The organism is Thalassotalea sp. LPB0316, assembly GCF_014898095.1.
Taxonomy (GTDB): Bacteria; Pseudomonadota; Gammaproteobacteria; order Enterobacterales; family Alteromonadaceae; genus Thalassotalea_G.
On the sequence record NZ_CP062946.1, the window covers coordinates 2,133,841 to 2,191,511 of the forward strand.

The 57,671-nt window shown below is 42.4% G+C and carries 51 protein-coding genes and 4 tRNA genes (2 of these 55 only partly in view); 39 read left to right on the forward strand and 16 right to left on the reverse strand.

Going from position 1 to position 57,671, the window contains the following annotated elements; all coding sequences use genetic code 11:
* Positions 1–918: the 5' portion of a CaiB/BaiF CoA transferase family protein gene (locus tag LP316_RS09460; protein WP_193020752.1), read on the reverse strand. The gene continues 261 nt to the left of window position 1, outside the view; 918 of the gene's 1,179 nt are visible here — the first part of the coding sequence; its start codon is at positions 916–918; its stop codon lies off the left edge, out of view.
* Between the two features lie 488 nt (positions 919–1,406).
* On the opposite strand from LP316_RS09460, the gene LP316_RS09465 reads away from it, so the two are divergent.
* Together LP316_RS09465 and LP316_RS09470 are read left to right on the forward strand one after the other, a co-directional pair.
* Positions 1,407–2,960 (forward strand): long-chain-fatty-acid--CoA ligase, encoded by a 1,554-nt coding sequence (locus LP316_RS09465; protein WP_193020753.1) that lies wholly within the window; start codon positions 1,407–1,409, stop codon positions 2,958–2,960.
* A gap of 242 nt (positions 2,961–3,202) precedes the next feature.
* Entirely contained in the window at positions 3,203–3,661 is a 459-nt protein-coding gene (locus LP316_RS09470) for a MaoC/PaaZ C-terminal domain-containing protein (RefSeq protein WP_193020754.1), read from the forward strand.
* 215 nt (positions 3,662–3,876) lie between these two features.
* Here LP316_RS09470 and LP316_RS09475 read toward each other — a convergent pair whose 3' ends face one another.
* The 3 genes from LP316_RS09475 to LP316_RS09485 all read right to left on the reverse strand — a co-directional run bounded on the left by LP316_RS09475 (position 3,877) and on the right by LP316_RS09485 (position 7,900).
* On the reverse strand, positions 3,877–4,143 hold the full coding sequence (locus LP316_RS09475) for a hypothetical protein (protein ID WP_193020755.1): 267 nt from the start codon (positions 4,141–4,143) through the stop codon (positions 3,877–3,879).
* Between the two features lie 125 nt (positions 4,144–4,268).
* Entirely contained in the window at positions 4,269–6,659 is a 2,391-nt protein-coding gene (locus LP316_RS09480; RefSeq protein WP_193020756.1) for a TonB-dependent receptor, read from the reverse strand.
* A 227-nt stretch (positions 6,660–6,886) separates the two neighbouring features.
* Positions 6,887–7,900, reverse strand: coding sequence for an AraC family transcriptional regulator (locus LP316_RS09485; protein ID WP_193020757.1), 1,014 nt, complete (start codon positions 7,898–7,900; stop codon positions 6,887–6,889).
* Between the two features lie 318 nt (positions 7,901–8,218).
* On the opposite strand from LP316_RS09485, the gene LP316_RS09490 reads away from it, so the two are divergent.
* From LP316_RS09490 to LP316_RS09500, 3 genes are read left to right on the forward strand one after another with little or no spacing between them, the layout of a single operon-like run.
* A complete protein-coding gene (locus LP316_RS09490; protein ID WP_193020758.1) occupies positions 8,219–8,662 on the forward strand; it encodes a MaoC family dehydratase N-terminal domain-containing protein in 444 nt (147 codons plus the stop codon).
* 10 nt (positions 8,663–8,672) lie between these two features.
* A complete protein-coding gene (locus LP316_RS09495; protein WP_226960708.1) occupies positions 8,673–9,074 on the forward strand; it encodes a MaoC family dehydratase in 402 nt (133 codons plus the stop codon).
* Between the two features lie 18 nt (positions 9,075–9,092).
* Complete coding sequence (locus LP316_RS09500) at positions 9,093–10,235, forward strand: acyl-CoA dehydrogenase family protein (protein WP_193020760.1); 1,143 nt, start codon at positions 9,093–9,095, stop codon at positions 10,233–10,235.
* Positions 10,236–10,292: 57 nt separating this feature from the next.
* Here the strand turns inward: LP316_RS09500 and LP316_RS09505 are convergent, their stop codons facing one another.
* From LP316_RS09505 to LP316_RS09530, 6 genes are all read right to left on the reverse strand, one after another.
* Complete coding sequence (locus tag LP316_RS09505; protein ID WP_193020761.1) at positions 10,293–10,787, reverse strand: hypothetical protein; 495 nt, start codon at positions 10,785–10,787, stop codon at positions 10,293–10,295.
* A 258-nt stretch (positions 10,788–11,045) separates the two neighbouring features.
* Positions 11,046–11,873, reverse strand: a complete 828-nt coding sequence (locus LP316_RS09510; RefSeq protein ID WP_193020762.1) for a MipA/OmpV family protein — start codon at positions 11,871–11,873, stop codon at positions 11,046–11,048.
* 300 nt (positions 11,874–12,173) lie between these two features.
* Positions 12,174–12,249, reverse strand: a tRNA-Val gene (locus LP316_RS09515).
* A gap of 28 nt (positions 12,250–12,277) precedes the next feature.
* Positions 12,278–12,353, reverse strand: a tRNA-Val gene (locus tag LP316_RS09520).
* A 133-nt stretch (positions 12,354–12,486) separates the two neighbouring features.
* Positions 12,487–12,561: transfer RNA gene (locus LP316_RS09525), tRNA-Val, on the reverse strand.
* A 60-nt stretch (positions 12,562–12,621) separates the two neighbouring features.
* Positions 12,622–12,696 (reverse strand) — tRNA-Val (locus tag LP316_RS09530).
* A 239-nt stretch (positions 12,697–12,935) separates the two neighbouring features.
* On the opposite strand from LP316_RS09530, the gene gltX reads away from it, so the two are divergent.
* The 7 genes from gltX to LP316_RS09565 all read left to right on the forward strand — a co-directional run bounded on the left by gltX (position 12,936) and on the right by LP316_RS09565 (position 23,634).
* Positions 12,936–14,348 carry a glutamate--tRNA ligase gene (gene gltX, locus LP316_RS09535; protein WP_193020763.1) on the forward strand — a complete coding sequence of 471 codons (1,413 nt, stop codon included), beginning with the start codon at positions 12,936–12,938 and terminating at the stop codon, positions 14,346–14,348.
* A 272-nt stretch (positions 14,349–14,620) separates the two neighbouring features.
* Positions 14,621–16,003, forward strand: coding sequence for an MFS transporter (locus tag LP316_RS09540; protein WP_193020764.1), 1,383 nt, complete (start codon positions 14,621–14,623; stop codon positions 16,001–16,003).
* Positions 15,996–18,395 (forward strand): GH36-type glycosyl hydrolase domain-containing protein, encoded by a 2,400-nt coding sequence (locus LP316_RS09545; RefSeq protein ID WP_193020765.1) that lies wholly within the window; start codon positions 15,996–15,998, stop codon positions 18,393–18,395. Before LP316_RS09540 ends, LP316_RS09545 begins: the two co-directional genes overlap by 8 nt.
* Positions 18,388–18,936 carry a gluconokinase gene (locus tag LP316_RS09550; RefSeq protein WP_193020766.1) on the forward strand — a complete coding sequence of 183 codons (549 nt, stop codon included), beginning with the start codon at positions 18,388–18,390 and terminating at the stop codon, positions 18,934–18,936. Before LP316_RS09545 ends, LP316_RS09550 begins: the two co-directional genes overlap by 8 nt.
* A 6-nt stretch (positions 18,937–18,942) precedes the next feature.
* On the forward strand, positions 18,943–19,704 hold the full coding sequence (locus tag LP316_RS09555; protein ID WP_193020767.1) for a sugar-binding protein: 762 nt from the start codon (positions 18,943–18,945) through the stop codon (positions 19,702–19,704).
* Between the two features lie 23 nt (positions 19,705–19,727).
* Complete coding sequence (locus LP316_RS09560; RefSeq protein WP_226960709.1) at positions 19,728–22,268, forward strand: beta-glucosidase family protein; 2,541 nt, start codon at positions 19,728–19,730, stop codon at positions 22,266–22,268.
* A complete protein-coding gene (locus LP316_RS09565) occupies positions 22,261–23,634 on the forward strand; it encodes an ADP-ribosylglycohydrolase family protein (protein ID WP_226960710.1) in 1,374 nt (457 codons plus the stop codon). The genes LP316_RS09560 and LP316_RS09565 overlap by 8 nt, the downstream gene beginning before the upstream one ends.
* Positions 23,635–23,790: 156 nt before the next feature.
* Here LP316_RS09565 and LP316_RS09570 read toward each other — a convergent pair whose 3' ends face one another.
* Positions 23,791–25,344 carry a bifunctional GNAT family N-acetyltransferase/carbon-nitrogen hydrolase family protein gene (locus tag LP316_RS09570; protein ID WP_193023865.1) on the reverse strand — a complete coding sequence of 518 codons (1,554 nt, stop codon included), beginning with the start codon at positions 25,342–25,344 and terminating at the stop codon, positions 23,791–23,793.
* Positions 25,345–25,547: 203 nt separating this feature from the next.
* Complete coding sequence (locus tag LP316_RS09575) at positions 25,548–27,395, reverse strand: amidohydrolase (RefSeq protein WP_193020769.1); 1,848 nt, start codon at positions 27,393–27,395, stop codon at positions 25,548–25,550.
* 313 nt (positions 27,396–27,708) lie between these two features.
* Here LP316_RS09575 and pyrH point away from each other — a divergent pair, with 313 nt between their 5' ends.
* The 27 genes from pyrH to LP316_RS09710 all read left to right on the forward strand — a co-directional run bounded on the left by pyrH (position 27,709) and on the right by LP316_RS09710 (position 55,651).
* Entirely contained in the window at positions 27,709–28,446 is a 738-nt protein-coding gene (gene pyrH / locus LP316_RS09580) for a UMP kinase (RefSeq protein ID WP_193020770.1), read from the forward strand.
* 98 nt (positions 28,447–28,544) lie between these two features.
* A complete protein-coding gene (gene frr, locus LP316_RS09585; RefSeq protein WP_193020771.1) occupies positions 28,545–29,102 on the forward strand; it encodes a ribosome recycling factor in 558 nt (185 codons plus the stop codon).
* 67 nt (positions 29,103–29,169) lie between these two features.
* Positions 29,170–29,922 (forward strand): isoprenyl transferase, encoded by a 753-nt coding sequence (locus LP316_RS09590; protein WP_226960711.1) that lies wholly within the window; start codon positions 29,170–29,172, stop codon positions 29,920–29,922.
* A 12-nt stretch (positions 29,923–29,934) separates the two neighbouring features.
* Positions 29,935–30,801, forward strand: a complete 867-nt coding sequence (locus tag LP316_RS09595; RefSeq protein ID WP_193020772.1) for a phosphatidate cytidylyltransferase — start codon at positions 29,935–29,937, stop codon at positions 30,799–30,801.
* Between the two features lie 3 nt (positions 30,802–30,804).
* The gene (gene ispC, locus LP316_RS09600; RefSeq protein WP_193020773.1) at positions 30,805–32,010 is read left to right on the forward strand and encodes a 1-deoxy-D-xylulose-5-phosphate reductoisomerase; all 1,206 of its coding nucleotides are present in this window, start codon (positions 30,805–30,807) and stop codon (positions 32,008–32,010) included.
* A complete protein-coding gene (rseP, locus tag LP316_RS09605) occupies positions 32,003–33,370 on the forward strand; it encodes a sigma E protease regulator RseP (protein WP_193020774.1) in 1,368 nt (455 codons plus the stop codon). The genes ispC and rseP overlap by 8 nt, the downstream gene beginning before the upstream one ends.
* Positions 33,371–33,391: 21 nt before the next feature.
* Positions 33,392–35,869 carry an outer membrane protein assembly factor BamA gene (gene bamA / locus LP316_RS09610; RefSeq protein WP_193020775.1) on the forward strand — a complete coding sequence of 826 codons (2,478 nt, stop codon included), beginning with the start codon at positions 33,392–33,394 and terminating at the stop codon, positions 35,867–35,869.
* Positions 35,870–35,908: 39 nt separating this feature from the next.
* Positions 35,909–36,427: an OmpH family outer membrane protein gene (locus tag LP316_RS09615; protein ID WP_226960712.1), complete on the forward strand. Its 519-nt coding sequence runs from the start codon at positions 35,909–35,911 to the stop codon at positions 36,425–36,427.
* Positions 36,427–37,479, forward strand: coding sequence for a UDP-3-O-(3-hydroxymyristoyl)glucosamine N-acyltransferase (gene lpxD, locus LP316_RS09620; protein WP_226960713.1), 1,053 nt, complete (start codon positions 36,427–36,429; stop codon positions 37,477–37,479). Before LP316_RS09615 ends, lpxD begins: the two co-directional genes overlap by 1 nt.
* A 2-nt stretch (positions 37,480–37,481) precedes the next feature.
* Positions 37,482–37,946 (forward strand): 3-hydroxyacyl-ACP dehydratase FabZ, encoded by a 465-nt coding sequence (gene fabZ, locus LP316_RS09625; protein ID WP_226960714.1) that lies wholly within the window; start codon positions 37,482–37,484, stop codon positions 37,944–37,946.
* Between the two features lie 17 nt (positions 37,947–37,963).
* A complete protein-coding gene (gene lpxA, locus LP316_RS09630; protein ID WP_413470675.1) occupies positions 37,964–38,734 on the forward strand; it encodes an acyl-ACP--UDP-N-acetylglucosamine O-acyltransferase in 771 nt (256 codons plus the stop codon).
* 8 nt (positions 38,735–38,742) lie between these two features.
* Positions 38,743–39,903: a lipid-A-disaccharide synthase gene (gene lpxB, locus LP316_RS09635; RefSeq protein WP_193020777.1), complete on the forward strand. Its 1,161-nt coding sequence runs from the start codon at positions 38,743–38,745 to the stop codon at positions 39,901–39,903.
* 12 nt (positions 39,904–39,915) lie between these two features.
* Positions 39,916–40,557 (forward strand): ribonuclease HII, encoded by a 642-nt coding sequence (rnhB, locus tag LP316_RS09640; protein ID WP_193020778.1) that lies wholly within the window; start codon positions 39,916–39,918, stop codon positions 40,555–40,557.
* A gap of 27 nt (positions 40,558–40,584) precedes the next feature.
* Complete coding sequence (gene dnaE, locus LP316_RS09645; RefSeq protein ID WP_193020779.1) at positions 40,585–44,121, forward strand: DNA polymerase III subunit alpha; 3,537 nt, start codon at positions 40,585–40,587, stop codon at positions 44,119–44,121.
* Positions 44,122–44,183: 62 nt separating this feature from the next.
* Positions 44,184–45,140, forward strand: a complete 957-nt coding sequence (accA, locus tag LP316_RS09650; RefSeq protein ID WP_193020780.1) for an acetyl-CoA carboxylase carboxyl transferase subunit alpha — start codon at positions 44,184–44,186, stop codon at positions 45,138–45,140.
* Between the two features lie 193 nt (positions 45,141–45,333).
* The gene (tilS, locus tag LP316_RS09655) at positions 45,334–46,704 is read left to right on the forward strand and encodes a tRNA lysidine(34) synthetase TilS (RefSeq protein WP_193020781.1); all 1,371 of its coding nucleotides are present in this window, start codon (positions 45,334–45,336) and stop codon (positions 46,702–46,704) included.
* 34 nt (positions 46,705–46,738) lie between these two features.
* Positions 46,739–47,905, forward strand: coding sequence for a dicarboxylate/amino acid:cation symporter (locus tag LP316_RS09660; RefSeq protein WP_193020782.1), 1,167 nt, complete (start codon positions 46,739–46,741; stop codon positions 47,903–47,905).
* Positions 47,906–48,198: 293 nt separating this feature from the next.
* Positions 48,199–48,450 (forward strand): type II toxin-antitoxin system Phd/YefM family antitoxin, encoded by a 252-nt coding sequence (locus LP316_RS09665; RefSeq protein WP_193020783.1) that lies wholly within the window; start codon positions 48,199–48,201, stop codon positions 48,448–48,450.
* Complete coding sequence (locus LP316_RS09670; protein ID WP_193020784.1) at positions 48,447–48,701, forward strand: Txe/YoeB family addiction module toxin; 255 nt, start codon at positions 48,447–48,449, stop codon at positions 48,699–48,701. The genes LP316_RS09665 and LP316_RS09670 overlap by 4 nt, the downstream gene beginning before the upstream one ends.
* A gap of 201 nt (positions 48,702–48,902) precedes the next feature.
* Positions 48,903–49,364, forward strand: a complete 462-nt coding sequence (locus LP316_RS09675; protein ID WP_193020785.1) for a hypothetical protein — start codon at positions 48,903–48,905, stop codon at positions 49,362–49,364.
* Positions 49,365–49,509: 145 nt separating this feature from the next.
* The gene (gene astB, locus LP316_RS09680; protein ID WP_193020786.1) at positions 49,510–50,847 is read left to right on the forward strand and encodes an N-succinylarginine dihydrolase; all 1,338 of its coding nucleotides are present in this window, start codon (positions 49,510–49,512) and stop codon (positions 50,845–50,847) included.
* An 86-nt stretch (positions 50,848–50,933) separates the two neighbouring features.
* Entirely contained in the window at positions 50,934–51,776 is an 843-nt protein-coding gene (ppk2, locus tag LP316_RS09685) for a polyphosphate kinase 2 (RefSeq protein ID WP_193020787.1), read from the forward strand.
* A 2-nt stretch (positions 51,777–51,778) separates the two neighbouring features.
* Positions 51,779–52,654, forward strand: a complete 876-nt coding sequence (locus LP316_RS09690) for a hypothetical protein (protein ID WP_193020788.1) — start codon at positions 51,779–51,781, stop codon at positions 52,652–52,654.
* On the forward strand, positions 52,655–53,161 hold the full coding sequence (locus LP316_RS09695) for a GAF domain-containing protein (protein WP_193020789.1): 507 nt from the start codon (positions 52,655–52,657) through the stop codon (positions 53,159–53,161).
* Between the two features lie 426 nt (positions 53,162–53,587).
* On the forward strand, positions 53,588–54,214 hold the full coding sequence (locus LP316_RS09700) for a hypothetical protein (RefSeq protein ID WP_193020790.1): 627 nt from the start codon (positions 53,588–53,590) through the stop codon (positions 54,212–54,214).
* 262 nt (positions 54,215–54,476) lie between these two features.
* Entirely contained in the window at positions 54,477–55,121 is a 645-nt protein-coding gene (gene adk, locus LP316_RS09705) for an adenylate kinase (RefSeq protein ID WP_193020791.1), read from the forward strand.
* Positions 55,122–55,267: 146 nt separating this feature from the next.
* Positions 55,268–55,651 (forward strand): MAPEG family protein, encoded by a 384-nt coding sequence (locus LP316_RS09710; protein WP_226960715.1) that lies wholly within the window; start codon positions 55,268–55,270, stop codon positions 55,649–55,651.
* 17 nt (positions 55,652–55,668) lie between these two features.
* On the opposite strand, the gene LP316_RS09715 is transcribed toward LP316_RS09710, so the two are convergent.
* The 4 genes from LP316_RS09715 to hisF all read right to left on the reverse strand — a co-directional run.
* Positions 55,669–56,142, reverse strand: coding sequence for a GNAT family N-acetyltransferase (locus LP316_RS09715; RefSeq protein WP_193020792.1), 474 nt, complete (start codon positions 56,140–56,142; stop codon positions 55,669–55,671).
* Positions 56,143–56,287: 145 nt separating this feature from the next.
* Positions 56,288–56,587 (reverse strand): DUF6559 family protein, encoded by a 300-nt coding sequence (locus tag LP316_RS09720; protein WP_193020793.1) that lies wholly within the window; start codon positions 56,585–56,587, stop codon positions 56,288–56,290.
* Positions 56,588–56,797: 210 nt separating this feature from the next.
* Entirely contained in the window at positions 56,798–57,421 is a 624-nt protein-coding gene (gene hisIE, locus LP316_RS09725; protein WP_193020794.1) for a bifunctional phosphoribosyl-AMP cyclohydrolase/phosphoribosyl-ATP diphosphatase HisIE, read from the reverse strand.
* 9 nt (positions 57,422–57,430) lie between these two features.
* Positions 57,431–57,671: the 3' end of an imidazole glycerol phosphate synthase subunit HisF gene (gene hisF / locus LP316_RS09730; RefSeq protein WP_193020795.1), read on the reverse strand. It continues 533 nt past the right edge of the window; the window shows 241 of its 774 coding nt (coding positions 534–774); the start codon falls outside the window, past its right edge — the gene reads right to left on this strand; its stop codon occupies positions 57,431–57,433.

Sequence of the window (57,671 nt, forward strand, 5' to 3'; positions counted from 1 at the left end):
GTCTATTTCGGCAAAAACCTTTTGCCACTCGGCGAAGTCTTTGGTCTTAAACGCTGTTTTGAGCGCATCTACTAATGGTGCTTGTGAGGATTGACTGTAATCTAAACCATTTTCAAACAACTCGGGGCGGCCAATTACATCACATAATCTTTTCATAAACGGTGGTTCAAGCCCTCCTACAGAGAAGTATCTACCATCTTTGGTTTCATAGTGGTTGTAAAAGCTACCACCGTTTAACACCATGGATTCACGAACAGCATCAACGCCAGCACCAGCGGCTTCAGCGCCAGCCATTGCGTTTAAAGCAAAGGCTGCATCCGTCATGCTAATATCAAGGTATTGGCCTTCACCTGTTTGCGTGCGATGCACAACCGCCGCTAAAATACCTGTTACTGCGTGCATAGAGCCACCAGCGACATCGGCTATTTGAAAGCCGACTGGCAGTGGGCCTTCATGTTTTTTGCCGGTATAACTGGCGAGGCCTGAAATGGCCAAGTAGTTAATGTCATGTCCCGCTCTACCTTTATAAGGGCCCGTTTGGCCGTAACCGGTTACTGAACAATATATCAGGGCTGGGTTAATGGCTTTTAACGCATCGTAATCAAGGCCTAAACGCTCCATTACCCCAGGTCTAAATTGCTCAACGACAATATCATAATCCATCACCAGTTTTTTGATGATCTCGATGGCTTCAGGCGACTTCAAATCAAGCCCAAGAGAGCGCTTTGAGCGATTAAGGGTTTTGTGAACATAAGATACGCCATCGCTATCTTTTTCGCCCAAGTGTCGCGTGAGATCTGCGCGGTTCGGCGCTTCCACCCTAAGCACATCGGCGCCTAAATCCGCTAGCATCATAGTGGCAAATGGCCCAGGTAACAATGTTGAAAAGTCGAGTACCTTTAATGAGGATAACAACATAGAAAAACTCTTTATAACGATTTAGCAACTTACACTCTATGCAAGAGTGGCAAACACAACAAGTGTTAAATAACACCTCTAGATTAACAATTTTGACCTTTGCCTAGGCTTTTCTTTAGGGTGGTTGTTAATTCGTTGGTAACGCATGGTTAATTCTTTAGGGCTGCTATTTTAAGCCATGGTGCTTAGGTGTTGCGTTGCTACTGTAGGTCGTCAATTAACGAACTAAATGTCAATTAAACGGTGCTTTTTTGTTATTGGGCGGGTTTTGACTAAGTTCTATGATGAATTTACATGAGAGAGTTAGGGACGTGTCACCTGTGTTAGGGGTTTTGTGGGGAATGCTAGAAAGTTAGCGAACGACAACCTAATACCGATGTGGTAACGCTATATGTTACCGCTAAAGCGAGACCAAAATAAAAATAGCTAAGGTCACACGCGCTGGATACTTCCTAATAATTATTACAATAAGAGCAGAGTTAGAGATTATGATTTTTACACAAGCAATCGAACGTAATGCCAACCTTTATGCTAATCATACCGCGACTATTTTTAATGGTCGCAAGCATTCTTGGGCAGAGGTTAAGCAACGCATCAGTAAATTGGCAACAGGTATTTTAAGTCAAGGGGCCTCCCCAGGTGATCGCGTAGCGATCTTAGCGCTTAATTCTGATCGTTATCTTGAATATTACTATGCATGTGCTTGGGCTGGTGTTGCAATGGTACCACTGAACATTCGTTGGTCGGTGAGTGAAAATCAATATGCTTATAATGATTCTGGCGCAAAAATGTTATTTGTTGACGATATGTTTTTGCCGACGGCTTATGACATTGCACCTGCTCATCCGTTAATTTTTATGGGGGAGCAAGCTACGCCAGAGAGTATGGTTAGCTACGAATCGCTCGTTGATAATGCAACTGAAATGCCTGCTCACGACGCTCAACCGACCGATATGTTAGGGATTTTCTACACTGGTGGTACAACTGGCTTTCCTAAAGGGGTGATGCTCTCACATCAAAATGTTTGGAGTAGCTCTTTTTCTATTTTAATGGAGTTAAGGTTAAAAGAGCGTGAACATCCAGTGATGATGGTTGCTGGTCCAATGTTCCATTTAGCTGCAGGCGCTATGTGTTGGGCGAGCGTTATTGGTGGTATCACCATTACCATTATTCCTGCTTTTGATGTCGAGCAAGTACTTCATGTAATCGCGCGTGACCAGGTTACCGATACATTACTCGTCCCAACAATGGTTAATATGTTGTTGGCCGATGAAAAACTCGCCGATGCTGATTTATCTAGCTTACAGCAAATTATTTATGGTGCGTCACCTATGCCTGAAGGGACGTTGTTGGAAGCGATGAACAAGATGCCTACCGTGGGCTTTTGTCAAGCTTATGGTCAAACTGAAATGGCACCCGTTTGTTCGGTCTTACCACCTGAGTATCATGTCCTTGAAGGTGAAAAAGCTGGTCGAATTCGTTCAGCTGGTCGAGTGACTTACACACTTGCATTGGCGATTAAAGATGAAAACGGCAAGGATTTAGCGCCAAATGAAGTGGGCGAAATTTGTGTTAAAGGCGCTAATGTTATGATGGGCTATTGGAACAAAGAAGAGCAAACACAAGCGGCAATTAAGGATGGTTGGTTACACAGCGGCGATGCTGGTTATGTCGACGAAGAAGGGTTTATTTTCCTTGTTGATCGCGTTAAAGATATGATTATCTCAGGTGGCGAAAACGTATTCTCTGCTGAAGTTGAATCAGCCGTGTCTAAACACCCTGCGGTGCATGAAGTAGCGGTTATCGGTATACCATCGGTTGAATGGGGCGAAAGCGTCCACGCTATTGTGCGACTTAAACCTGAGCATAGCTGTGCAGAGCAAGAATTAATTGATTTTTGCCGCGAATATATCGCAGGTTATAAAACACCTCGTTCGGTCGAATTCAGAACTGAGCCTTTCCCAATAACCGGCGCTGCGAAAATTCAAAAGAACGTCTTACGAGAGCCATACTGGCAAAACGAACAACAAAAAATTGGCTAGGGCGTTTTTCTTTTATCCTTTAGGGAGATTACCAATATTTATCACTATGTCATAGTCGGCGCTGGCAGCACCGGCGGTGTCTTAGCTCCCCGTTTATAGAAAAAACAAACAACAAGTTTTATCTGATGGACGCTGATGGTACTGATAAATCAATGTTAATTTCGTCAAATACCAATGCCCAACGATTACAATTGCAGAAAAAGCAGCAGATATGATTTTAGCTAGTTAAAAGGAGTTGTTATATGTATGACGAACCAATCACTTGTTGGGAAGATTTAGCTATAGGGCAAGTATACGAATATGGTGCGGTAAGTATTAGTGAGTCGGAGATCATTGAGTTTGCTAAGGCTTATGATCCGATGCCATTTCATATCTGCCCTGAAAAGGCTAAACAAAGCCCATTTGGTCAACTCATTGCAAGTGGTTTACACACGCTAAGTATCAACCAGCGGATGAGCTTTGATCATGTATTTAGCCAGTGGGCAGTAATTGCTGGTAAAGAGATCAGCCATTGCCAGTTTTTAGCGCCAGTCTTTGCGGACGATGTCTTAAGCGCGCAACTTACCATTACCGATCTAAAAACCTTAGGCAATAATGCAAGAGGTAGTGTTTATTTCTCCATTGTGACAAAAAATCAACTCAATCAGCCAGTACTCAGTATTCGCTGTGAAATGATTTTGGCCTGTAAATCAAGAGTATAAGTATTAGCCCTGAAAAAGCAGCTAAGCCGATAAATTTATCGTTAGGGCTGAATGTACATGAAAAACAACACGAGTTGTTTAATCAGGATACAACACCAACACTGTAAACGCATGAGTCGCCTGATTCCTCAGAACATGCTGTTAATAGCTAAGCTGATGAAGAGCAATCATACATGGTTCCAACACTTGTCAAAGGTATGAGCTTTGATGGTACATTAGGCTTTTGGCTTTCTAAGCAAGGGTAACCAATAAGTCACACCAAAGATCAAGGTGTTAATTAGGGCAGTAGAAAACTTAGGCTCAACCGCCAACAGGTTTTTCTTTACGGCGACAAATTCAGACGCGTGAATGACAATTAAAATAGCGGCGATAAGCATTAATTCATCCGCGTACATCGCAACGGGTGCGATAAACGGTGCAAACGCTGCCACGACATAAAAAATAACGGTGATGAGTTTTAATAGATTCAGAACAAATGGCATAACTTTTTCCTTTGATAATAATTTTTATTCTATGTTTTTTATTACGTTAACATGACTTAGTCGATAAAAAAATAGCCACCCTAGCGTGGCTATGTTCGAAGTCGTAATGTATCTGAGCTTTTAGCTTAATCCATAAAGTGGTAGCTAAACTGTAAGGTGTAAGTTGACGAAGGCATTGTTGCTACCTGATGAGAGCCCGTTAACAATGGCGTATCATTGTGGTAGTAGAAGTACTTTTCATCCGTCAGGTTACGGGCGATAAACGCAACATCCCAATCGCCATCTGGTGATGCTAAACGCATTGACAAATCAACCAGTGTAAAAGCGTCAACTTTTGACTCTGGATCTAAATCAGGTGCAGCGAAGAAGTCATCACTGTGATTCAGGTTTAATCGTGAGATTAAATCGTATTCACCTACTGTTGTCATATATTCTAAGCCAACGCTTGCCGTGAATTTAGGTACGTCTTGGTTGGTCTTGCCGCTTAGGTCATTGCCGCCAGCCGCTGCACATGCCGCTGCGTTAGCATAACCACCTTCAACCACTTGTAGCGCAGTACAGCCTGCATTTTCATATGAAACAAATTCAAAATCGATGTAACCGAAAGTAGAGTATACCGTCCAGTCATCAGATACTAGCCAAGTTAAATCAAGCTCTAAACCTTGTGAAGTTGCTTGGGCTGCGTTTGACACAATAAACGTGGTACCACCAGTAAACTGAGTGGTTTGCATGTTGTCATAGTCGGTGTCAAAGATTGCTGCATTTAAGGTTGCGGCACCTTCAGCTAAAACAAATTTACCACCAACTTCAAACGATGTTGCTTCTTCATCTTCATACTCTGCTTCTGCTGGATCAGCAGACATTGCAAACGAGTTAAATCCGCCACCTTTAAAGCCTTTTGAGTAGCTAACATATAAATTTGTATCTTGGTTAAGCGTCCAATTGAGGTTCACATTTGGCGAAAAGTGAGATTCATTGCGTTCGAGATCGTTAGCGTGAGGTGTCGCTTCAAGTACTGCGATACTCCAAAAGTAGTTTTCAATAGGATTGGTAATTGGTAGCCCATCACGGGTACCATTGCCAACACCACCAAATAAGCTGACCGCTTGAGTAGCCGTTTTATCTTCTTCTGAATAACGACCAGATAGCTCAAGTTTTAAGTTCTCTGTTAAGCCAATCCCCACTTGACCGAAAATCGCAAGCGTTTCAGAGTTTTGATCTAGAACGGCATAACGCGATGTTACATGGTGCTCAGGAAAAAAGCCTAAAGCGCCAAAAAAGGCTCCGCCAACCGCAGAGGTTTGATTTGTTGCGGTATCAGTAATACCTTCTGCAACCAGATCCGAGTCTTGATAATAAACGCCAAATAGATACTCAAAGCTATCGTTGTCTTGTGATACAAAACGCGCTTCTAAACTCGTTTGTTCGTAGTCTTCAAAATCTGAAAAATGAATAATTGGTAGTGGGCCGAAATCTGCGTCTAACGTGCGATCAAAGTCGTAATTAGATTGGGCCGCGATAAAGGTAAAGGTACCTGCGTCAGTATTGTAATTTGTTTTGAACGCATATTCGCTAAAGTTGGCATCAAATAATGCGACTTCTTCACCTTTATAACTTAAGCCGGGGTAGCCCATTTGAGAGCCTGTGCCAATATGATTGACGGTTCCGTCTTCTCCTAATGATTCAATCACGGGGGCTAATGGCCCAGCCAAAGTAGCCAGCTCCCACCAGATCCCTTGTTGTTCTTGAACACCTTGTTCAGCGCGAAAGTTGAAGCTAAGTGCATCATTCACTTCCCAATCTAGCATGCCGCGAATTGCCATATCGGTTTGAATAGAGCCTGTGCTGTTATCTATGGCATTTTTCATTAAACCTTTATCGTTATCATTGTATTTAAAGGCTAATCGACCTTTAACGCTACCATCATCACTGAGTGCGCCAGTAATATATCCTCGTGTTTCGATTTGCTGTTGCTGGGTTTCATAACCGACAGTAACTGAACCTTCAAAATCTTCACGAGCTTGGGCGGGGTTAATTGAAATAACACCTGCGATGGTATTTTTACCAAATAGCGCGCCTTGTGGGCCACGCAATACCTCAACAGTTTCTACATCGAGGAATGAAAATCGCGATTGAATCCCTCGACCGTGGAAAATACCGTCAACGAAAATACCGACAGATTGTTCACCACCGGCTTGAAGATCGGAATTGATCCCGCGCATAGAGATGGTATCTTGAATGGCGTTTGCTGAAATACTGACGTTTGGCAGACTTGATGACAGATCATCGAGCCGCTCTATCTTCATTTGTGCCATTTCTTCACCGCCGATAACATTCACCGACGCTGATACTTCTTGCAGTGTCTTAGGGCGCTTGGCACCTTTAACGACAATAACTTCGACTTCTTTTTCGGCACCTTCATTTTGTTGAGCAATACTCATAGCGCTGTAGCTTGTGCAAGCCAAAGCGGTAGATACTGCAAGACAAATTGGTGAGAACTTTCTTGTTTTAAGCATAACCCTTCCCCTGTGTTCATTGTTTTTTAGTAGGCGATTACCCGAGGGTTTTCGCCATTACTTTATGTTTTTTATTATTATTTTGTACTTGTTCATCTGATACTGCTGAATATCCAGCGTTTCATCAATAACATTTAAGTACATTTTTATTAACACAAAAATTGCTCAAAAAGTAAGCTTGGCAGAATAAGATTAGTATAAGGCAGAAATGGATAAAAATTTATTAACTAAATTACTTTGAGGTATTCCTTTCGGTATATGCCCGGTGTTACTCCGGTCCAGTTTTTAAATGCTCGAATAAAGGCGCCTGTTTCCGTAAAACCTGTTTTCTCAGCAATGTCTGCAATCGTGTAATTGGGTTGTTGCAGACAATAGAGAGCTAGGTCTTTACGAATAACATCCTTAATTTGCTGGTATGTATTCCCTTCGCCTTTAAGCTTTTGGCGCAGGGTTTTTGGCACCATGTGCAATTGCTGAGAAACATCCTCAAAGCGCGGAAAGTCTGGGCCGTCATGAGCTTCAATTATGCGTTTTACCTTGGTGGTAAAATTATCTTGATCAACGGGATTAGTTAAAATGTTATAAGGTGTTGTAGCGATATAGTCATCGAGATCGCTGTACTTTTTAACGATTGCCAAATTGAGAAAGCTGCGACTAAATCGAATAGATAATTTATCTTGATTAAATTCTTGTCGGCAGCCATACAACAGGGCGTACTCTGTGTGAAATGGCGGCGGTGAAAAATTAAACGTTACTGATTTTATTGGGATTTCCTTGCCTGTCAGCCAGCAACCGAAACGGTGGATACCACATAAGACAAAATCAGCAAGAAAATGGTAATCATCAAGTGATGGATCCTTTAGAACAAGTTCAAGAATGATGTCGTTACCATCTGGCACTAAGTTTATTTTATAGCCGTGATCAATATAGTTATATAGCCCAACCATTAACGTTAATCCTTGACCTAACGATTCAGCACTCATTGCTAATCTACTGGCATAAATAAATGCGCCATTAGGCAAAGCTTTACTTGATAGTCCTAAATTTTCATCCTGTAATACAGCCCATGCGTAGCGTGTAAAGCGCGTTAATACGCTAAAAGGTACTCGAGTGGTTAGGCTTTTTAACTCTTCTTTCTTGATATTAAACTTACTTAGGTATGGCCACGGATCAATTCCATTGCGCTCTAAACTCGTAACAAGCGCAGCGATGTAGTGAATTGATGTGGTTTTTTCTGTCATGGCAATTTTTCCGCTCAACAACCTTTTATAAGCTGACACCATCTTAATATGCTCTATCGTTAATGTAGGGTGATTTAAATTATTAATATGATGACATTCGTCTTCAAAATAGGCGCTTTACCGCAATTGTCAATTGATATGTTCTTTTATGTCATTGGGTAATGGCAATAGCTAGACAACACTGAAATCAAGATTTAAAGACACAACTGTGTTTTTACATAGGGTGAGTTAACGCTAAGTTGATGCATAACGATACAGTTCGCAGGGGCTTACAAGCATCTCGCCCTAACATCATGACAATAACTCGAAGGAATAATGATGTTAGATAAAAGTAAAATTGGCCACCAGTTTGAACCATTTTCAGCAGACGTTGAAAAGGGCCGAATAAAATTTTTTGCCCAATCAATTGGTGAAACAAATCCAGTTTATTTTAACGAACAAGCGGCACAAGAGGCTGGCTACAAAACCATTATAGCGCCACCGACTTTTCCTATGTCACTCGATTTCGAATCGCCAGCGTTTTTACCTGTTGTAGGTTTATTACAATTAGACATTGGCCGCATTCTACACGGTTCACAAACGTTTAATTATTATGGTCAATTGTATGCCGGCGATAGCATCAAAGTGACGTCAAAGATCAAAGATATTTTTGATAAAAAAGGTGGTGCGTTAGAGTTTGTTATCCTTGAAACAGATTACGTGAATCAAGATGACGAATTGATTTGCCAAGCAAGCCAAACATTAGTCTATAGAAACGGTTAAGGACCAAATGATGACAGATATTTCAATTGGAACACAGTTGCCGGCGTTAACTTTACCGGCGATAAACCGCACTACATTAGCCTTATTTGCAGGTGCCTCAGGTGATCATAACCCCATTCATATTGATATCGACTTTGCTAAAAGAGCGGGTATGGATGATGTTTTTGCTCACGGTATGTTGTCAATGGCTTACTTAGGCCGTTTGCTGACTAACTGGCAGCCACAGTCAAAATTACGCAAGTTTGAAACTAAATTTACTGCAATAACACAACTACGCGATGTTATTACTTGCAGTGGTGAAGTTATTGATGTGTTTGAGTACAACAATGAACCGTGCGCTAAAGTCGCCATTCAAGCAGCAAAAGATGATGGCACTAAAACGCTAGTTGGCGAAGCTGTCGTAGCTATTTAATTATTGGAGAAGTTAATTATGAAGCGTTTTATATTTGAAGAAGAACATGAGATGTTCCGCGAGTCTTTTCGAACGTTTTTACAAAAAGAAGTTGTTCCTTATCGCGATGAGTGGCGACAAGCAGGCATGGTGCCACGAGAAGTTTATAGAAAAGCTGGAGAGATGGGCTTTTTAGTACCTCAAGCACCAGAGGAGCTAGGTGGTTTAGGGCTTGACGATTTCAGATTCCAGCAGATCATTGCTGAAGAAATGGGAGCCTGCGGTGAGACAGGGTTTATTTCAAACCTGCACACATCAATTGTTGCGCCCTTTATTCTGGCAAATGGCAGTGAAACGTTACAACAAAAATATATACCGGGCTCAGTAACCGGTGAGCTTATCCTTGGTATAGCGATGACAGAGCCCGATGCTGGGAGCGATGTGGCAGGGATGCGAACAACAGCGGTAGATCAAGGAGATCATTATTTACTTAACGGTAATAAAACCTACATTTCTAATGGGATTTGTGGCGATCTATTTGTTGTAGCGGCTAGGACCAACCCCGATATTCCTCATGCAATTAGCTTGTTTGCTGTTGAAGCCAATTTTGATGGCTTTATTCGCGGTGCGAATCTCAAGAAAATGGGCATGAAATCACAAGATACAGCAGAGCTGTTTTTCGACAATGTTAAAGTACCCAAAGAAAACTTGATTGGTGTTGAGGGTGAAGGTTTTAAATATCTTATGGCTGGTCTAGCCAAAGAAAGGTTGAGCTGTGCGATGTGGAATATTGGGCTTGCTCAATACGGCTTAGATTTAACCGTCGAGTTTGTCAAAGAGCGCAAAGCGTTTGGTAAATCGGTTGCTCAATTTCAAAATACCCAATTTAAACTTGCCGATTTGAAAGCGCGATTAGATGCGATAACTGCATTGTGTGATCAGTTATCAATAGCAATTAACCAAGGTCATGCAACCTCAGAAGATGCTTCTAGTGCTAAGTTGTTATCGAGCGAACTTCTTTGTGATGTCGCAGACGAAGGCGTGCAGTTGCATGGTGGAGCAGGGTACATGGAAGAATACCCAATTTGTCACCTTTACAAAGACTCCCGTATTACTCGAATTTTTGCCGGTACATCAGAAATTATGAAGTTAATTATTGCTCGCGATATGTTCAAAGACTAGATAGCGCATTTTTTGTCGAAATTAAGCCAACGGGTCAAACCGTTGGCTTTTTTGCTTTTAAAGCACCGTTGCCATCTTTACTTGATTAAAGTGCTCTAATACTTCCGCCAATTCACGGTGAATCTGTTGGCGCGTCTGTGCTGAATCTGGCTGAGTTTTACCAATTACTGCCATAGTTGCAGGGTGAACAAGTAAGTCTTTAGCGTGATAACACGATGCTGATTTCATTGGCGGTAATTTACCATCGCTGTGGTAGTCTCGCTCTATTTCCTCTATTGATAACGATGTCATCGTCGTTGACGCTTCAAGTGCAGCTGTTAAGTAGTTTTTACAAACAGGGTGTTTAGCGATAAAGCTAGGTATGATTTTGGTTGAAATCTCAACGAGTTCAATACTTTGTTGAGTCAACTGGGCAAGCGGGGCACTATTGATTTTCACGGCAATAGTAGTGGCAAGATTTTCATATCTATCCCAATCATTCGCAGTGTTCGCCTGTGAAAATGCAGAAACGGTAAATGCGATTATTGCGGTCAGCAAACTAAGTTTATTCATTTTTATTCCTAATATCAGGTGAAGGCTAGTGAATTGTCTATCTAAATTGAACTTGGCGCTAATATATCTTATTTTTAGTTAAATGAAAATTATTATCATTTGTATGTAAGGCGTATTTAAAAGAGGCTAGGTTGAGCCTTGTACTCATGAGTGATTGTTGTACATGATTTTGGCTGGAAGTATTAAATGATGGGCGAGGTTGTTTATCTGTGAGCGTCATCAAACATAAACAACCTTGCTACAAGAGAGTCAGGTACGTTAGAAAACGTAGATCACACCTAGCCCGATTTCCGCTTCGTAATCGTTACGGGCAATCGGACTATCTTTGATATCACCCAAGTATTGTTCATAAACTGCTTCGCCAAAAATTTGCCAGTTATCGTTAAGGTAGTGACGATAGTTGTAATTGAGCCCGACGGAGCGAAAACCACCACTGAGGTTGGTTTCTGGCAAACCTGATGCTGCCGCTTGGTCGGCATCAATGCCAAAATCTTTATTGGCATAATCACTGTCGTGATAGACTACTGCAAGCGCAATTTCGTGCCCGCTACCATCGTTTTTTTCGCCAAAGCGCTTACCCATACCAAGTAATCCTAGATTACCGTTTTCAGTAACAACAATTCTACCATCAACCCAGTAGCGCCAGTTGTCGTCGAAGGTGTGTCTTAGCTGCATGACTAATTCCATACCTTCTTCACCGTCACCTAAACCATCTAAATGGCCGTCGTCAGAGTCACTCTCTTCTCGACCTTCGTCGAACCCTATTGCAACATCGACTAACCAACGGTTATCTCGAAGGCCTCGCCAACCTAATGCTTCACCAGCCCAGTAAAAAATATTATCACCACTGCGCCATTGCACCGCGCCTGCAGGATCAACTTCGAAGCCATATTCATCTGAGCCTTCATATGCCGCTTCATACTCAACGCCTAAACCTAGACCAAAAGCCCAGCCATTTTCGCCTTTGGTGAAATCATCAACCGATGGTAGTGGTACTAACGGGGTTTTGTCTTCTTGAGCGATAGCACTGTTAGATAGCAAGCTTTGTGTAAGTAATAGAAAACATAACGTTATTGTTTTTTTCATCCTGATCCCTTCTAGCGGTAATAGGTCGCTTTAGTCTTTTGTTGCCTTGAATATTTTTAGATTACGAAATAGCTATAAGCAAGGATCATAGCGTTTTACAATTAGCATTGTGGGTATCGCGGGTTTCAACCAATGGTTTTTTACTTTAATTGAAAGAAGTTGATGCTTTAAAAGAAGTGGTGGACGCTTTTACTGAGACAGGGGCTTGAACCAGTGATTGGCTCGGGCATTGTAAAGAGCATAAGGTGCTCACACCGCTTTTACAAACGTATATCTTTGGATTTAAGGACTAAGAAGTGGTGGTGGACGATACTGGGCTTGAACCAGTGACCCCCGCCTTGTAAGGGCGGTGCTCTCCCAACTGAGCTAATCGTCCAGTGCGATATGCAAATAGAGTTTTGAATTGGTGGACGATACTGGGCTTGAACCAGTGACCCCCGCCTTGTAAGGGCGGTGCTCTCCCAACTGAGCTAATCGTCCAAATTCAACATTATTATCTTAGTGGTGGACGATACTGGGCTTTATACCAGTGATTGGCTCGGGCATTGTAAAGAGCAGAAGGTGCTCACCCTTAGCTAATCGTTATCAATCTACCGTACACTATCAAAAATAGTGGTGGACGATACTGGGCTTGAACCAGTGACCCCGCCTTGTAAGGGCGGTGCTCTCCCAACTGAGCTAATCGTCCAATAAGAAATAATCTTTCTTTACAGAGAGTCTTTGAATGACCTTGCACTATTTAAAATAGTGGTGGACGATACTGGGCTTGAACCAGTGACCCCGCCTTGTAAGGGCGGTGCTCTCCCAACTGAGCTAATCGTCCGTCTCTGTGGGGGCGTATTATAGGTGGTCGTAAAAAGCTGTCAACAAAATACCGATATTTTTTTTGAAAAAGTGTGTGTTCGCTTTAATTTTCAACATTTTGTTTGTTTTATCTACGTATTTAAAACAATCGCTAGATAAAGCTGTATTCATTTTAATTGCTTGTTAAAATAGCGCCCAAATTTTATCCCTATTTATTAATAAGCGTGTGGCTTATTACACTTACTTTGTGAGCAAGATATGACATTAACGACTCGATTTGCCCCAAGCCCAACAGGCTATTTACACGTTGGTGGTGCTCGTACGGCACTTTACAGCTGGTTATACGCGAAGAAAAATGGCGGTGACTTCATCTTACGTATTGAAGACACTGACCTAGAGCGCTCAACGCAAGAATCTGTAGATGCTATTTTAGACGGCATGAACTGGTTAAACCTTGATTGGAATAAAGGCCCGTACTACCAAACACAACGTTTCGATCGTTACAAAGAAGTCATTGCTCAGCTATTAACGTCTGGCCACGCTTACCGTTGTTACTGTACACCCGAAGAAGTTGAAGCAATGCGCGAAGAAGCCAAAGCTAAAGGTGAAATTGAAAAATACAACGGCATGTGGCGCGATCGCACTGATTACCCTGAAGACAAGCCTTATGTTATCCGCTTTAAAAACCCGCTAGACGGTGAGGTGGTAATCAATGATGTGGTTAAAGGCGACATTACGATTAGCAACCAACAGTTAGACGACTTAATTATTGCCCGCTCTGACGGTAGCCCGACATACAACTTAACTGTAGTGGTTGACGACTGGGATATGAAAGTCACGCACGTGGTTCGCGGTGACGATCATATCTCGAATACACCTAAGCAAATTAATATCTTAAAAGCACTAGGTGCTGAAATTCCTGTTTATGCCCACATTCCAATGATTTTAGGCGATGACGGTAAACGCTTATCTAAGCGTCATGGCGCAGTAAGCGTTATGCAATATCGCGATGACGGCTACTTACCAGAAGCATTATTAAACTACTTAGTGCGTTTAGGATGGTCACACGGCGATCAAGAAATTTTCTCAATTGAGGAAATGATTGAGTTATTCGACTTATCAGGTTGTAACCGTGCGCCGTCTGCATTTAATACAGATAAGCTGATTTGGGTTAACCAACATTACATGAAAACAATGGCGCCAAGCTATGTGGCTAAGCATTTAGCATGGCACATGGCGGATCAAGGTATTGATACATCTAATGGCCCAGCGTTAGAAGAAATCGTTAAAGTACAAGCGGATCGGGTAAAAACGCTAAAAGAAATGGCGCAAATCTCAAGCTACTTCTACCAAGATTTCACAGAGTTTGACGCCGCTGCCGCGAAAAAACACTTGCGCGGCGTAGCTCAAGAGCCATTAGCGTTAGTAAAAGATAAGTTAGCGGCATTAGAGAACTGGCAGCCAGAAGCCATTCACGAAGCGATTAATGCAACTGCTGCTGAGTTAGAAGTTGGCATGGGTAAAGTGGGGATGCCACTTCGCGTTGCTGCAACAGGTGCTGGTAACTCGCCGTCGCTAGATATCACACTTGCTTTATTGCCAAAAGAAAAAGTGTTAGCGCGTATTGATATGGCATTAGCCGTTGTAGCCGAGCGTATTGCAAACAGCTAATTGATAGTCAAATATCTGTATGAGAAAACCACGACCTAGTCGTGGTTTTTTATTTTTAGCGCTATCACACGCTATATTGCCTGAAAGACTAACTTACTCAATACAGATGAGCTAATAAAATGCTTGTGTTTTTTTTAGTCAGCAGTTAACCTTTTTATAACTCATTTGAAAGCGCTTACATTTTTGGTTGAGTGCTGATTGATTAGTGTCGGTGGGGAAGCTAATCAGTCGAGTAACAATAATAATTGCTAATAATTTAAAAGGAATTAGCTATGTCGAGTGTGTCTTCCTCCCACCGCTTATCGATTAAAGAAAAACTGGGTTATGCCTGTGGCGATGTCGCGTCAAATTTTTACTGGCGGGTATTCGATGTTTTCTTATTTATTTTCTATACCGATGTGTTTGGCTTACCACCTGCTGTTGTTGGCACTATGATGCTAGTAACTCGGATCATTGATGCCTTTTCCGATCCCTTGATGGGAGCCATTGCCGATAGAACAACCACGCGATTTGGTAAGTTTCGGCCGTATTTGATCTGGGGTATCATTCCCATTGCAGCGGCTGGCGTGTTGACCTTTACCGTGCCAGATCTTAGCGATAACGGTAAAGTTATCTGGGCTTATGCCACCTATATTTTTATGATGCTCGCGTACACCTTTATCAACGTACCATATGGCGCTTTATTAGGAGTGATTACAGCCGACGCCAAAGAGCGTACTTCATTAACCAGCTTTCGTTTTATTGGCGCATTTTCTGGTGGCAGTTTGGTCGCTTATATCACACCTGAGTTGGTATCAGTATTTGGCCAAGGCAATGAGCAAGCTGGCTGGCAGTTAACGATGGCGCTTTATGGCGTTATTGCAGGCATTTTGTTTATCACCACTTTTTTGGCAACCAAAGAGCGCATTTCACCACCAAAAAATCAACAAACCAGTGTTGCTCAGGATATTAAGGATCTCGGCCAAAACAAACCTTGGTTAGTGTTATTTATCTTGGCGTTGGTGATCATGATGACCATTTCGCTTCGGGCATCAACCGGCACCTTTTATTTTAAATATTTTGTCGAGCGACCAGACTTGATTGGTAGCTTTTCGATGACGTATTTGATCGCGTTAGCTATTGGTGCTGCGAGTACACCAGTGATGATGCGCTACTTCGACAAAAAGACCTTGCTCTTGTTGTTGATGAGCTTAGTCGGCGTTTTGTCGATTGCCTTTTACTTTATCGATAAAAATCAAATTGAATTGATGTTTGTCACTCAAGCGCTGATCGGTTTTTTCTTGGGGCCAAAATCACCGTTAGTCTTTTCAATGTACGCCGATACTGCCGATTACTCTCAATGGCGCACCGGCCGGCGTGCAACGGCTATGGTGTTTTCAGCAGCAGCCTTTTCACAAAAACTCGGTGGCGCATTAGCTGGTGCTATGATCGGTTATTTACTCGCCTCAATGGGGTATGTTGCCAACCAAGCACAAACTGCTCAGTCCAATCAAGGTATTGTCTTACTGATGACCATTATACCCGGTGTATTTGCGGTAATTGCCGTGGCAATTATTAGCTTTTATCCACTCTCTGATGAAAGGGTCGCACAATTGCAACAAGAAATATTTGACCAAGACGATGACAATAGTCAGGGAGGAGCTGTACATGGCTAAAGATATCAAACCTGAGCCTATAGTTTCAATTAATCCAGATAGTGTCAGTGTCAATAGTCCATTATTGATGCCCAACGCTAATGGTTATTTGTACAACCCGCATATGCTATTGCAAGTTAACTGCCGAGGTTATGCCATTGGCCAGTTTATGCAGCCTGAACCGAGTAAATATAGCTTTGCGCCTAACCTTGAAGCGACGACCTTTATTCAGCCAGAGCATCATTATTACGCCCATCACCCGGGACGCTTTTTTTACCTAAAAGATAACGATACTGGCGAGCTGATTTCTCTACCCTATGAGCCTTGTCGTAAGCAAGTTGACAAGTTTATTTTTCAACAACAGCAAGACGCTATTGCGTGGCAGTTTAAACACAACGGCCTTGAAATAGAAATACGCGTCGAATTGAGCGAGCAATATATTGCTGAGCGTTGGCAACTTAGCATTATTAACCAAAGTGAACGCGAGCAGTCGTTGAGCTTATATCCTTATTTCACAGTTGGTTATCAGTCGTGGATGAATCAAAGTGCGCGTTATGTAGATGAACTTAACGCAATCGTAGCAAGCGCGATAACGCCATATCAAAAAGTTTCGCAATACTATGAAAATCAAGAGCTCAAAGACTCAACGTTTTTGTTAAGTGACAAAGCACCAGATGCTTGGTTAGCCAATCAGCAATTGTTTGAAGGTGAAGGCGGTTTAGCGAACCCCGACGCCTTAGCAAAGCCTAAACTCGATAACCTTGGTAGCCATTACCAAGTGGCTTGTGCCTGTATGCAATATCAATTGCAGTTAAAGGTTGGTGAGCAATTTGACAACACCTGGTATTTTGGCGCGGCTAAAGATCTTGATGAAATTAGCGCGATAAAGGATCAGCACTTTTCATCGACAAACGCTAGTATTGAGCAAGCTAAGTTTAGCCCTTGTATTAAGGTTAATCCGCAATATTTGAGTGCAGGTAATCAGCGCCTGTTTAGCTTTGTTAATGATTGGCTGCCTCGCCAAATTGATATGCACGGCACAACTAATCGGCTGACCACAGATCCGCAAACGCGTAATTATTTACAAGATAATATGGGGGTTGGTTTTTTAGTGCCAAAACAAGCGCGATCTGCGTTTGTTTTAGCAATGACACAACAAGCAAGCTCAGGCGAGCTGCCCGACGGTATTTTACTCAACTCAAATGCCAAATTGAAATATATCAATCAAGTACCGCATAGCGATCACAGTGCTTGGTTGAGTATTTGTTTACTTTGCTATCTCGATGAAACCAATGATGCAAGTTTACTGACTGAGTTGATTGGCTTTTCAGACAGTATTCACGCTCAGCCGGTCTATCAGCATTTGCTTAAAGCCATTGATTATTTATTATCAAAGCGAGATGAACGCGGCCTTTGCTATATCGAGCAAGGCGATTGGTGTGATCCGATGAATATGGTCGGTCATAAAGGTAAGGGCGTATCGACATGGCTTACGCTAGCAACCGCCTATAGTATTGACTGTTTGTTGGCTATTTTAACGTTGTATTTGCCAACTGAGTTGCAGCACTCATTGACAGAGCAAATTACAAAGTTAAAAGTAGCGAAACAAAAGCTCAATGACTCAGTTAATACACACTGCTGGGACGGTGATTGGTATGCTCGTGGGATCAACGACGATGGCCGCGCTTTTGGTGTGAAAACCGATCAACAAGGGCGAATTTATCTCAACCCACAAAGCTGGGCATTACTTGCCAATGCAACTACCCCAGCCAAAAAATACAGCTTACTTAATGAAGTGCAAAGACAACTTGATACCCCTTATGGTGTAATGATGCTAGCGCCAAGCTACACCAAAATGGATGAAGGCATAGGTAGAATTTGCCAAAAGTCAGCAGGTATTGCTGAAAATGGTTCGGTGTACAATCACGCAGCGGTGTTTTACGCCTATAGTTTGTATCAAGTTGGCGAAAGCGATTTAGCTTTTTCGGTGCTGGCAAAAATGCTCCCTAATGAGTGTGATCAGCTATTGCGCGGCCAGTTGCCGAGCTTTATTCCTAACTATTATCGCGGCGCCTATTATCAGTTGCCTGACTATGCCGGTAAATCAAGCCATTTGTTTAACACTGGCACTGTTGCTTGGTTTTATCGCTGTATTGTTGAGGAATTGTGTGGGCTTAAAGGTCAGCAAGGCCGGTTGTTGATACAACCTAAGTTACCTAAGCAACTCACAAAGCTGTCGGGTAGTAGGCTATTTCTCGGTGCGCAAATTGATTTTGAATACCTGAAAAAAGATATCGATACACCAAGTTATTGGCTTGATGACCAATTACTTAATCAGGCAGAGATAACCGGTATTCGCAGTGGCCAGCATTATCGCTTAACTGTTCATTTACCGAGGAGCACGCTTGAATAACGTACGGCTAATATTTGTTATGGGGGTGAGCGGTACGGGTAAGTCAACGTTGGCTCATGCACTTGCTTGCGCTCTTCATGGACAATACATAGACGCCGACGACTTTCACAGTGATGCAGCGAAAGCCGTGATGGCGACAGGACAAAGTATCGATACCAATATGCGCCAGCAATGGTTAGCAAGGCTCGCGAAACACTTAGATAGCCAGCAAAATAACACCTGTGTTGTTGCTTATTCAGGCTTAATTTCGCAGCAGCGAAAACAGTTAATGGCGATTAAGCCAAATAGCCTTGGTTTATTGTTAACAGGTGATCGTGCGCTGATAAGTTCGAGGTTGGGCAATAGGCAAGGGCACTTTGCATCAAGTGACATGCTTAACAGCCAGTTAAAGTTATTTGAACCAATTAATGCTGACGAAACGAATATAACGACAATACCCATAGATCTAACAACCCATGAGCAGGTTGATCGTGCTCTGGCAGTGATTAAATCGTCAGATAAGCCAGTGAGTCGATTAACCAACGAGTCATCAAGAGAATAATAAACAATGAAATATCCTAAGTCACTTTTGCCTTTGTATTTAACACTCAGCGTCAGCGGTAGCATGAGTTTGACTGTTATGGCACAAGACGTGCCCTATAGCCAAACACCGATAAACATCGATGGCCAGTTAACAGAAAATGCGTGGCAACAAGCCACGTGGCACAAACTAGAACATCATATTGTTGGCACAGTACCTACACCTGAGGACTTTTCAGGGCAATATAAACTCTTGTGGGATGAGCAATATTTATATCTAGCGGCAAAAATTACTGACGATATTTTATTTGATCAATTTGCCAACCCTTTAGAGCGCTATTGGGATGACGATTGTCTTGAAGTGTTTCTCGATGAAGATAACTCAGGTGGCGAACACCAGTTTAACTTTAATGCTTTTGCCTATCACATTGCCCTTGATAATCAGGCCGTTGATATTGGTTCAGAAAAAAACGGCGAGGCAGAATTTATCCTACTTAACGAGCACGTCAATAGTGTTTGGCAAAGACAATCAGAAGCACCGCATGAGGTCATTTGGGAGGTGGCCATTGAGATCCACAACGATAAATTTTTACCCAACACGAATACCGATTCAAGAGTAACGCTGAGCGAAAATAAAACCTTGGGCTTTATGTTGGCCTACTGCGATAACGACGGTTCGAGTGAACGTGAACATTTTATGGGATCTCATGCTATCAAACCGATTAATGGTGATAAAAATTTAGGTTATAAAACTGCCGATGTATTTGGTCGGCTCAAGTTAGTTAAGTAACAAATAATAAGGTTAAAATGCCAATGAAGACCAAAGTATATATTGTTGCACTGGCAAGCGTGGTTGCTTTTAAATCCCAGGCTCAGCCAGATCTGAGCCACTTAAGTGAGCACCAGCAGTTAAGATTAAAGCACGTTGAAGAAAATGTTGAACGCGTTTTAAGTCAATTATCATTGAAAGAAAAAGTGTCATTGGTACACGCCAGTGGTAAGTTTCATGTCAATGCTATTGAGCGTATTGGGCTACCCGAACTGTGGCTGTCTGATGGTCCTCATGGGGTTCGCTATCAAATTGAACGCGACAGCTGGGCGCCTGCGGGGTGGGATGACGATTACTCAACCTACTTGCCACATTTAACTTCAGTTGCAGCAAGTTGGAATGTTGACATGGCTAAGCTCCATGGTGAGGTGCTAGGGGCAGAGGCAAGAGATCGGAAAAAAGATATTATCCTCGGGCCAGGGGTTAATTTAGCAAGGCTTCCGCTGTATGGGCGAAATTTTGAGTACATGGGCGAAGACCCTTTTTTAGCGGCGAGTTTAGTTGTTCCTGTTGTTAAAGGTATTCAATCACAAGACGTCGCAGCCAATGCAAAACACTATGCATTAAATACTCAAGAGCTAAATCGAATTGGTGTTAATGCTCAGCCCGATGAGCGTACCCTAAGAGAGATTTATTTGCCCGCTTTTGAGGCGGCGGTAAAACACGGTGGCATTTATTCGATTATGGGAGCGTATAATCAATATTACGGCACCAATACCAATCAATCTAAACACCTCGTTAAAAAGATATTGAAAGGCCAATGGGGCTTTGATGGTGTGTTACTGACCGACTGGAATGTTGATATTAATACCTATGAAGCGGCGATGAATGGCTTGGATCTAGAAATGGGCACTAATGTTGAAAGCTATGATGATTACTTTTTTGCCAAGCCACTGTTAACGCAAATTAATCAAGGAAAAATTCCTGAAACCGTATTAGATGACAAAGTTAAACGCATTTTAAGATTGATGTTTCGCGTCGGTTTGATGGATGAGAAGCGTTTAAAAGGCGCCAGAAACACTAAGGAGCATCAGCTAGCGGCACGTAAAATAGCAAGTGAGGGAATTGTTTTACTAAAGAATGAAGCAAACGTTTTACCACTTGAAAAGCCCAAATTACAGAACGTACTGATCTTAGGGCCAAATGCAAATCGCGTACATGCTTTAGGCGGTGGCTCTTCAGAAGTAAAAACACCTTATGAAATAACGCCATTACAAGGTCTTAAACAGGCGCTTGGTAGCGACGTTACTATTCAAGTGATGCGAGCGCGCTCGAGTAAACTGATGCCAATTGCGGCAGATTATATTGCAAGTAAACATTGGACAGGAACGCCCGCATGGGCTTTGGTTCGATATACCGATCAATCATTCTCAAAAGCGGTTGAGGAGAATTGGATCGTTAACGCACAATACCAAACGCGCTCTAGTGCGGATGAATTTGTTAAAATGACGAGCGAAATCAAACCAATGTCAACGGGCAAGCATGTGCTAAAAGCCAATGTTAACGGCGCGTTTGAATTGCGTGTTAATGGCGAGGTAGCGTTAGTTAGTGAAACTAACATAATAACTGAGGTGATTGGTGATATCGACTTGAATGCCGGCGAAATTTATACCTTTGAAATCAAGTATTCAGGCCAAGGTGAGTTTACCCTCGGCTGGGACGCCCCTAATGATTTATTTACTGACCAAGCGACTTACTTGAACGCGGCAAAAAATGCGGATGCAGTGATTTATTTTGGCGGTCTTTCTCATGCTGATGATCGTGAAGCGATAGACCGCACCGATATGAAACTGCCAGGTGTTCAAGATGAAGTCATCAGTAAGTTACTTGAAGTTAACCCTAACACGATTGTCTTTTTAGTCGCAGGTTCAGCCGTTGAAATGCCTTGGGCTGACCATGCTAATACGATTGTCTGGGGTTGGTACGGCGGTATGGAAGCTGGCAATGCCTTTGCCGATATGCTCCTTGGAAATACTAACCCGTCGGGCAAAATGCCAATCACTTTGCCTGCAAAACTTGAACATACTGCGCCGATAATGCTCAATGATTACAACGCCACCGATGCTTTCTATAAAGAAGGTGTCTTTATTGGTTATCGGTGGTTTGAACAACAAGCGATCAAACCGATCTTTAGTTTTGGTCATGGCTTATCTTATACTCAGTTTCAATACAGTAACTTGAAATTATTAAGTGACAAAATCGAGCCTTCGGCTAAACAAACTGTGTTTGTAACTGTTAAGAATATAGGCAAACGCGCTGGCGCTGAAGTTGTCCAACTGTATCTACATGATAAATTATCGAGTGTTGAAAGACCTGAAAATGAGCTAAAAGGGTTTGTTAAAGTCTTTTTACAGCCTGGTCAAAGCAAAGAGGTTGCAATTGATTTGACCAGCAGAGATTTATCATTTTGGGATGTTAAATCCAATAATTGGTTAGCTGAAGCAGGTGAGTTTGAAGTGCGGTTAGGTAGTTCATTGGACGATATTAGGTTAACTAAAACCTTTGAGTTGGTTAAAAATGATTAGCTTAAAACACAATAAACTATGGTTAATCTCATTGATGCTTGGGTTAAGCTTTTATCCTCGTTTTTTACCAGCACAGGTAGCAAAAAATCAAACAGGTGCTGAACGTTATTTCACCATTAATAAAGCGAAATACGAACAACAGCTTAAAGGCTTTTGGTTAGGTCAAAATATTGCTAATTGGACGGGCTTAATTACCGAAATGGATAAAGTAGGTACGCCTGAAACGATGCCATTCTATACCGACGATGATTGGCAAACGCGTGACTTAAAAGCTATTTGGGGCGAGTATGTTCCACACAGTAACGTGATAGACTTTTATATTGAACCCGAATTGAGTGTTTGGGGCTCAGATGATGATACCGACATTGAATATATCTATCTGCATCTATTAAGCCAACACCAAGTCACTATGCTTAGCGCAAAACAAATCCAAGCAGGATGGCTTAACCATATCTACAGCGAAGTCGACGCACCGCTATATAAAAAATTCCCCGACAGCAAGCCACAAAAAGAAAACTTTTTGTGGGAGTCAAACCAACGAGCATATGAGTTGATGCAGCAGGGATTGTTACCGCCTGAGACATCCTTGGCGAAAAATAATCGTAAGTCTCAGATGATAGACGCTCAGCTTACTACTGAAGTGTTTGGCTTGTTGTCGCCAACCAATGTCGCCATAGCTAAAAAGATTAGTGCCTTACCGATCAGTGTCTCTGCTAGTGGTGAGGCGGCAGAAATAGCTAATTATTATGTCGCCATGCACGCGCTTGCCAGCGCGGTAGACCATGCGAAACCAAGAGCAGAGCAAATAGAGAGTATCGCCCTGGAAGCAAGGCATCAGCTCAGTGACGAGTTGTATCCAGCTAAAATGTTTGATGCGATTTGGGCTCACTATAAAGCAAATCCGAATATCGACGATTGGGAGTCAACGAGAGACTTCGTTTATCACAGATATCAACTAACTGAACACGATGGTTATCACTATGGTGATCCCTTTGAGGCAGGGATAAATTTTGCAGCCAGTTTAGTGAGTCTTTTTTATGGCCAAGGCGATATCAAAAAGACGATAAAAATTGGTAGTTTAGTCGGTTGGGATGCTGACAATCCAACCGCGACTTGGGGTGGTTTATTAGGTTTTATGTACGGTCACCAAGGTGTTATTGATGCGTTTAACCTCACTTCTGTATCTGAAGATTATTGGATACATAGAACACGTCGAAACTTTCCCGACTACACGCCAGACAGAGACGGAGAAGACAATTTTTCATTGATGGCTGCAAGAATGCTACAAATCATTGATCGGATTGTATTAAATGAGCTCAATGGTGAGGTTGATAAAAATTGCAATTGTTGGTTGATACCTAATTAATAAAAAATAATAGTCAGCTTCCATTTCGGCCTAATCGTTACTTTTACTGAGCGAAGTAAACTCGACTAAAGATCGCAAATTGCGATAAAACCAATGTTTGATAACATCGAGTGAGTATACATCCATGTCTACTCACTAAAATAAACGGGCAGTTTTTTAATCTTTATCGCCCAACCAGTTGATGCGGTATAAATCGCGGCGTCTGTCGAGATAGTTGCGCACCGAACCTTGATTTTGCAAAGTGTTGAGTTTTTCTAAGTCGAGATCAACGATCAAGGTCATCTCGGTATTAGGTGTTGTTTCCGCCATGATCGCATCGTGCGGGAATGAAAAATCTGACGGTGAAAATACGGCCGATTGCGCATATTGAATATCGGCGCCGTCAACATTAGGTAAATTACCAACACTCCCTGAGATGGCAACATAGCACTCATTTTCAATCGCTCGAGCTTGGGCACAACAACGCACCCTCAAATAGGCATTTTTGGTATCGGTCCAAAACGGAACAAATAGAATTTGCATGCCTTGTTCAGATTGCAAGCGAGCAAGTTCAGGAAACTCAATGTCGTAACAAATCAAAATGCCAATTTTGCCGAAATCGGTATCAAAAACATTGAGTTGGTTACCGCCTTGCATGATCCAAGCACTCTTTTCATGAGGTGTAGGATGGATTTTATATTGCGATTCAATCGTGCCATCGCGGCGACAAAAATAGGAAACATTGTAAAGCTGTTTATCTTCAATTAACGGCAGTGAGCCGGCAATAATATTGATGTTATAAGTCACCGCAAGGTGAGATATTGCTTCGATAATATCCGCCGAAAACTCTGCTAGTGCTTTAATTGAGTCAATTGAGCTTTGGTGTTTTTCAATCCCCATTAATGGCGCGTTAAAAAACTCCGGTAATAGCGTTAAATCACATTGATAATCAGAGAGCGCGTCAATAAAAAATTCGACCTGCTGAATAAGTTCATCGACCGAGCCAAGTGGCCGCATTTGCCATTGCACACAACCAACGCGCGCGGTTTTCTTCACGGCGCCAAACAGCGGTGATTTATCACTTTCATAGTACAGGTTCGTCCACTCGAGCAAGGTGGCATAACCTTTTGACTCTTTATCTTCTGGCAAGTATTCATTGAGAACGCGGCGCACTTCAAAGTCGTTAGATAATTGAAAGGTTAAAATGGGATCGTAGATCTCTTTCTTTTTTACTAATTCAATATATTTTTGCGGCGACATTTTATCCGCGTGATGCTGGTAGTTTGGAATTCGGCCGCCCGCAACAATCGACTTGAGGTTTAAATTTTGGCACAACTCTTTGCGCGCTTCATAAAGCCGGCGCCCTAAACGCATACCTTGATAATCTGGATGGACAACAACTTCCGCGCCATAAAGCACATCGCCAAGCGGATCGTGGGTGGTGAGGTAGGCATCTCCGGTGATTTCATCATAGGTGTGATGATCGCCAAATTTGTCATAATCAACGATCAGGGAAAAGGCGGCTGCCACTACTTTGCCGTGATCTTCAATACATATTTGCCCTTCAGGAAAATTGTTAAGTTGCGACCTAAACTTTTTCTCTGGCCAAGCGCCACCCATATCTGGGTAGAGTAGATCCATGATTTCTTTTAAGTTGTGGTAATCGCTCAGTTCAAGATTGCGCAAATTGAGTTTGTGCTCTGAGCTTTCGATTAAAATATCATCGTCCATTGTGACCTCTGCTAAAACACTATCGGCCTGTTTGCGCACAAGAATAGGGTGGCTGCGCATTAGGAGTTAATTTACCAGCATAATAGGCGCGCTAAAACGCTGTGGAGAAAATATACATCTCGCTTAGATTAGGGTCGATATTTATTTTATTTTTTCAATAAAAATAGCCATAGCAGGTTTATTGCTGCACTTCGATGGCCTCACTACGCTTGATAAACTTGTTTGCCGTCCATCCAGGTTTCTAATACCTTAATATTTTTGATCTCATCGGGTGCAACTTTGCGTGGGTCGTTTGCTAAAATAACCATATCAGCCAGCTTGCCAACTTCGAGGCTACCTATTTCGTGTTCTGAAAAAAGTTGCCAAGCAGCTTCTGAAGTTATCGCGCGAATAGCGCTCTCAACGCTAATTCGTTCATTAGGTGCAAGCACGTAATCGGGCTCCTTCCGCGTTTTTCGGGTAACTGCCATTTCTATCATGTGAAGCGGTACAGGGTCTGTTACCATAAAGTCTGAGTGCAAAGTAAAACCGACACCGGCCTTTTCTAAGCTATTACAACGATCGAGAAGGGTGGCTTTTTCTTCACCAAAGACTTCATCACGCATTGCTACTCCCCAGTAATGAACGTGGCCAATTAGAAAACTTGCTGATACATCTAGCGCTTTCATACGTTGAATTTGATCATTGTGTAGTATTGAGCAGTGTTCAATTCTCGTGCGAACATTCTTCATATCAACGCCGGCGTCACGCATGGCTTGGCAGACGTCGAGAATATTATCGATAGCGGCATCTCCATTGCCGTGAATTGCCAGTTGCCAGCCTTTTTGTGCGCGCTCAATGGCTCTAGTCGTTAGCTCTTCCGTTGACATATATGCCAAACCGTGGCTATCGGAATTTAAATAGGGTGCTCTTTGTAACCCGGTATAGCCTTGATTTGAGCCATCGGCGACAAATTTATAGCCAGCGACTCGTGCTAGGGCATCACCTCGTTGTGGCGTAACGTTCGCATCATCCCACGCCTCTTCACCAATGGAATAAAAGGGATAAGCGCGGATACGGGCAGCAAGTTTACCTGTGCGTGCAGCCGCTTCCATGACACTGTGATCAGCCGGGGACTGTGATAACGCACCGAGTGATAGTTCGCTAACCGTTGTTAACCCGTATTGGCTCCACTTCTTGAGTAAATTAATTAATGCATTGGTTGGATCTGCCTCTGCAAGTGCAGGGTAAGCCCCCACGACTTGTAAAAAGGCTATGTTATTCTTGATAACGCCTGTTAGCTGGCCCTGTTTATTTCGAACAAACTCGGCACCTAGGGGATTTTTGATATCGTCTGGGATACCGGCGACTTCAAACGCTTTTGAGTTGGCATAAGCTAAGTGGCCTGACGCATTAAGTACGAAAATTGGGTGCTGTGTCGATATCGCGTCGAGTTCTTTAAAAGTTAATTCATCTAACCCCGTCTGAATTGAAGGGTCAAAGTTACGTGCAACTATCCACTCACCCTCAGCTTTTTGTTGGGCTAGCATAGTTAAGTGTGCTAAAACTTGGTCAACCGCATCAAAACGTGCCATCCCAACGTATTCCATAATATCGTCGACGATTGAACCAGCGACAACATGGGTATGGGGATCAATAAAACCCGGTAGCATGGTTTTACCATGCAACTCTACAACCTTGACATTAGCACCTGCGCTAGCAAGTACCTTGTCTTTTGCACCTACAGCAATAATTTTATTCCCGCGAATCGCCATGGCTTCAGCTTGTGAAAATTCGGTGTCGACGGTCAGTATTGTGCCTCCGGTAAAGACTGTGGTTTGTTGTTCAACAACTGGACTACATGAGGGAATACTAGGTAAAAATAAAGCGGTACCTGCGACCATGCTGCCTTTTAGGAAAGTTCGTCTATCAATGGTTTTGTATTGGCTAGTTTGAGTAGCAGCTACTTTAGATAAGCTAGCAACTGAAAGCTTCGAAACAATGTTATTTGTTTTAAAAAGTGCGCCAAAATCAGGGCTACAACAAGCGCATCGATAAATTTCTTTCTTCATGTGTTTTCCTTACACTGTTAGGAATGAACGAACATATTTATTGACCCATAGACCAACGCTAAACATAGCAAGTAGTCAATAAATAGCCAAGTATACATAAATAGATTCATGCTGAACTAACAGTAAGAAATAAATAGTAAAATAATTACTATATTGTCCTAGAGAGAATTTATTAGCAGGGGTATTCGGCTATTTTTACAGCGAACAACAAGTTATTTTTACATTACCCTTTAGATAGTAAAAAAAAGCGAGTAGAATATCGACGGCCTAAGTTAGGCCTAAAAGGCTGACTTTTATCAATAGGAAAATATATATGAGCACCAACCCGAAACCTGTTTATCGTAGAATTTTGTTAAAACTTAGTGGTGAAGCCTTAATGGGCGATGAAGGCTTTGGTATTGATCCAAAGATCTTAGATCGCATGGCGCAAGAAATTAAAGAACTGGTTGAAATGGGTATCCAAGTAGGTCTTGTTATCGGTGGTGGTAACTTGTTCCGCGGTGCAGGCCTTGCAGACGCAGGGATGAACCGCGTAGTTGGCGACCAAATGGGTATGCTAGCTACCGTGATGAACGGCTTGGCAATGCGCGATGCACTTCACCGTGCTTTTGTAAATGCTCGTTTGATGTCGGCCATTGATTTAGCGGGTGTTTGTGACACATACAACTGGGCAGAGGCGATTAGCTTATTGAAGTCTGGCCGCGTAGTAATTTTTAGTGCCGGTACGGGTAACCCGTTCTTCACTACCGATTCAGCAGCGTGTTTACGCGGTATTGAAATCGAAGCTGACGCGGTGATTAAAGCCACCAAAGTTGACGGGATTTACTCAGATGACCCTGTTAAGAACCCAGAAGCAGAGCTTTACCACAACCTTACTTACAGTGAAGTGTTAGAAAAAGAATTAAAGGTGATGGACTTAGCAGCATTTACGCTAGCCCGTGACCACTCAATGCCAATTCGTGTATTTAACATGAACAAACCAGGCGCATTAAAGAACGTAATTATGGGTGAAGAAGAAGGTACAACTATCGATCACTCAGAAAACTTTTAAAATAAAAAACGATTAATCAGTGAGACAACCTTTTAATGTCGCTAGCAAAATAACCATTGTTGCTGGTGATATTAGGCGAATTACCAAGGATATTTATTGTGATTGACGAAATTAAACAAGACGCTAAAGAGCGTATGAGCAAAAGCGTAGAAGCGCTAAAAGTAAATTTAAACAAAGTGCGCACAGGTCGTGCTCACCCATCGTTATTAGATAACGTAACTGTTGAGTACTACGGTGTTGATACACCGCTTAACCAAGTGGGTAACGTATCTGTACCAGATGCTCGTACTTTAGCAATTACCGTGTTCGACAAGGGCATGATCAGCGCTGTTGAAAAAGCGATTTTAAAGTCTGATTTAGGCTTAAATCCGGCATCGCAAGGGACGTTAATTCGCATTCCATTGCCACCGTTAACAGAAGAGCGTCGCAAAGACTTAGTTCGCGTAGTTAAAGGTGAAGCGGAAAATGGTAAAGTTGCCATTCGCAATATCCGCCGCGATGCTAACTCAGATATCAAAGGGCTAAACAAAGAAAAAGAGATTAGCGATGATGAAATGCACCAAGCTGAAGATGAGATCCAAAAGATCACTGATACATTTGTTAAGCAGGTTGATGCAATTTTAGCCGAAAAAGAAGCGGAGTTAATGGAAATTTAAGGTTTTCATTGCTTATTCAATTGCGCCGTAGATAATAACTACGGCGTTTTTGTATAAAGGAGATAGCGTGAGCGAAACAATTGCTGCACCACAACCAGAAATTATCATTCCCAAACATGTTGCAATCATCATGGACGGTAATGGTCGTTGGGCGCAAATGCGTGGTAATAAACGCGTAGCGGGTCATAAAGCTGGCGTTGAAAGTGTTCGTTCAACGGTTTCTACTGCACGCAAGCTAGGCGTTAAGGCGTTAACCTTATTTGCATTTAGCAGTGAAAACTGGCAACGTCCTGAAAAGGAAGTCTCGGTGTTAATGGACTTGTTTATGTACGTCTTAACTAAAGAAGTTAAGCGCTTGCATAAAAATGATATTCGCTTCAAAGTGATTGGCGATAAAACGCGTTTTTCTGAAAAACTACAAAAGAACATCGAAAAAGCAGAAGCTTTAACGCGCGAAAATACCGGCATGGTACTGTCTGTGGCAGCAAACTACGGTGGTCGTTGGGATATTACCCAAGCGGCAAAATCACTTGCACAAAAGGTTCAAAATAACGAAATGAACCTAGATGAAATTACTGAGGAAACTCTCAACCAACAAACATCGTTGGCAGAGTTTGCCGATCTTGATTTACTGATTCGAACCGGTGGCGACTACCGCATTAGTAACTTTTTACTATGGCAAAGCGCATACGCTGAGTTCTACTTTACCGAAACCCTATGGCCTGATTTTGATGAGCGCCAATTCAATCTTGCACTCGAGGCCTTTACTCAGCGTGAAAGACGGTTCGGTAAAACGGGCGATCAAGTTAAACAGACTTAAAAGGATTACCCCTTGTTAATTAAACGCGTTTTAACTGCAGTAGTCTTAGCACCTTGCGCTATTGCGGCTATTTTTTATTTATCGTTGCAAAACTTTGCCTGGTTGCTATTAGCACTGATCGGCTTAGGTGCTTGGGAGTGGGGCCCGTTGATGGGCATTAAATCAAAAGGCAAACGCATTTTATTTGCTTTGTCGAATGTCGCATTGCTCGGCTTGCTTTTTGATTTCATGCCAATAGATCAACTTTGGACGCCTGAAGGCGCTATCAATCCAAATGCTAAATTAGTGTTGTGGTTAGCATCGAGCTGGTGGCTACTGTCAGCATTTCTTACCTTTGTTTACCCTAAGTGCAGCTCCTTTTGGTCAAGCCATCGCAGTGTGCGAGGCATTTTTGGGTGGTTAACACTCGTGCCAGCAGGTTTTGCGCTAATGATCATCCGCAGCGTGAATTACTCAACTGATCCTTATCACGGAGCTCAGTTAATGATGTTCCTCTTTGGTCTTGTCTGGAGTGCTGATATTGGCGCTTATTTTGTTGGCAAATCCATAGGTAAACACAAACTGATGCCGAATGTTAGCCCAGGAAAAACCCTTGAAGGCTTTTTCGGTGGTGTTTTAAGTGCTTGTTTATTAGTGGTTGGCGTTGGTTTAGTACTCGATTGGAACGCAAGTCAATTTACTCAAGTATTGTTAGTCACTATGTTGATCACGACCATTTCAGTGTTAGGTGATTTAAACGAAAGTATGTTCAAACGCCAAGCAGGCGTTAAAGATTCTGGTAGTATCCTACCTGGCCATGGCGGTATTTTAGATCGCATCGACAGCCTAACTTCGACAGCGCCAGTTTTTGCGCTTTGTTATATCTTTATTGGTTGGTAGACGATGCGTAAAATCTGTGTGCTAGGGTCTACCGGCTCTATCGGCGTGAGTACGCTAGACGTGATAAAGCGAAACCCTGAGCGTTTCAGTGTGGTAAGTCTTGCGGCTAATTCAAACGTTGAGGTGATGTTTGAACAATGCCAACGCTTTAAGCCCGAAAAAGTGGTCATGGTCTCTGAGTCTCACGCAAAAGTGTTACAAGCGCGCTTGTCAGAGCACGATTTAGCTATTGAAGTGTTATCAGGTGAGCAAGCGTTATGTGATATTGCAAGCGAGGATTCCATTGACACTGTGATGGCGGCAATTGTTGGCGCTGCTGGTTTATTACCTACTTATGCTGCAATTAAAGCTGATAAACGCGTGTTACTGGCCAATAAAGAAGCTTTAGTTACCTCAGGGCAAATTTTTATCGATGCGCTCCAAGCGTCAAAAGCAACCTTATTGCCAATTGATAGCGAGCACAATGCCATATTTCAATGTTTGCCTTGGGCCGAACAAGAAAAGGTCGGAGCTTGTCAGCTAACAGCACACGGGGTTAATAAAATTTTATTAACCGGCTCGGGCGGGCCATTTAGAACTTATCCGTTAACTGAATTTAACGACATTACACCTGAACAAGCGTGTAAGCACCCTAACTGGGATATGGGGAAAAAAATCTCGGTCGATTCCGCGACGATGATGAATAAAGGCTTAGAGTTTATCGAAGCGAAATGGCTATTTAATGTTGAGCCTGAAGATATCCAAGTGGTTTTGCACCCTCAGTCAACCATTCATTCTATGGTGCAATATAAAGATGGTAGCGTGCTTGCGCAAATGGGGAATCCAGATATGCGTACGCCGATTGCTCATGCCTTGGCCTACCCAGAGCGGGTAGATGCTGGCGTTGATAATCTAGATTTTTTTACCACGGCATCGTTCGATTTCCAAGCGCCTGACTTTGAGCGTTACCCAAATCTCAAGCTTGCGATTGATGCGTGTAAATCCGGCCAAGCAGCTTGTACTGCGTTAAATGCTGCCAATGAAATAGCGGTTGAAGCATTTTTAAATAATGAAATTAAATTTACTGATATTTTTAAAATAAATGAAACTTCAGTGAAAAAGTTTGTCTTAGAACAAGTAACATCAATTGAAGAAGTGGTTCACTTAGATAGCCGCGTAAGACAATTTGCCACCACAATTGTAAAAGACAATGCAGTAAACCATGTTTGATTTTCTCTGGAACTTAGCCTCATTTGTTATCGCCCTCGGGATATTAGTCACCGTCCATGAATACGGCCATTTTTGGGTTGCTCGTAAAAATGGCATCAAGGTACTACGCTTTTCTGTCGGGTTTGGTAAGCCCATTTGGCGCAAGGTCGATAAACTCGGCACTGAATATGTCGTCGCCTTAATACCGTTAGGTGGCTACGTCAAAATGCTCGATGAGCGCGTTGATGAAGTTGCCCCACAAGACAAGCACGTAACCTTTAATAGTAAGTCAGTTTACCAACGTATTGCGGTAGTTGCCGCAGGGCCAATTGCCAATTTTATCTTTGCAATATTTGCCTTTTATTTGATGTTTTTAATTGGTGTACCGAGTGTTAAGCCGATAGTTGGTGAAGCTGAGCCCAACTCTATTTTTGCTCAAGCCGATATTCCGCCAAGATCTGAAATTATTTCGATTGATGGTCAGCGAACCAAAGATTGGCAAGACGTTAATTTAGCGTTAGTGAGTCAAATAGGCGACGACAATATTGATTTAAAGGTGCAATTACCTGATAGCCATTATCAAAAATCGTATACTTTAGATACAAGGAACTGGGATTTCCAGCCGGAGCAAGAGTCGTCATTGGCGAGTTTAGGCATCAAACCATATCAAACCAAAACGACACCAGAGTTAATCGCGGTGGGCAAGGGCACACCTGCTGAAAAAGCTGGCTTACAAGTTGGCGATAGAGTTGTCGCCTTTAATGGGGTTGCAATAAACGACGATTGGCAGTTGCTGTCTAATTCGATCAAGCAATTCGCTGATGAAGAAGTTTTATTTACCATTGAACGTAATCAAGGTTCTGTGGTCGAACAAATCACAATACCTGTTAAACTGGGCGCTAGAACAGTAAGCGGGAAAAAACAGGGCTACCTTGGCGTTTCACCAAAAAGTGAACCGTATCCACAAGCTTATTTAATTGATTTGAGTTATGGACCGTTTGACGCAATTCCACAAGCATTGAGCAAAACATGGCAATTAATCAGCCTAAGCTTTGATATGATAGGCAAGCTCGTCACCGGTGATGTATCGGTTAATAATTTAAGTGGACCTATATCGATTGCACAGGGCGCAGGCTCGAGTGCAGGCTATGGGGTTGTTTATTTTTTAAGCTTTTTGGCGCTAATTAGTATTAATTTAGGAATAATTAACCTTTTACCGCTTCCAGTACTTGATGGCGGGCACTTACTTTATTACCTTATAGAACTTTTAACAGGAAAGCCTGTACCTGAAAAAATACAAGAAATGGGTTTTCGATTCGGTGCGCTAATACTTTTAGCACTTATGAGCATCGCAATAGTTAATGACATCTCACGGCTGTAAACAGAAGTAGAAAAACTGAGTATGACAATTAAAAAAATAGCCTTAGCCGTCTTATTAGGCACATTAGGAACTACAGCGACAGCAGCTGAACAAGAATTTATCGTTACCGATATTGACGTGCAAGGATTACAGCGTGTTGCACTAGGTGCTGCGTTAACGCATATTCCCTTTAATGTCGGTGACACACTGAACGAATTTCGTATTTCACAGTCGATCAAGTCACTTTATAAGTCGGGCCACTTTAACAACATTGCGGTGTTTAGAGATGGCACTCGCATCATTTTTAAAATTCAAGAGCGCGAAACTATCAGCGGCATTGAATTTGAAGGCAACAAAGACTTAAAAGACGAGCAGCTAATCGAAAGTTTAGACAGCAGTGACATTCGGGTTGGTGAAACGTTAGATAGCACGGTAATCTCCGGTATCGAAAAAGGCCTTGAAGACTTTTACCACAGTGTTGGTAAATACAACGCTAAGGTCAAAGCAGAAGTAACCCATTTACCGCGCAACCGCGTGAATATTAAGTTTGTCTTTGATGAAGGCGATGCGGCCTCAATTGAACAAATCAACATTGTTGGTAACGAAGTTTTCACCGACAAAGAAGTCCTGGAAAATATTGAACTGACGTTTGATTCACCTTGGTGGAATTTTATGGCGCAAGATCGCTATCAAAAGCAAACCCTACAAGGTGATATGGAAACGATCAGCTCACATTATCTCGATAAAGGGTACTTGCGTTTTCAAGTTGACTCGACACAAGTGTCAATGACACCGGATAAAAAAGGTGTCTATATCACATTAAACGTCACTGAAGGCGAGCAATACACCATCAGTGATATTGACTACATGGGCGACATGGCCGGCTTTGATAAAACAATCGAAGCGATTAATCCACTTCGCACCGATGAATTATACAATGGCGCACTAGTTACCTATACCGAAGAGAGTATTAGCAAGTTCCTTGGGCGTTTTGGTTATGCTTATCCAAAAGTTACTGTTATCCCTGATATCAACGATGAAGACAAAACAGTAAAGTTAACCCTGTCGGTAGATCCCGGTAAGCGTATTTACGTTAATCGCGTTAACTTTGAAGGTAACCACGTTACCGCTGACGACGTATTGCGTCGTGAATTGCGTCAGTTTGAGGGGGCTTGGTTATCAAACGCTAATGTTGAGAACTCAAAAGCGCGTATTGCGCGTTTGCCTTATATCGAAACGGTTGAGTTTGAAACCAATCAATTACCTGGTGAAGACGACTTAGTTGACGTTGACTTTACGATTAAAGAGCAAGCGTCAGGTTCATTTACTGCGGGTATCGGTTACGGTTCACAGACCAAACTGAGTTTGAATGCTGGTATTCAAGAAAATAACTTCTTAGGTACAGGTAATCGCTTAGGCTTTAACGTTAATACGGTGACTTACTCGCAATCTGCATCAATTTCATATACCGACCCTTATTTTACCGTTGATGGTGTTTCACTTGGTGGTAACATTTTCTATCAAGAATTTGATGCCGGAAACGCTAACCTAGTGCAATACAATAACCAAACCTATGGTATTGGTGCGACGTTAGGCTATCCAATTAATGAATACACGCGGATAAATTGGGGCTTAGGTTACAAGAGCAATGGTATTACGCAGCTAGAAACATATGAGCAAATCGCCAAGTTTTATGAGATATACTCAGATCCAGCCAATCCAGATGCTCAGTTAAAGTTTAAGACTTTTGATTTATCATCATCGATTTCACGTGTTACGTTAAACCGTGGTACCTTCCCAACGGCGGGTTCATCGATGGCATTATCAGGTAAAATTACCACACCAAACTCTGACGTTAATTACTTTAAAGTGAATTTTGACGGCAAGTGGTACTTCCCGATCACGCGCAATCAAAAATGGTCTTTCTTGACGCGTTTAGAGTTAGGCTACGGCAATGGTTATAGCCAGGTAAATGGTCACGACCAATTATTGCCATTTTGGGAGAACTTCAGAGCCGGTGGTAACGACACCCTCCGCGGTTTTGAAAACAACACGGTTGGCCCTCGAGCGATTTATCGTTATCCACAACAGATACCACCTACGCCAGATCCGTCTGATGGTGGTGCAACTTGTTGTTTAGGCCCAGACCATGACGTCATTGAATTATCGAGACGCTCAGTCGGTGGTAACGCGCTAGCGCTAGGTGGGTTTGAGTTAATCTTCCCAGTGCCTGTTATTGACGAGTCGTATGGCAACAGTGTTCGTACGAGTTTATTTGTCGATATAGGTAACGTGTGGGATACTGAGTTTAATATTGACGACTATCGTGATTTAGATCAGGATCAGTTTGCTAAAATCGTCGATTACTCAGATATAGACACGTTCCGTTCATCAGCCGGTTTATCGGTCCAGTGGATTTCACCTATGGGGCCGATGGTATTTAGCTTTGCTAAAGCGTTAAAAAAACAGGATGATGACGATACTAGTTTCTTCAGTTTCAATATTGGACAAACATTCTAATAACAAAGTCTAAGTTAAAAAATTTTTTAGGAGATAGATTTGAAAAACGTATTTAAAAAAGCTGCAATCGCGGCAGTAGCATCAAGTGCATTATTATCAGGCGCAGCGTTTGCCGCTGAACAAAAGCTAGGCGTAGTAAATGTTCAGGCAATTATGAAGCAATTACCTCAGTCTGCGGCCATGGTGCAAGCACTTAACGCTGAGTTCAAAGACGAAACTGCTGAAGTAGCCCAAATTGAAAAAGACATTAAGTACTACCAAGAAAAGCAAAAGCGCGATGGTGCCTTAATGAGCGAAAAAGAGAAAGAAGAATTAAATCAGCAAATCGCTAATTTATTCCAAAACTACCAAACCAAAGGTAAAGCGCTTCAACAAAAAATCCAGATGCGTCAAAACGAAGAAACGAATAAAATTTTAGCGCTAGTTCGCCAAGCGGTGAACAACATTGCTGAAAGTGAAAAGTTCGACGTTATCGTTGAGCAAAAAGCCGTTGTTTTCGCAAAACCTGACGCAGATTTAACCTCAAAAGTTGTTGAGCAAGTTAGTAAATTACAATAATGACTGATATTGCATCTTTCACGCTAGCCGAGCTAGCAGAAAAAATCGGAGCCACTGTTCATGGAAATGACAGTTGCTCCGTTTCTTCTTTAGCGACTTTAGCAAATGCGAAAGAAGGTCAAATTACCTTTTTAAGCAATGCAAAATACCAAGCTCAACTAGGCCAAACTAAAGCGAGTGCGGTGATTTTATCACCAGATGCCGTGGCTGAATGTCCAACCAATGCACTTGTGCTTGATAATCCCTATGTTGGCTTTGCCAAGGTCGCGCAATTACTTGACACAACGCCATTACCGGCAAGTGACATTCATCAAAGTGCGATTATTAGCCAATCTGCTACCTTAGGTAAAGGGGTGGCCATTGGTGCCAATGCCGTGATCGAAGATGATGCAGTGCTTGGTGATAACGTGGTGATCGGTGCAGGTTGCTTTATCGGTAAAGCTGCTAACATTGGTGATAACACCAAATTATGGGCAAATGTCAGTGTTTATCACAACGTTAAAATGGGAAAAGACTGCTTAGTCCAAGCCAATACAGTGATAGGCAGTGATGGCTTTGGTTATGCCAATGAGAACGGCCAGTGGATAAAAATTCCACAACTGGGATCGGTTATTATCGGTGATCGCGTTGAAATTGGTGCGAGTACCACAATAGATCGCGGTGCACTTGACGACACCATTATTGAAGATGGTGTGATTTTAGATAACCAAATTCAAATAGCCCATAATGTCGTACTTGGGCAAAATACCTGTATGGCTGCTTGTTCCGTTATTGCCGGCAGTACTACTGTCGGGAAAAACTGCGTTTTCGGTGGTATGGCGGGGATTAATGGCCATATTGAAATCGCCGACGGCACCATGTTAACAGGTATGGCTATGGTAACCAAAAGTATCACCAAAGGTGGTGTATACTCTTCTGGTTTACCTGCCCAACCCAACAGAGAATGGCAGAAAACTAATGCCAGAATTAATCGTTTAGAGACGATACAAAAGCAAGTTAAAACACTAACTAAGCAAGTTGAGTCGCTAACCCATGAAGATACTAAGGAATAGCTTTGGAACGTAAGCAAATTTCATTGACTGTTGAAGAAATTCAGCAATTGATCCCACATCGCTACCCAATGTTGCTAGTGGATAAAGTGGTTGATATGGAACCTGGTAAGTGGATCCATGCGGTGAAAAACGTCAGCATTAATGAGCCTGTTTTTACGGGTCATTTCCCTGATTACGCAATTTTTCCAGGGGTGATGATTTTAGAAGCGATGGCACAAGCATCAGGTGTTTTAGGCTTTAAAACCAGTGAGCTTGAAGGTAACCCGAAAAGCGAAGCAGAAATGTTTTTGTTTGCTTCAATCGACAACGCTAAATTTAAGCGTCCGGTACATCCGGGAGATCGGATTGATTTGCATATCGAGTTTGTTAAAGAGCGCCGCAACATGTGGAAGTATTACGGTGAAGCGAAAGTTGATGGAGTCGTTGTTTGTAGCGCCGATTTAATGTGCGCAAGAAGAGAGCTGTAGTCACTATGCAAAATCATTTGATTCACGAAACTGCCATTATTGAAGACGGTGCTAAAATCGGTAATAACGTTACCATAGGCCCATACACCTACATTGGCGCAGATGTTGAAATTGGCGATGATTGTCAAATTAATTCTCATGTGGTGATCAAAGGGCCAACGACGATTGGCAAAAACAATCGCATTTTCCAATTCGCCAGTATTGGTGAAGAATGCCAAGACTTAAAATACGCCGGTGAACCAACGCGTTTAACGATCGGCGATAACAACATCTTTCGTGAATGCACAACCATCCAACGCGGTACTGTCCAAGATAACAGTTTAACTGCGATTGGCTCTAATAATTTATTTATGGCGTACACTCACGTTGCCCATGATTGCATTATAGGTAATCACTGTATCATGGCCAATAATGCCTCGGTTGCAGGCCATGTTCACGTTGGTGACTGGGTCATATTAGGTGGTATGTCGGGTGTTCATCAATTCTGTAAAATCGGCAGCCATGCCTTTGTCGGTGCAACGTCACTGGTGTTAAAAGACATTCCACCCTTTGTTATGGCATCGGGTAACAGTGCATCACCATTTGGTTTGAATTCTGAGGGCCTAAAACGCCGTGGTTTTGATAAAGAAACCATTTTAAATGTCCGCCGCGCCTATAAAATTTTATATCGCCAAGGTTTACACGCTGACGAAGCGGTAGAAAAAATGCAAGAACTCGCTCAGCAAACGCCGCAAGTAGCTCAGTTCGCTCAATTCGTTAAAGATTCATCACGCGGCATTATTCGTTAATAGCCGCTATGCCTGAACAATCTCAAGCTTCTGCACCTACTTTTGCCATTGTTGTTGGTGAGCACTCCGGCGATACCTTAGGTGCAGGCTTAATCTCTCAATTAAAACAGTATTATCCGAAAGCCAAATTCGTTGGTATTGGTGGCCCTAAAATGCTCGCATTGGGCTTTGAATCGTTATTTGACATGGAAGAGCTTGCCGTGATGGGCATTGTTGAAGTGTTAGGTCGAATCAGACGCCTGTTGCATGTTCGAAAATCACTCGTTGAGTATTTTAGCCAAAACAAACCTGATGTATTTATCGGGATAGATGCGCCAGATTTTAACTTGACGCTGGAAGAAAAATTAAAAAATAACGGCATTAAAACCGTGCAATACGTTAGCCCATCAGTTTGGGCGTGGCGTGAAAAGCGCATTTTCAAAATTGAGCGAGCAACGAATATGGTGCTGTCGTTACTGCCGTTTGAAAAAGCTTTTTACGATAAGTATCAAGTGCCGTGTACCTTTGTTGGTCACACCTTAGCTGAAAAAATTCCTATGCATAGCGATAAAGCCCAAGCGCGCGAAGCGTTAGGTTTATCGTTAAGCGACCAACAAAAACTCGTCGCTTTAATGCCAGGTAGCCGCTCAGGTGAATTGAAGTTATTGGTTGAGCCATATTTGCAAACGGCGAAAAAGCTACTGGCTAAATACCCGTCAATGCGTTTTGTCGTACCTATGATAAGCGACGATAAAGCTCAGATGTTTACCAAGCTCCATCAAGAACTTGCGCCTGAACTTGAACTCGATGTCATTGTTGGCAAAACCCAAGAAGTGATGGCGGCAAGTGACGTACTATTAATTGCATCAGGCACGGTGACACTTGAAGCTGCTTTGGTCAAACGCCCGATGGTTGTTTGCTACAAGGTTAATGCGTTAACGTGGCAAATTGCAAAGCGGATGGTCAAATTAAAATGGGTGTCGTTGCCTAATTTGTTGGCTAACGAGGAGATTGTCCCTGAATTTTTACAGCACGACGTGCAAGTCGATGCACTGGTTGCTGCATTAGAAACGCGTTTATTTGAAGATCAGTCAGCGTTGATGCAGCGGTTTGAACAGATCCACCATGAGTTAAAGCAAAATGCCGACGAAAAAGCGGCACAAGCGATCATAGCGTTAATCAAGAGTTAGAATGTTTCGATAATGACAACTAAAGCACCTGCTAAAAAAAAAGCTGAACTGCCTCCGTTTGTTTATCCGGTAGCTTATTGCATCGCTGGGGTTGACGAAGTAGGGCGCGGCCCCCTTGTTGGCGATGTCGTTACTGCCGCGGTTATCCTCGATCCGGATAATCCGATTGATGGATTAATGGATTCAAAAAAATTATCAGAGAAAAAGCGCCAAGCACTCGCCCAAGAAATAAAAGAAAAAGCGACTGCATGGGCAATAGGTCGCTGCACTCCTGAAGAAATCGATACGTTGAATATTTTGCACGCCACTATGCTGGCGATGCAACGGGCTGTGCAGGGGTTGTCGGTGACACCTGATCACGTATTAATCGATGGTAATCGTTGTCCAGAATTAGGTATTCCATCACAAGCCGTGGTGAAAGGCGATGCGCGGGTTGCAGAGATCAGTGCGGCGTCAATTTTGGCCAAAGTAGAGCGCGATAACGATATGTTTGCTCTTGACGAACAATACCCTGAATACGGTTTTGCAGGCCATAAGGGTTACCCAACCAAGGCGCATTTAGAAAAAATTATTGAACTTGGTGTGTTAGACAATTACCGTAGAAGTTTTAAACCGGTAGCCAATGTTATCGCCAATCAAACAAAAAACCGTTAGTGAATGACAACCCAATAAGAATGATAAATGTCTGAGCATATCGAAGTAGAAAACGTACCATTACCCGCGCCAAAATTCGTGCACTTGCGGGTGCACAGTGACTTTTCAATGCGCGATGGCTTAAACAAAGTTAAGCCGATCGTTGCTAAAGCCGAAGAACTCAATATGCCGGCATTGGCATTGACCGACCAAATGAATTTATGCGGCTTGGTAAAATTTTATCACGCTACGCACGGAGCGGGTATCAAGCCGATTATCGGCGCAGACTTTTACGTAAAAAGCGATTTGCTTGAAGATGAATTATCGCGTTTAGTTATTATCGCCAGTAACAACACGGGTTATAAAAATCTAACAGAGCTTATTTCAAAAGGTTATCTGCGTGGCCATATTCAAAACAGAGCGGTCATTGATCGCGACTGGCTCATTGAGCACGCCGAAGGCTTGATTCTATTATCGGGTGCCAAAGAAGGCGATATTGGCAAAGCACTGTTAAAAAATAATATTAATCAAGCCCAGCAGATGCTGAGCTTTTATCAGCAGTATTTCCCAAATAATTATTACCTCGAATTGATTCGAACAGGGCGTGACGACGAAGAAACTTACCTGCATTTAGCTGTCGATTTTGCTAGTGCGCACGACATCCCAGTGGTTGCCACGAATGAGGTAATGTTCTTAACGCCTGATTTATTCGACGCCCATGAAATTAGGGTCGCGATTCACGATGGTTTTACTTTAGACGATAAACGTCGACCGAAAAAGTATTCACCTCAGCAGTATCTTCGTTCAGAAGAAGAAATGGTTGAGCTATTTAGCGATATCCCTGAAGCACTTGAAAACACCGTTGAAATCGCTAAGCGCTGTAACGCGACAGTGCGGCTAGGTGAGTACTTCTTACCCGATTTTCCGACCGAAGGAATGAAGATTGAGGATTATCTCGTCAAGGTTTCAAAAGAGGGCCTAGAAGAGCGTCTTGAGTTTTTATTTGATAAAGACTCACCTGATTTCCCCGAAATACGCAAAGAATACGATGAGCGCCTCAAGGTCGAGCTCGATGTTATCAATAACATGGGATTCCCTGGTTACTTCCTGATCGTGATGGAATTTATCCAATGGAGTAAGGATAACAATATTCCCGTGGGTCCTGGTCGTGGTTCAGGAGCGGGCTCGTTAGTCGCCTATGCGCTAAAAATTACCGATCTTGATCCGCTAGAATTTGACTTACTATTCGAACGGTTTTTGAACCCTGAACGTGTATCAATGCCGGACTTTGACGTCGACTTCTGTATGGATAGACGCGATGAGGTAATCGATCATACTGCCGAACTCTATGGCCGTGATGCGGTATCACAAATTATTACCTTTGGTACCATGGCGGCGAAAGCGGTAATTCGCGATGTTGGCCGTGTATTGGGTCATCCTTATGGTTTTGTCGATCGCATTTCGAAGTTGATTCCCCCTGATCCGGGCATGACATTAGCCAAAGCATTTGAAGCGGAGCCGCGTTTACCTGAAATTTACGAGCAAGATTCGGATGTAAAAGATCTCATCGATATGTGTCGCATCCTCGAAGGTACAACGCGTAACGCGGGCAAGCACGCTGGTGGTGTTGTAATCTCGCCAACCACTATTACCGATTTTGCGCCACTTTATTGTGACGACGAAGGTAAAAACCCTGTTACCCAGTTTGACAAAAACGATGTTGAAGACGCCGGGTTAGTTAAATTCGACTTCTTAGGGTTACGGACCTTAACCATCTTACAGTGGGCGATTGAGATGGCTGATACGCAGCTACTCAAAGAAGGCAAAGAGCCGATTGATATAACCGCAATCCCACTTGATGATAAAAAATCGTTTAAAGTGTTACTTGCCTCGCAAACCACTGCTGTTTTCCAGCTTGAATCGAGTGGCATGAAATCACTCATTGATAAGCTTCAACCCGACTGTTTTGAAGATATTATCGCTTTGGTAGCCTTATTCCGCCCAGGGCCTTTGCAATCGGGCATGGTAGATAACTTTATCGAGCGTAAGCACGGTCGTGAGGAAATATCCTACCCAGATGAAACTTGGCAACACGAATCATTAAAGCCGATTCTTGAACCCACTTACGGGATTATTCTTTACCAAGAGCAGGTAATGCAAATTGCTCAGGTACTAGCGGGTTACACGTTAGGTGGTGCCGACATGCTACGCCGAGCCATGGGTAAGAAAAAACCTGAAGAAATGGCGAAACAGCGTTCAACCTTCGAGCAAGGTGCAATAGATAACGGTGTTGATGGCGAGTTGGCGATGAAAATCTTCGACTTGGTAGAAAAGTTCGCCGGTTATGGTTTTAACAAATCTCACTCAGCAGCCTACGCGTTAGTTTCGTATCAAACACTGTGGATGAAAGCGCACTTTCCGGCGCCGTTTATGGCAGCGGTAATGTCTGCTGATATGGATAATACCGACAAGATCGTTACCCTAGTTGATGAATGTAAAAACATGGGCTTAACCTTATTGCCACCAGATGTTAACTCAGGTTTATATAAGTTTACCGTTAACGATAACAACGAAATTGTCTACGGCATTGGCGCGATTAAAGGGGTCGGTGAAGGGCCAATTGATGCGATAATTGCTGCTCGTGAAGCCGGTGGACCATTTGCCGATTTATTCGATTTTTGTGCGCGGGTTGATATTAAGAAAACCAATAAGCGCGTGTTAGAACGTTTAGTAAAAGCCGGTGCGATGGATGCACTCGGTCCAAAAACCGATAACGGTGGGCCACATCGCGCAGCCCTGTTTGAAAGCTTAACAGAAGCGATTAAAGCGGCAGATCAACACGCCAAAGCACAAGCCATTGGTCAGCACGATTTGTTCGGGCTGATCAACGAAGAGCCTGATGATACCCGCCAAGCCTTTAAACAAGTAACCCCTTGGCCAGAAGAAGTGTGGCTTGATGGTGAACGCGAAACCCTTGGCTTATACTTAACCGGCCACCCGATTGATCGCTATTTAAAAGAAAGTAAGCGATACGCCACATCACGATTAGTTGGCATGCAACCAACAGGGCGAGATGGCAGTGCAACCGCGGTCGGCCTAGTGATTGGCGTACGTGTTTTGGTTAATAAACGCGGCCGTCGCTGGGCGTTAGTGACGCTTGATGATAAAAGTGCCCGAATCGATGTGCGACTGTTCCCCGACGACTTTGATAAGTTTCAAGATATCCTAGTGAAAGACGCTATTTTAGTCTGTAGCGGACAGGTCAGCTTTGATGATTACTCCGGTGGTATTACAATGTCGGGTCGCGATATAATGACGATTACCGATGCGCGGGAAAACTATCTGCAAAGCATTGATTTATCATTAGATCGCCAAGTTGTTAATGACAACTTTTTTGAACAATTTAGTCAGGTGTTGTCTGAGTACAAAGACGGCACCTGCCCAGTAAAAGTGAATTATTTGCGTGATGAAGCGCAGGCAACACTCGAATTGGGCGTTCAGTGGCGGGTAACCCCTGCTGACAAGTTATTACATCAGTTGAAGTTATTGTTAGGTGAAGATAACGTCGCCTTACAATTTAAATAAATTAATTAACAGTAAGTGAGCTAGATATTCTCGGCTCGTTTAACAACAGGTTAAAAGCAAATATGTCGTTAAATTTTTTAGATTTTGAGCAACCAATTGCCGAACTAGAAGCAAAAATTGAAGAATTACAATTGGTTAATAATGGCCAAGATTTGGATCTTGATTTAGAAGATCAAATTCGCCAGTTAAAAGAAAAGAATAAAGAACAGACGCAAAAAATCTTTGCTGATTTAGATCCGTGGCAAACAGCGCGAGTGGCTCGTCACCCGCAACGTCCTTACACACTAGATTACATTCCGCGTATCTTTGAAGAGTTCGATGAACTAGCTGGCGATCGCGCCTATGCCGATGATGCGGCGATAGTGGGTGGTACCGCACGTTTAGACGGTATGCCGGTAATGGTTATTGGCCAACAAAAAGGCCGTTCAACAGCCGAAAAAGTCAAACGTAACTTTGGTATGCCTCGCCCAGAGGGGTACCGCAAGGCAAAACGTCTAATGGAAATGGCTGAGCGTTTTAACATGCCGATCATCACCTTTATCGATACGCCGGGTGCTTATCCGGGTATCGGTGCTGAAGAGCGCGGGCAAAGTGAAGCGATTGCGACTAACTTAAAAGTCATGTCGCGTTTAACTGTGCCAATTGTTTGTACGGTTATCGGTGAAGGCGGCTCTGGTGGGGCATTAGCGATTGGTGTTGGTGACCGTGTAAACATGCTTCGTTACTCTACTTACTCAGTAATTTCACCAGAAGGCTGTGCGTCGATTTTATGGAAAACGGCAGAAAAAGCCTCAACGGCTGCCGAGGCCATGGGGATCACAGCACCGCGAATTAAAGAGCTTGAGTTAATCGATAACATCATTGATGAGCCACTAGGTGGCGCACACCGCGATATGGATGAAATGGCTGCGATTCTCAAGCAAGCAATCAAAAAAGATCTAGCCGATATTCAAGACTTATCGAAGGAAGATCTTATTGAGCAACGTTACCAACGTCTAATGACTTACGGTTACTGCTAATTAAGCAAGCATAAAAATAGCCAGCATAGTGCTGGCTTTTTTGTTCACGGACGAACATTATTAATGAATTGTCATGGATGGTGTAGTGCATATTTTGATCGGCAAATATATCTCAAGCTAGCTAACGCCATTGATGTATTTCATGCTAAATTTCTCAATCAGTTACCTTTTTTAAAAATAATTATCAGCTTTTATGCAGTTTATCGAGCAAGCTATTATAGCGGCTATTGAGTTAGCGCAGCGCCAAGACCGAGTGCGGCCGATTTATATCGCCCACAGTGGTGGCGTTGACTCTCAAGTACTCTTGTATGCTTGCGCAAAGCTAAAAAATAAAGGTTTGATAAAACAGCCCTTGGTTGCTTGTCATATCCACCATGGCTTAAGTCAATTTGCCGATGATTGGCAACGCTTTTGTCAAAATCAAGCCAGTAAACTTAGTGTCGATTTCATCACTGAAAATGTTGAGCTGAGTATTAATCCTCAACAAAGCACGGAGGCCGTTGCACGTGAAGCGCGCTACCTTGCATTTCAGCGCTTAATGCCTGCGCACGGCTTGATGTTAACGGGGCATCATTTAGACGATCAGGCTGAAACTATGCTGCTTGCGCTAAAACGCGGGGCAGGGGTCGCGGGGCTCGCCTGTATGAATGCTTCTACCGTGTTATTCCATCGGCAAGTGATTAGGCCGATGTTGTCGGTAACTCGTGAGCAAATAGAACATTATGCAGCCGAACATGATATTGAGCATATCGAAGATGATTCAAATGTTGATGAGCAATTTGATCGCAATTTTATTCGTCATCAAATCATGCCGCTTTTGCAAGCGCGTTGGCCGAGTATTGGTAAAACAATCGCTCGCACGGCGCAAAATTGCCAACAAAGCCAAGTGCTACTTGAGCAAATAGCCCAAGAAGATTTGACTAAAGCTCGCACAAGCAACAACTCGCTTAATTTAGCTCAGCTAAATCAATTGACAAGTGAGCGACTCAATAACTTGCTTCGCTATGTCTTAATGCAGGAATATGCTGTTACCCCTTCCGTTGCCCAATTAACAGAAATTAAACAGCAAATGGTCGCAGCAAATGATAAAACGCCAGCAGTAAACATCTCTGGTATTACCGTCAGGCGTTTTCAGCAAGCGCTTTATTTTACGCCGGAATTTAACGATGTTAACCAGTGGCTTTGGCAAGTCAACGCGCCAATCATTGAAGGTACACAGATCGACTTACCCGATGGCATTGGCCAGCTTCAATTTGACGGCGACGATCACGGCTCAATGCTAGCGTATCAGTTAAGAGCACCTGAGCCTGGTCAACAGGTCAGTGTTAGGTTTAGCCACAATAACCCGACTTGTCTACCTGAGTATCGCAACCACTCCAAGGCGCTTAAGAAAATACTCCAAGAGTTAAAGATTGCCCCTTGGCTACGCAAGCGGATCCCATTTATATATTACGACGATGAATTGGTTGCTGCTTTAGGGCACTTTGTCTGTAAAGACTTTACGCCAACACCATCGTCAACAAATTTCACCCTTTACTATTCTTTTGAGCAAGATTCGCGATAGAATCTCAGGAATAACAAAAACAACAGGAGACTCCATGAACCTCATCGTTAAACTCATCGCGGGTATCGTAGCCGGTATGTTAATCGGCCAATTCGCACCCGATGTTTTGATCCAATTGGTATTTACCATTCAAAATATTATTGGCCAGTTAATTAAATTTACTATCCCGCTGATTATTTTGTTTTACATTGCCAGTGGTATTGCTTCTCTGCCGCAAGGTTCGGGATCGCTATTAGGTAAAACCGTTGGTTTAGCTTATGGTTCAACGATTATTGCGGGTACTTTAGCGTATATCGTTGCCAGTGCAGTATTACCCGGCTTAACAGAAGGTAATGCGGTAGAAGCTGCTTCAGAAGGCGCGAAACTCGCAGGCTTTATCGAGCTGAAAATTCCACCGTTATTTGATGTAATGACGGCGCTAGCTCTAGCCTTTATCTTTGGTATTGGGATTAGTGCGATAAACGCGACTAATTTACGTACGGTATTAACAGAGTCTCGTGATGTTATTGAGTTATTGCTTTCGAAGGTGATCATTCCAGCCCTACCTTTCTACATCGCTGGTGTATTTGCTGAAATGACGCATGCAGGAACAGTTTTTGATACCTTAAAAACTTTTGGTGTGGTCTTGGTTTTAGCTTTAGTTATGCACTGGTTGTGGATTGCTGTGTTATACGTAGCCACGGGTATTGCGCTAGGTAAAAGCCCAGTTAAATTATTACAAAATATGATGCCAGCATACTTTACTGCGTTAGGCACGATGTCGAGCGCGGCAACAATTCCTGTTTCGCTTAAATCAACTAAAGAGAATGAAGTGCGCGACGGTGTTGCTAACTTTACTGTGCCGCTTTGTGCGTCAATTCACTTAAGTGGTTCAACGATTACTATTGTCACTTGTGCAACTGCGGTAATGTTGTTATCTCCTGACTTAGCACTGCCTTCAATTGGCGTGATGATCGGCTTTATTTTAGTACTAGGCGTAACCATGATTGCAGCACCGGGTGCACCGGGCGGCGCGGTTATGGCGGCATTGGGTTTGCTAGCAAGCATGTTAGGCTTTACTGAATCAGCGTTAGCCTTGATGATCGCCTTATACTTAGCACAAGATAGCTTTGGTACTGCCTGTAACGTAACGGGTGACGGTGCCATTGCATTATGGGTTGATAAATTCGCCGATGACGAGTTTACTACTCACGATAGCTAAGTTTTCAAGCAAACGTTAGTTGATAAAAAAGCAGCCTCGGCTGCTTTTTCTTTTGGGGGCTATTCATATATATGCAACGTCGATATAAGTGTTGGTCTAAATAAAGCTCATACGTCATATCAAGATTTAATTGTTCAGAAAAAAATCGAGCACAAAGTTTGTAGTAAAACCCTCAATCCCAATGATTTAAATACCGCTTAATCCCGCACGCAAACAACTTTTATCATCTTTATTGATTTACTTGTTCCGCCAAGCTAAACTATGTTGTACGGAATTTTGTACAGGTACGGGTTATGGAAGCTATCAGTTATACAGCGGCACGAGCAAATTTAGCCAAAACAATGGAAAAAGTGTGTGACGATCATTCGCCTATTATTATTACGCGAAAAAGTGAAAGTCCCGTTGTCATGATGTCTTTAGAAGATTATCAGGCGATGCAAGAAACGACTTATTTATTAAGGTCTCCTGCAAATGCTAGGGCTTTACTTGAATCAATTGCTGAGTTGGAAGCAGGTAACGGTGAAGAAAGAGAGCTCATAGAGTGAAATTAATTTTTTCGACTAATGCTTGGCAAGAGTACTTGTACTGGCAAAGCACCGACAAAAAAATATTGAAACGCATTAATGCTCTTATAAAGGATATACAGCGAGAACCTCATGCGGGGATTGGCAAGCCAGAACCCTTAAAACATGGGCTATCAGGGTATTGGTCTCGCCGGATCAATGACGAACATCGGATTGTTTACAAGCTCAAAGACGATGCAATCTTGATTGCACAACTGCGCTACCACTATTAACGTAATCCCTAACACTCAACACGACTGTGTGATTCTTTAAATAGTTGATGGCTTTACGATGTTATTCGCTCATTGTCGGGGTATGGCAGGATCGCGATTAACTGAGCCCGATTACAAACTGATCCAATTACATAACAAAACCACGCCAAAGAGAGCCAATATTTGACCTAAAATGCAGACATACTCTAAGGAGAAGGTCACATGGTCAATTCTGTTTCATCTACTGCTTCGTTATCAAGTGCGTATGCTTATATGCCAAAAAGCAACAACACAGCATATCGTGCTTCAGATAAATCGTTACCTGAAAATGGTTTAGCAACCATCGCTCAACAACCTGAGACATACACGCTTGCCAACAAAGCCTTGCAATATGGTTTGGCGAAAAATAAGGCGCAACATACTCAGAATATGATTGATGCCTACACGCAAAAAAAATCTGAGCCAAGCCATCTGATTACTGACTTATCAATCGCTGATTTATACAAACAAGCCTATAAGTTTAAACACAGTCAATTTCCACTTGATATTGAACAAAATTTACCGGTTGAGGTAGATAAAAGCACGCGTATGGTACCCGTGGTAAAAAATAGATCCACTAAGCTTGTTCGTGCGTATGAAGAGAACAAACCGTCAGAAACGTCATTGTTTTCTATACAAGTTTAATTAATACACCCAGTGTAATACCCAAGAATAAATGCTCGCAAGCTGCCGCCTTATGGTTTGACCATAAGGCGGTTTTTTCTTTGTTGTAATTATCTTGCAAATCGATATAGTGTAGTTACTCTATTTCTAAATGATGCACTTACCCATGTCGACAATTGAAGCAAACTTTGATGGCCTTGTTGGTCCTACCCATAACTACGCAGGTTTATCAGAAGGAAATGTTGCCTCATTAAACAATGCTCAAGATATCTCAAATCCAAAACAAGCAGCGCTGCAAGGCCTTGCAAAAATGAAAGCCTTGCATGATTTAGGGTTAACCCAAGGCGTGCTTGCGCCTCAAGAGCGCCCTGATATCGCCACGTTAAAGCGAATAGGTTTTACTGGCAGCGACAGCCAAGTGATTGAAAAAGCCTATAAGCAGGCGCCGGGCATTTTAGCCAGCTGTTATTCAGCTTCAAGTATGTGGACGGCCAATGCGGCAACCGTATCACCTTCCGCCGATAGTTTAGACAACAAACTTCACTTTACACCGGCGAACTTAACCAATAAGTTTCATCGTTCAATTGAGCCAAACGTAACAGGTAACGTGTTAAAAGCTGTGTTCAATGATGATAAACATTTTGTGCATCATCTACACTTACCGGAAAATGAGCATTTTGGTGACGAAGGTGCGGCTAATCACACCCGTTTATGCCACGCTTATGGTGAGCGTGGTATCGAAATTTTCACCTATGGGCGTTATGCCTTTAGAAAAGACATGCCTGCACCGAAAAAATTTCCAGCCAGACAAACCTTTGAGGCATCACAGGCAGTTGCCCGCATGCACCAGTTAACCGATAACGATACGGTGTTTGTCCAGCAAAACCCCGATGTAATTGATCAAGGGGTATTTCACAATGATGTAATTGCCGTTGGCAACCAAAATGTCTTGTTCTACCATCAACAAGCCTTTTTAAACGAGCAAGGCTTTATTGAAGAAGTAAAACGAAAAGCATCATATGACGTGCACTTTGTTCGTGTGTTAGATGAACAGGTGAGTGTTCAAGACGCTGTTGATACATACTTATTTAATACCCAAATTGTTACGTTGAGCTCAGGTGAAATGGCGATCATAGCGCCGATGCACTGTTATCATCACGCCGGTGTTAAAGCGTATTTAGACGAGCTCATTAGCCAAGATACGCCGATAAAAGCAGTAAAATATTTTGACGTCAATGAAAGTATGAAAAACGGCGGTGGACCGGCTTGTCTGCGTTTACGAGTTGCTTTGAATAAGCACGAACTCGCTGCTGTTAACCCCAACTGCTTGATTAACGATGAACGCTACGGAAAATTAACCGCTTGGGTTGAAAAGCATTATCGCGACCGTATCTCGAGTCAATGCTTAGCCGACCCGCAACTCTTGGTCGAGTCTAGAACTGCCTTAGATGAGTTAACTCAAATCCTTAACATTGGCAGTGTTTACCCCTTCCAAAAAGATTAGCGCTAACTGAGCTTTTACAAGATTTAGCTTGCTTTTTAGTAGAAGTCTTTTAAGTTTATAAAAGGCTTCTATTTCAGCGAGATACCATGTCAAATATCGGAAAACCTATCACTATTGAAGAGCAGTCGGCACTTGAAGAGTCAGGTGAACAGTTTTGTCAAAACGATCACAGAATTCACCATGAAAAAATGTCGAAGAGCGAGTACCAAAACCAATTACACTTGTTAAATATCGAGTTAGTTAAATGGCAAAACTGGGTAAAGCAAAACGGCATTAAGGTAGTAGCACTATTTGAGGGGCGTGATGCGGCGGGTAAGGGTGGTACGATTAAGCGTATTATTGAACATCTTAATCCTCGTGGCTGTAGCGTTGTCGCGCTTGAAAAACCATCCGAAAGAGAACGCTCTCAATGGTATTATCAACGTTATATTCAACATTTACCCGGCGCGGGTGAAATCGTATTGTTTGACCGAAGTTGGTATAACCGAGCAGGTGTTGAACGGGTGATGGGCTTTTGTGATAAAGGCGAGGTTATGGAGTTTTTACGCACGGTTTCAACGGTTGAAAATATGATCCAACGCTCAGGTATTCAACTGATCAAGTTTTGGTTTTCAGTCACGAAAGAAGAGCAAGCCAAGCGCTTTAAAAGTCGGGAAACTGATCCGCTTAAACAATGGAAACTCAGTCCAATTGATAAAGTCTGCCAAGAAAAGTGGGATGATTACACGCGTGCGAAAGAAGATATGTTTTACTATACCTCAGTACCTGAATCACCTTGGGTAGTGGTAAAATCAAACGACAAGAAAACGGCCCGCATAAACGCGATCAAATATCTCCTCAATCAATTTGACTATACCGAGAGAAATGATGAGGTTATTCAAATAGATCGTCGTATAATACGCACAGTTAAAGATGAATTATCTAATTAAGTATGCAAGATAATCGCGCTAGGTCTAAGCGTTCATTACGACGCTTTTTTGAAGAGCAAATTCGCATTCTCGACTTTAAACAGTCGTGGTGGCAGCGATATAAACAGCACAGAAAGCGCAAGGTTAGCGTTGAACGTTCACTTGAATTACTGGTGAGTCAAACCAATAGTCGGATAAGAATTGTCGCCAATTATCGGAAAAAACTAAGAAAGTCTGCGGCAGTGCTCGATCAATATATCACTACATTGACCGATAAAATTATTGAACAGATGACCTACAATCTCAACGACTATAAAAGCGAGAGCTTTTTACAGGCGTTGTTTTTTGAAGAAAAGCTCTGCCAACGATTTTTTGATGCTCAGCATCAGCAATATGATGCGTGTATTTTAGTGGCTAGCCCTTATTACAAAGACGTCTTGATGCCAGCACTAGAAGGCGATAAGGTGATCCAAGATGCGCGAAAAAACGTACTCACCTTCAAGCATAAACGCGTGGTACTGTCAGTTACTCAGCAGGCCGAAAGATCTGCCTTGTTACGCGCTAAATTAAACGAGTTTTTAATGGAAAAATTCATTAGCCAAATCAAGCAAGAAATCGAGCCTCATATGGCATCAGGCTATGGTGCGCTGAAGGATCAGCAGCATTTATCGCAATATTTAACGCCAAAAGCGTATTTAAAGTCTATTATTAAATTAATGAAGCATCCTGAGCAGCTTTTCTTTATGTCAGAGCTCGAGGTTATTACGGATAAATTTGGTATGATTGATACCCAGTTACGAGATATGACTTACCGACAATTTGATTATGTTGCGTGTCATTTTAAGCATGAACCGACATTGTCAATCTGTGTTGTCAATATGCCGAGTAAGGAGTGCTAGATGGACGAAATAACAAAACTATCAATGACGATTTCTAAGCCCAAGCAATCAGTGTCAGGTAAGTTGAGAGAAATTTGCTCAACATTACACAAGCTTGTACCTCAAGCCAACCGTGTTAGTTTATGGAGTTTAAATAGCACTAAAGACCGCATTGACTGTCATTTGTTAATTGATAAAGATGGCAACGTGAGTCAAGGCTTTAGTTTGTCTAAAAACGACTTTCCACAGTATTTTGACGCAATTATTAAGCACCAAGTCGTCAATGCGTGTGATGCCCGCAATAATGTCGCTACAGCTTGCTTTAATAAAAGCTACTTCGAGCCCAACGATATCCATTCTTTACTAGACTACATTATTCATCACGACTTTGAGCCAGTAGGGATTATCTGCTGTGAAGCAACAGGGGCAGTGGTTGAATGGCAAGACAGCCATATTAATGCGCTTAAACGCGTTGCCAATATCTCTTCGATTTTCTTTGCTAGCGACTTACAAAACTTAGCGTCATAAAAAGAACTTGCCAACGCTTAATGTGTTAGCTTACTATGCCTATTGTCTTGTTAGCTTTTTGTCAGGAAAAGTTTAATAAGAAAACAACCTAACTTTAATGGATGCGCGCCAAATGGGAACCAAGGAGTGGTTTTAAGTAAAGTTTAGGAGTACCCGTATGGGCCACTTAACACCTTTTAATAATCTCTGTTGTGCTGTTTTTCAGTCAGTAAAATTGGTTTTCAATAAACCTACTCTTCCTCTTTTCAACACATGTAATAGTCTCTCTATCTACTCTTACTCGAGCATATACTTGAGTTCTTTGCTGCAACTAATATCAAGCGTTACTGATATTGTCAATTTATGCGATAAAAATCTCAGTTTTTACTTATCACATGAAGTTAGTCGCTAGGTATTACCATCGCTGTAATACCATTGAGAGGAAAAATGAAACCACTAATTATCTTGTCTGCTATAGCGATTGTAGCAGCAACACTTATCTATTTGACGATTGACGGTTATCGCGAAGAGCAAGCGCTGAAAAGTAAAGATCTCGATGAAGATAATAATTTATTACCGCCAATCAATTTAGCTAGACTAGATAGCGATAACAGTCCTCCTTTATTCGAGGCTCATGAGCAAGATCACTTGCTCGCTTTACATGAACAACTCGATATAACTCACGGCGAGTTAATGCAAAGTGCTTGGCACAGTATAGATAATCAAGCATTCGATGAATTAGAACAGCATATCTCAGCCACAGAATACCAAGCGATTGAGCTAAACCAAACCATGTATCTCGACATAAGTGTAGGGACGTATTTAACGATTGAATTACCTATGCAAGCCTCTTTAATCGTTCAGGTTACTGCTGAACAACTCGAGGAAAATGGCGATTTTACTTGGCAGGGTGAAGTTATTGAAAATGGCAAGGCCTTTCCTGTAAAGATCACTCAAAGCGAGTTTGGTACTTATGGAACGATTGAAACGAGTAAAGCGAGTTATACCGTGACGTCTATGGAGCAGGGGGTAGGGGTTATCTATAAGAACCCACTCATTCATGCGTACGGCTAACGCTTTGCGACGCTATTAATACCGCTTGTTTAACCACTAAAGTTTTTATGTACGGCTTTGGTGGTTTTTTTTATCCTATAGAGAATATTAACTTTATTTATAGTTTTGTAAGTTATCGGTTTTTATGACTTTTTGAAAAAAAATCGACAACAATAGGGATTTTTTGCCATCTCTAAAGAAATCAGACTTGTCTGCCCAGTAGCGAACTTGTATAGTGTGGGCTTTTAATGAAACCGTCAAAAACAGTTAGGGTTAAAGCGATATGCGCATTATTTTATTAGGTGCACCAGGTGCAGGTAAAGGCACTCAGGCACAGTTCTTAATGGCTAAATTCGGCATTCCACAAATTTCTACAGGTGACATGCTGCGTGCTGCAATTAAAGCTGGCACTGAGCTTGGTAAAAAAGCTAAAGAAGTTATGGATGCAGGTCAATTAGTGTCAGATGAATTGATTATCGGCTTAGTGAAAGAGCGTATTGCACAAGACGACTGTAAAGCTGGTTTTTTACTTGATGGTTTCCCGCGTACCATTCCTCAAGCCGATGCGATGAAAGCTAACGGTATCGATGTTGATCATGTCATTGAATTTGACGTACCTGATGAAGTAATCGTTGAGCGCATGGGCGGTCGTCGTGTACACGCAGGCTCAGGCCGTGTATACCATATTGTATACAACCCACCTAAAGTTGAGGGTGTTGACGATGAAACTGGCGAAGAACTCACTATTCGTCCAGACGATGAAGAAGCAACTGTACGCAAGCGCTTAGGTATTTACCACGAGCAAACTAAGCCGCTAGTCGATTACTATCAAGCTGAAGCTAAGTCAGGTAACTGTCAGTACCTAACCGTTGATGGTACACAAGCGGTTGAAAAAGTCAGTGCGCTTTTAGCTGAAAAGTTAGCTTAATCATTATTTTATAAAAGCCCGCGTCAAGCGGGTTTTTTTTCGCCTGTAATTTGATATGGTAGATTTTTCTCACAACAATAATCAAACAGACACAACAAATGGCAAGCTCGCTTGTTTGAACTAGCCAAAATAATAAGAGAATTACCATGAAACTAATTGATTTAACTGCGTTTTACGGCGCAATTCTAACTTTGCTATATATTGCTTTAGCGATAAATGTTATTCGTATGCGTTTCAAGCATCAGGTTGGCTTAGGTGACTTGGGGAAAATAGAAGTACTTAAGGCTATTCGCATCCATGGTAACTTTGCTGAGTATATTCCTCTAGCACTTTTATTAATGGCGTTTTACGAAGTTAATGGTGGTAGTGAGCAATGGTTACACGGTTTTGGTATTGCACTTATTATCAGCCGCGTATTGCATGCAATTGGTTTATCAAAGTCTTATAAAACATCCTTGCCAAGAGCGGGCGGAACTTTATTATTATTTGGCGTATTAATCACCCTTAGCGTCACTTTACTTATCAGTTAAGCACCGAGCGCCGCATGTTAACTATGCGGTGCTACTTTAACTAACTTCATACCAATGTGTTCAATACCATCTTCTAAATACATCTCAGTACAGGTTTTAAACCCGTGTTTTTGATAAAACTTTTCTAAGTGCTTTTGCGCAGATATTTTAATATTTTGGTTGGCAAAATATTGCTCAATGGTCGCTAATGCTAACTTGATTATTTCATGTCCTAGCGCTTTTCCCCTAAAATCAGGTGCAATGATCACTCGTCCAATACTGATATAATCAGGGTATGTTGTGCCTTTGGGTAAAATACGAAGGTAAGCCGCTATTTTTCCATCGATATATCGGAAAATATGTAGGGTTTTTGGATGACGATCAAGATCATCGAGATCGGGGTAATAACAGGTTTGCTCAACAACAAATACATCAATTCTTAGCTTTAAGCAATCGTATAGTTCATCTCGGGTTAATTGGTTAAAATGCTTGATTTGCCAATTTTCTGACATAAAAAAATACCTTAAGTACATCTATAAATAATAACTTAAGGTATTTTTTATTAAAACGGAGTAAGCCGCAATCTATATTTTCACCGATTATACCGCTAGGTTATTGTATTAGCCGCGAATAACTAAAACAATTTTCCAATGGGTATCAACTGTGCTTTAACTCGTAAAGTCTGCCTGAATACTGCTTTTTACTGAGGTAATCTAACATCTCATTTTTATAGGCTTGAATATCTAACTCTGGAAACTCTCTTTCGACAGTATCACTGAGCTGTGACTTTTCAAGGTATAAAAGATAACCCAAGGGTAAAAAGCTAGGCTTATAGTTACATTGATAAACAGTAGCTCTAATTTGAGAAGCGGTATAAAAGTGCTGTTCTCCGTAGCGTTTAGCTAATCGACTAGCGAGATTGTCGCCATATTTTTTAATATGCCAATATTTAAACATTGCCTTTCCTTAGCGATTTAGAGCAGTAGAAGCAACAACCGTTTGCTTCCTCTGACTCAACTTATTTTCAATAGTCATTGAACAGGCGCTATTGTACTGATAACTGGTTAAGGATCAATTAAAAAAATGTTAACCAAAAAGACTATTTTGCTCTAAGAAATTAACTGAAATTCCAATTGCTTTTTAAAATAACCTTCATGTCAAATTAACTTACTGTTTATTATGACGTTCTTGTAAAACCGCCATAACCTCTGATAGGGCGATATCTTTGTGTTGTAATAACACTAAGGTGTGGAAAAACAAGTCCGCACACTCGCCAAGTAAGTCTTCTTTGGTTTCTGCAACCGCAGCAAGCGCGACTTCTACACCTTCTTCGCCAACTTTTTGGGCCACTTTATTTAGGCCTTTGGCCATTAAACTTGCGGTATAGCTTTCACTGGGCGAAGCCGTTTTACGCTGGCTTATGACTCGCTCTAACTGCGAGAGAAAGTTTTGCTGGCTAAGCTCCTCTTCTGGAAAGCACGATTGCGTGCCTAAGTGGCACGTTGGCCCCTGAGGCTCGGCACTTATCAAAATGGCGTCGCGATCACAATCACTTAATATCTGTTTAACCAACAAGACGTTATTTGAGCTTTCTCCTTTTAGCCATAAACGCTGTTTTGAACGGCTGTAAAACGTCGCTTTATCGGTATTTAGGGTCTTAGTTAAGGCTTCTCGATTCATGTAGCCCTGCATTAATACGCTACCGGTCGCACTACATTGAACGATTGCAGGTAATAGACCATCCATTTTCTGCCATGCTAATTGGTCAATATTGTCTAATGAAACAATCATTTGTCTTCCTTATGGCCTAATGGCAATGTCGTCGTTAATTAGTTGGGATTTAAGTGTTTTTATTTCAATGATCTGTTTGTGGAATACACTTGCGGCAAGCGCGCCGTCAACATCGGCTTGCTTGAAAACATCACTAAAGTGGTTAATTTCTCCCGCGCCGCCCGAAGCGATGAGTGGCACTTTGGTTATCGCTCTTGCTTGAGCAAGTTGCGCGATGTCATATCCTTGTCGCACACCGTCTTGGTTCATG

Excerpts from the sequence above, each read along its gene's own strand:
- LP316_RS09465 (WP_193020753.1), top strand. The coding sequence starts at position 1,407 with ATGATTTTTACACAAGCAATCGAACGTAATGCCAACCTTTATGCTAAT.
- LP316_RS09470 (WP_193020754.1), top strand. The coding sequence starts at position 3,203 with ATGTATGACGAACCAATCACTTGTTGGGAAGATTTAGCTATAGGGCAA.
- LP316_RS09475 (WP_193020755.1), bottom strand. The coding sequence starts at position 4,143 with ATGCCATTTGTTCTGAATCTATTAAAACTCATCACCGTTATTTTTTAT.
- LP316_RS09480 (WP_193020756.1), bottom strand. The coding sequence starts at position 6,659 with ATGCTTAAAACAAGAAAGTTCTCACCAATTTGTCTTGCAGTATCTACC.
- LP316_RS09485 (WP_193020757.1), bottom strand. The coding sequence starts at position 7,900 with ATGACAGAAAAAACCACATCAATTCACTACATCGCTGCGCTTGTTACG.
- LP316_RS09490 (WP_193020758.1), top strand. The coding sequence starts at position 8,219 with ATGTTAGATAAAAGTAAAATTGGCCACCAGTTTGAACCATTTTCAGCA.
- LP316_RS09495 (WP_226960708.1), top strand. The coding sequence starts at position 8,673 with ATGACAGATATTTCAATTGGAACACAGTTGCCGGCGTTAACTTTACCG.
- LP316_RS09500 (WP_193020760.1), top strand. The coding sequence starts at position 9,093 with ATGAAGCGTTTTATATTTGAAGAAGAACATGAGATGTTCCGCGAGTCT.
- LP316_RS09505 (WP_193020761.1), bottom strand. The coding sequence starts at position 10,787 with ATGAATAAACTTAGTTTGCTGACCGCAATAATCGCATTTACCGTTTCT.
- LP316_RS09510 (WP_193020762.1), bottom strand. The coding sequence starts at position 11,873 with ATGAAAAAAACAATAACGTTATGTTTTCTATTACTTACACAAAGCTTG.
- gltX (WP_193020763.1), top strand. The coding sequence starts at position 12,936 with ATGACATTAACGACTCGATTTGCCCCAAGCCCAACAGGCTATTTACAC.
- LP316_RS09540 (WP_193020764.1), top strand. The coding sequence starts at position 14,621 with ATGTCGAGTGTGTCTTCCTCCCACCGCTTATCGATTAAAGAAAAACTG.
- LP316_RS09545 (WP_193020765.1), top strand. The coding sequence starts at position 15,996 with ATGGCTAAAGATATCAAACCTGAGCCTATAGTTTCAATTAATCCAGAT.
- LP316_RS09555 (WP_193020767.1), top strand. The coding sequence starts at position 18,943 with ATGAAATATCCTAAGTCACTTTTGCCTTTGTATTTAACACTCAGCGTC.
- LP316_RS09560 (WP_226960709.1), top strand. The coding sequence starts at position 19,728 with ATGAAGACCAAAGTATATATTGTTGCACTGGCAAGCGTGGTTGCTTTT.
- LP316_RS09565 (WP_226960710.1), top strand. The coding sequence starts at position 22,261 with ATGATTAGCTTAAAACACAATAAACTATGGTTAATCTCATTGATGCTT.
- LP316_RS09570 (WP_193023865.1), bottom strand. The coding sequence starts at position 25,344 with ATGGACGATGATATTTTAATCGAAAGCTCAGAGCACAAACTCAATTTG.
- LP316_RS09575 (WP_193020769.1), bottom strand. The coding sequence starts at position 27,395 with ATGAAGAAAGAAATTTATCGATGCGCTTGTTGTAGCCCTGATTTTGGC.
- pyrH (WP_193020770.1), top strand. The coding sequence starts at position 27,709 with ATGAGCACCAACCCGAAACCTGTTTATCGTAGAATTTTGTTAAAACTT.
- ispC (WP_193020773.1), top strand. The coding sequence starts at position 30,805 with ATGCGTAAAATCTGTGTGCTAGGGTCTACCGGCTCTATCGGCGTGAGT.
- rseP (WP_193020774.1), top strand. The coding sequence starts at position 32,003 with ATGTTTGATTTTCTCTGGAACTTAGCCTCATTTGTTATCGCCCTCGGG.
- bamA (WP_193020775.1), top strand. The coding sequence starts at position 33,392 with ATGACAATTAAAAAAATAGCCTTAGCCGTCTTATTAGGCACATTAGGA.
- lpxD (WP_226960713.1), top strand. The coding sequence starts at position 36,427 with ATGACTGATATTGCATCTTTCACGCTAGCCGAGCTAGCAGAAAAAATC.
- lpxB (WP_193020777.1), top strand. The coding sequence starts at position 38,743 with ATGCCTGAACAATCTCAAGCTTCTGCACCTACTTTTGCCATTGTTGTT.
- rnhB (WP_193020778.1), top strand. The coding sequence starts at position 39,916 with ATGACAACTAAAGCACCTGCTAAAAAAAAAGCTGAACTGCCTCCGTTT.
- dnaE (WP_193020779.1), top strand. The coding sequence starts at position 40,585 with ATGTCTGAGCATATCGAAGTAGAAAACGTACCATTACCCGCGCCAAAA.
- accA (WP_193020780.1), top strand. The coding sequence starts at position 44,184 with ATGTCGTTAAATTTTTTAGATTTTGAGCAACCAATTGCCGAACTAGAA.
- tilS (WP_193020781.1), top strand. The coding sequence starts at position 45,334 with ATGCAGTTTATCGAGCAAGCTATTATAGCGGCTATTGAGTTAGCGCAG.
- LP316_RS09660 (WP_193020782.1), top strand. The coding sequence starts at position 46,739 with ATGAACCTCATCGTTAAACTCATCGCGGGTATCGTAGCCGGTATGTTA.
- LP316_RS09665 (WP_193020783.1), top strand. The coding sequence starts at position 48,199 with ATGGAAGCTATCAGTTATACAGCGGCACGAGCAAATTTAGCCAAAACA.
- LP316_RS09675 (WP_193020785.1), top strand. The coding sequence starts at position 48,903 with ATGGTCAATTCTGTTTCATCTACTGCTTCGTTATCAAGTGCGTATGCT.
- astB (WP_193020786.1), top strand. The coding sequence starts at position 49,510 with ATGTCGACAATTGAAGCAAACTTTGATGGCCTTGTTGGTCCTACCCAT.
- ppk2 (WP_193020787.1), top strand. The coding sequence starts at position 50,934 with ATGTCAAATATCGGAAAACCTATCACTATTGAAGAGCAGTCGGCACTT.
- LP316_RS09690 (WP_193020788.1), top strand. The coding sequence starts at position 51,779 with ATGCAAGATAATCGCGCTAGGTCTAAGCGTTCATTACGACGCTTTTTT.
- LP316_RS09695 (WP_193020789.1), top strand. The coding sequence starts at position 52,655 with ATGGACGAAATAACAAAACTATCAATGACGATTTCTAAGCCCAAGCAA.
- LP316_RS09700 (WP_193020790.1), top strand. The coding sequence starts at position 53,588 with ATGAAACCACTAATTATCTTGTCTGCTATAGCGATTGTAGCAGCAACA.
- adk (WP_193020791.1), top strand. The coding sequence starts at position 54,477 with ATGCGCATTATTTTATTAGGTGCACCAGGTGCAGGTAAAGGCACTCAG.
- LP316_RS09710 (WP_226960715.1), top strand. The coding sequence starts at position 55,268 with ATGAAACTAATTGATTTAACTGCGTTTTACGGCGCAATTCTAACTTTG.
- LP316_RS09715 (WP_193020792.1), bottom strand. The coding sequence starts at position 56,142 with ATGTCAGAAAATTGGCAAATCAAGCATTTTAACCAATTAACCCGAGAT.
- LP316_RS09720 (WP_193020793.1), bottom strand. The coding sequence starts at position 56,587 with ATGTTTAAATATTGGCATATTAAAAAATATGGCGACAATCTCGCTAGT.
- hisIE (WP_193020794.1), bottom strand. The coding sequence starts at position 57,421 with ATGATTGTTTCATTAGACAATATTGACCAATTAGCATGGCAGAAAATG.